Here is a 56,784-nt window from a genome sequence, read left to right on the forward strand (position 1 = left end):
ACGGAGCGTCGTGATGACCGTGGTCCCCGTCGTGACGACGAGCGCGGCGGCTTCCGTCGCGACGACCGTGGCGGCGAGCGTCCGTCCTTCCGTCGCGATGACCGCCGCGATGACCGTGGTCCTCGCCGCGATGACGACCGTGGTGGCTTCCGCCGCGACGAGCGTCGCGACGACCGCCCGTCCTTCCGCCGCGACGACCGCCGTGATGACCGCCGTGACGACCGTCCGTCGTTCCGCCGTGACGACCGTGGTCCCCGTCGCGATGACGACCGTGGCGGCTTCCGCCGCGACGACCGTGACGACCGCGGCCCCCGTCGTTCCTTCCGTGACGACCGCCAGGGTGGTGGCTACCGCGGCCGCGACGAGCGTTCCGGTGGCTACGGCCGCCGTGACGACCGGGACCGGGACCGTGGTGACCGCGAGCCGGTGAAGCGGCTGCCGATCCCGGAGGACGTGACCGGCGACGAGATCGACGCCGACGTGCGGCAGGAGCTGATGAGCCTGCCCAAGACGCTCGCCCTCGACGTCGCCCGGAACCTCGTCATGGTCGCGAAGCTGCTGGACGAGGAGCCGGAGCAGGCGTACGAGTACTCGCGTATCGCCCTGCGGCTCGCCTCCCGTGTCGCCGCCGTGCGCGAGGCCGCCGGCTTCGCCTCGTACGCGACGGGCAAGTACTCCGAGGCCCTCGCCGAGTTCCGCGCCGCGCGCCGGATGACCGGTTCGGTCGAGCTGTGGCCGATCATGGCCGACTGCGAGCGTGGCATGGGCCGCCCGGAGCGTGCCCTGGCCATGGCCGGCGAGCCCGAGGTGCAGAAGCTGGACAAGGCGGGTCAGGTCGAGATGCGCCTGGTCGCCGCCGGTGCCCGTAAGGACATGGGCCAGGCCGAGGCCGCCGTGGTCACGCTCCAGAGCCCCGAGCTGGCGTCGAACTCGGTCCAGCCCTGGACCGCGCGCCTGCGTTACGCCTACGCCGACGCGCTGCTCGATGTCGGCCGTGAGAACGAGGCCCGTGAGTGGTTCGCCAAGGCCCTTGAGGCGGACCAGGGCGGCACGACCAACGCCTCCGACCGGCTCGCCGAGCTGGACGGCGTGGAGTTCACGGACGCGTTCGAGGAGGACTCCGCGGACGAGGCCGAGAACGGCGCCGAGGACGACGCCGAGACCGAGGTCGTGGCCGAGGACGCGCCCGCCAAGGACGACGCGGCCGAGCCCGCCGAGACCGAGGCCAAGGACGAGGACTCCGGCAGCCAGGGCTGATCACTGACGTGACCGACATGGAGGGCGGCACCCCGATCCCGGGGTGCCGCCCTCCATGCGTATCCAGGTGTATCCGGGAGTATCCGCGTCCGCTCAGTTCAGGGCCAGGCTCCGCAGCACCAGGCCCGTAGCCGGCTTGGGGCCGAACGACGTCGACTTGCGCGGCATCGTCACGCCCTGTTCGGCGAGCTCGCGCACGACGTCCTCGTGGACGGGGTGCATCAGCACGGCCGTCCCCTCGTGGCGCACGGCCTGCCGGACGGCCGCCGTCGTGTCGTGGATGTAGCCGATGTGCTCCGGGTCGTCCGGCACGTTCCAGATGTGCTCCAGCAGCAGCGAGTGGAGCACCGTCGCGTCCAGCTCGCGCCAGGCCCGGGGCCGGTCGGCGGGGACGGTCCGGGCCAGCAGGGCCGGGTCCGGGCGGTCCAGGAGGTGGAAGCGGCCGTCGCCGGCGAGGACGAAGGCGTTGCCCGGTTCGTCGGCGGCCTCCGCGAGGGCCGTGAGGGCTTCCTCCAGCGGGCCGTCGATCGTGCGGACGCGGAAGGAGCCGCCCAGTGCCTCCAGGGCCGTACGGACGGGGAGCTTGTGCAGCAGCCGGTGGATGGCCCGTACGCGCAGGGGGTAGCGGGCGGTGTCCACGAGGAGGACGAGGCCGAAGTCCCAGGGGCCGGGGGCGGGTTGTTCGGAATGCAGGCGCAGGTAGGTGGCCCAGCGGTGGTGGCCGTCGGCGATGAGGGCGTGCCGGTGGGAGAGGTCCTCGTCGATCCGGGCGAGGTCCTGGGGGTCGGTGATCGACCAGAGGCGGTGGGCGAAGCCGTCGTCGGTCGTGGTGGAGAACAGGGGGTCCGTGAGGATCACCCGTTCGATGACGGCCGCCGCGCCCTCGGTGCCGTCGTCGTCGCCCCGGTAGGAGAAGAGCAGGGGCTCCAGGTTGGCGGCGGTGTCGCGCATCAGCGCGGCGCGGTCCTCGATGATGTGGGGCATGACGTCCTCGTGGGGGAGGACGACGCCTTCCTCGCGCGGGGTGAGCCGCAGGGCGCCGATGAGGCCGCGCTGGAGTATGCCCTCGCCGCGCTGCTCGTAGACGTAGAGCGCGGGCTCGGGGTCGGGGGCGAGCACCTGCTCGTCCTGCCAGCGGCGCAGGGTCTCCGCGGCCTGGCGGTGCCGGTCGGCGGCGGTGGCGGCCTGGGGGAGGATGAGCCGGACGATGTTGTACGGGTCCGCGGTCTCCAGGTGGCGCAGGCCGTCCGGGCGGACGACGACGTCGTACGGCGGGGAAGTCACCGCCGCGAGACTGCCCACCCTTTCGGGGACGTAGCGCAGTCCTCGGAAGGGAGCGAGCCGGAGCCCGCGTCCTGCGGATTCGCCGGTGCCGTGGCCTGAAGTGCTCATTGTGAAATGTTATGTCCCAGGGCCGGATCGGCAATGATCCGGGAAGAGACTTGCAGCACAGAGGAGCGATCACAGCATGAACGACAGTGTCCGGACCCGGCCCGACGGCAGTGAGCGGCCGCTGAGCGCGGCCTATGACACGGCCCTGCTGGACCTCGACGGCGTGGTCTACGCCGGTGGTGAGGCGATCGCCCACGCGGTGGAGTCGCTGGGCACGGCGCGGGACGGCGGGATGCACCTCGCGTATGTGACGAACAATGCGGCGCGGACGCCGGAGACCGTGGCCGGGCATCTTACGGAGCTGGGCATTCCGGCGGCGCCGGGCGATGTGATCACCTCGGCACAGGCGGTGGCGCGACTGATGTCCGATCAGTTGCCCTCCGGTTCGCGGGTATTGGTGATCGGCTCGGAGGGGCTTCGGGTCGCGCTGCGGGAGCGCGGGCTGGTGCCGGTGGAGTCGCTGGACGACGATCCGGCGGCCGTCGTGCAGGGGTACGGCGGGCCGGACATGCCGTGGTCGCGGCTGATGGAGGCGTCGTACGCGGTGGCACGGGGGCTGCCGTGGTTCGCCTCGAACACGGATCTGACCATTCCGAGCGCGCGCGGTATCGCGCCGGGCAACGGCTCCGCCGTGGAGGTCGTACGGATAGCCACGGGGGCGGAGCCGCAGGTGGCGGGGAAGCCGCTGCCGCCGATGCATCGCGAAACGATCCTGCGGACCGGGGCGGAGCGGCCGCTGGTGGTCGGCGACCGGCTCGACACGGACATCGAGGGCGCGTTCGCCGGCGGTGTGGACTCGCTGCTCGTGCTGACCGGCGTCACGACGGCCGCGCGACTTCTCGCGGCGCGGCCGGAGCACCGGCCGACGTTCGTCGGGGAGGACCTTCGGACGTTGCTCCAGCCGCATCCTGTGGTGTCCGGCTCCGCCGGTGAGGGTTTCCGCTGTGGCGGGTGGACGGCGTCCGTCCAGGACGGTGAGCTCGCGCTCGACGGCGAGGGTGAGCGGATCGATGCGCTCCGGGCGCTGTGCGCCGCCGCGTGGACGGCGGCGGGCGAAGGCTCCTGCGCCCTCGACGCGGGGAAGGCGCTGGCGCGGCTGGGCTGGTAGCCCGGTCTTTGAGGCAGGGCGGGCCTGGCGGGCCCGGCGGTCCCGGTGGGTTCGGCACCGCCGGGTTCGCCGGTGGGGGTCGCTCGCCGTCGCGGCGGGGACAGAGCCCCAGGCCCGCCCCTTCCCGTTTCCTGGGGGGCAAGCCCCCCAGACCCCCCGGGCGGGGCGGGGGGGGGGGCTTCGCCCCGCCCCGCCCCGCCCGTGACCACCGGCCCCGGAAGGCGGGCTCAGCCCGTGAGTTCCGCCAGGAGGTCTTCCTCCGTGGCGCCCCGGCGCCAGTAGCCGGTGAAGGTGATCGCGCGGCGGTCGAAGTCGCGGTCGCCCACGAGGTGGCGGCGCAGGGTGCGGACGGTGCGGGCTTCGCCGGCGATCCAGGCGTAGGGCGTGCCCGGAGGCAGGTTCGCGGCGCTGACGGCCCCCACGGTGGGCATCTCGTGGCGGGCGCCGCGGATCAGCCAGGTGATGTCGGCGTCGGCCTCGGTCTTGAGGTCCTGGACGTCGTCGGGGTGGCCGACCTCGATCCAGACGCGGGCCGGGGTGCCCGCCGGGAGCCAGGCGAGGATGCCCGCGACGGCGGGGAGAGCGGATTCGTCGGCGGCGAGCAGGACCCAGTCCGTGCCGGCGGGCGGCTGGAAGTCGACGCCGCCGTTGTCCTCGACCACCGGGCCCAGGACGGCGACGCGGTCGCCGGGGCGGGCGGTGCGGGACCACCGGGAGGCGGGCCCGCCGTGGCCGTGGCCCTCCCCGTGCTGGACGAAGTCGACGTCCAGCTCGTCCGGGTCGTGGCGCAGTTCGCGCACGGTGTACGAGCGCATGACGGCCCGGACCGCCGGGTCCTGGCGGCGCCACTCCGCGTACCAGCCGGTGCCCAGGTCGTCCGGCAGGACGGGGGCGTCCTGGCCGGGCTGCGGCAGGAAGAGCTTGAAGCGCTGGTCACGGCCGCCGGTGACCATGTCGCCGAGGCGGTCCCCGCCCAGGGTGACGCGGACGAGGGAGGGGCTGACCCGCTCGGTCCGTACGACGCGGAGGTCGAACCAGCGGTAGGGCGGGGGAGGGGCGGCGTCGCTCATCACGGGCACCTTCTTCCGGGTCAGGAGGTCTTCTTGGCCTTCTCGACGGCCGCGGCGAGGGCTTCGAGGAGGGGCGCGCAGCCGGCGTAGGAGAAGCGGGGCTCGCTGAGCCAGGGGGTGACCTGGCCGGCCTTGACGGCGGGGAGCCGCTCCCAGGTGGGCTTGGCGGACAGGTCCTTGGGCTGGAGGGCGGAGGTGCGGCTGTCCAGCAGGATCACGTCGGCCTTGTACTTGTCGGCGTTCTCCCAGCTGAGGCTCTCGAAGTAGCCGCCCTTGTCGGTCTTCTCGGGGACGACGAAGTCGACGCCGAGCTCGCGGAAGTACATGAGGTCGGCGTTGACGGCCGGGTTGGAGACGTAGAACAGGTCGGCGCTGCCGGAGGCGGCCATGACCTTGACCGGGTTGCCCTTGGCGGCCTTGCGCAGGGTCTCGGCGGCCTTCTCGAAGCGGGCCTTGGCGTCCGTGACCTTCCGGTCCTTCGGGTCGGCGCCGAGGGACTCGGCCAGCGCCGCGTAGCGCTTGACGGTCTCCAGCATGGGGACGCGGGAGGCGGTGAGGGCCACGCTGGGGGCGAGGGCGAGGATCTTCTTCTTGCTGTCGTCGGGCACGTACCAGAGGGCGTCCGGCTCGTACATGTTGGTGACGAGCAGGTCGGGGCCCAGCCCGGCGTACTTCTCGACGTTGAACTCGCCCCAGGCGTTGCCGAGGATCGTGAGCTTGCCGACGTCGAGGTCGCCGGCCTGCGGGTCGGGCTTGCCGTCCTTGAGCTTGGTGGGGCCGAAGACGCCGACGCATTCGACGCCGAAGTCGTGGAGGGCGGCCGCGGTGCCGGTGAAGGCGACGATCCGCTTCGGCGTCCGGTCCTTCCTGACGGTCTGTCCGCGGTCGTCCTTGAAGCTCCAGGGGCCCTTCCTGCCGGCCGCCTGTCCGGTCTCCTCGCCGGAGTCCGACGATCCGCCGCCCCCGCAGGCGGTGAGGAGGGCGCCGATGCCCAGGGCGCCGCCGGCGGCGAGGAGGCCTCGGCGGGAGAGGTTCGAGGTGCGGGGGGTGCTCATGGGCGGTGCTTCTCTCCACGGGGATCAAGGATGTGAGGGTAGGCTAACCTAACCAGGTGTTGGTTGACAGTTCTCCCCGAACCACCGCCGTCCCCGAGGCCGTACCGCCGAGGAGAGGCGCCCGGCGCCTCGCCGGACTGCTCGTCTCGACGGGTGTGCTCCTGCTCGTCGTCGTCGCGTCCCTGGCCGTCGGCGCCAAGCAGATCCCCGTCGACCAGGTCTGGCACGGGCTGTTCCACTACACCGGCGACGACACCGACGTGGTCGTCCGGGACGTCCGCGTCCCCCGCACCCTCCTCGGGCTCCTCGTCGGCGCCGGACTCGGCCTCGCCGGCACGGTGATGCAGGCCCTCACCCGCAACCCCCTCGCCGACCCCGGCCTGTTCGGCATCAACGCCGGGGCCGCGGCCGCCGTCGTCTCCGGCGTCAGCTTCCTCGGCGTCACCTCGCTGACCGGCTATGTGTGGTTCGCCTTCCTGGGCGCCGCCGCCGTCTCCGTCGTCGTGTACGCGCTGGGCGGCAGCCGGGGCGCCACGCCCGTACGCCTCGCCCTCGCCGGCACCGCCGTGACGGCCGCGCTCAACGGCTACGTCTACGCGGTACAGCTGATGGACACCGCCGCCCTGGACCGGATGCGCTTCTGGACGGTCGGCTCCCTGGCCTCCGCCGGCGACACCGTCGTCCGGCAGGTCGCCCCCTTCATCGCCGTCGGCGTCGTGCTCGCCCTGCTGCTGGCACGGCCGCTCAACGCCATGGCCCTCGGCGACGACCAGGCCCGCGCCCTGGGCACCCGGCTGACCGCGACCCGCGTCCTCGCCCTGCTCACCGTCACCCTCCTGTGCGGAGCGGCCACCGCCGCCTGCGGGCCCGTCGTCTTCATCGGCCTGATGGTGCCGCACGTCGTCCGCTCCTTCACCGGCCCCGACCTGCGCTGGGTCCTGCCCTACGCGGCCGTCCTCGCGCCCGTGCTGCTCCTCGGTTCGGACATCGCCGGCCGGATCCTCACCCGCCCCTCCGAACTCCAGGTCGGTATCGTCACCGCGCTGATCGGCGGGCCCGTCTTCATCCACCTCGTACGCCGCCGGAGGATGGCCCAGCTGTGAACGTCCCCGAATTCCCGCGGCCGGTCCGCGCGCTGCGCACCCGCGGCGGGCTCTCCATACGCTTCGAGCCGCGCGCCGCGCTCGTCGTTCCCCTGCTGGTGGCCGCCGCGCTCGCCGCCTCCGTCGCCCTCATCGGCACCGGCGACTACCCCATGTCCTTCGCCGACGTCGTCCGCACCCTCATGGGCGGCGGCACCGACGCGCAGGAGTTCATCGTCCACGACCTGCGCCTGCCGCGCGTCCTGGTCGGCCTCCTCGTCGGCACCGCCCTCGGACTGGCCGGCGCCGTCTTCCAGTCGGTCTCCCGCAACCCGCTGGGCAGCCCCGACGTGATCGGCCTCGGCCAGGGCGCGAGCGTGGGCGCGCTCACCGTCATCGTCCTCTTCCACGGCGACCCCACGGCCGTCGCCGCCGGAGCCGTCACCGGCGGGCTGCTCTCCGGCGCCGCGATCTACGCCCTGGCCTGGCAGCGCGGCGTGCACGGCTACCGGTTCGTCCTCATCGGCATCGCCATGTCCGCCGTACTCGTCGCCGTCATCGGCTATCTGCTCACCAAGGCCAACCTCACCGACGCCGCCCGCGCCACCGTCTGGATGGTCGGCTCCCTCAACGGCCGCGACTGGAGCCAGGTGTGGCCCCTGCTCGCCGTCTGCGCCCCGCTCGTCCCCGCCGTCCTCGGCCACGGGCGGAGCCTGCGCATGCTGGAGATGGGCGACGACTCCGCCTACGCGCTCGGCGTGCCCGTCGAACGGACCCGGCTGGTCACCATGGGCGCCGCCGTCCTGCTGACCGCCGTCGCCACGGCCGCCGCCGGCCCCATCTCCTTCGTCGCCCTCGCCGCGCCCCAGCTGGCCCGGCGCCTCACCCGCTCACCGGGCCCCAACCTCATCGCCTCCGCCTGCACCGGCGCGGCCCTGCTGGTCACCGCCGACTGGGCCTCGCAACGCCTCTTCGGCGCGGACCAGCTGCCCGTCGGCGCCCTCACCGGCATGCTCGGCGGCTGCTACCTGCTGTGGCTGCTCCACACCGAGCGCCGGGCGGGGCGGGTATGAGCGCGTCGGATATGAGCACGTACATCCAAGGAGAGAAGTCCATGAGCCGGCTTTCGGCCGAATCCGTCACCCTCGCCTACGACGGGCGGGTCATCGCGGAGAACCTCTCCGTCGCCGTCCCCGACAACTCCTTCACCGTCATCGTCGGCCCCAACGCCTGCGGCAAGTCCACCCTGCTGCGCGCCCTGTCCCGGATGCTCAAGCCACAGGCCGGCTCGGTGCTGCTCGACGGCGCCGCCATCGGCTCGTACCCGGCCCGGAAGGTCGCCCGTACGCTCGGCCTGCTGCCGCAGTCCTCGGTCGCGCCCGACGGCATCACCGTCGCCGACCTCGTCGCCCGCGGCCGCCACCCCCACCAGGGGCTGCTGCGGCAGTGGTCGCCCGAGGACGAGCGGATCGTCCAGGAGTCGATGGCCGCCACCGGCGTGGCCGCCCTCGCCGACCGCTACGTCGACGAACTCTCCGGCGGCCAGCGCCAGCGCGTGTGGATCGCCATGGCCCTCGCCCAGCGCACCCCGCTGCTGCTGCTCGACGAGCCGACGACCTTCCTCGACATCCAGCACCAGATCGAGATCCTCGACCTGTGCGCCGAGCTCCACGAGAACCAGGGCCGGACCCTTGTGGCCGTCCTGCACGATCTCAACCACGCCGCGCGCTACGCCAGCCACCTGATCGCCATGCGCGACGGGCGCGTCGTCGCCGAGGGGGCGCCCGGCGACATTGTGACGGCCGAGCTCGTGGAGCGGGTGTTCGGGCTGCGCTGCCAGGTCATCGACGACCCGCAGACCGGTACCCCGCTCGTCGTACCGGCGGCGCGGCGGCCCGCCGCCCGGGCCGTCGGGGCTGACGTGGCCGACGTGGCGGGCGTGGCCGACGGGGCCGCTACAGGATCGAGCGCAGCCGCAGTACGTCCCGCAGGCCCGCCTTCAGCCTGATCCGGCCACTGGCCCAGGCACGGGCGAAGTTCAGCCGACCGTCGACCAGGGCCACCAGATCGTCCCCGGTCATCTCCAGCGCGATCTCCGCCCGCCGCTCCGGGACGCCCTCGACGCTCCACACCTCCTTGAGGTGGCCGTCCCGGAGGTGGCCCACGAAGGTGACGTCGAGATCGGTGACATGACAGCTGAGCGAGCGGTCGGGCGCGGCGGCGGCCCGGAGCTCGCCCCCCGCGCCCGTGAGGTTCTCCGCCAGCCGGTCGAGTGCGCCCAGGCACTCTTCGATCGTCGCCATCGCCATGGACGGTACCCCAGGCGGCCGGGAACGCAGGAGTAACACCCGCGACCGGGTAGCGTCGGAGCCATGACCGACCTCGGGACCGACCCGACACCGCAACCTCAGGAGGCCCAGGAGGCCCAGGGGCCTCCGGAGCCCGAGCCCCTCGGCGTCGAGCGCACCCCCACCGGCGACCCCGGTGTGGACGCCCACCTGGCCCGGCTCGCCGACGCCGACCACCTCGACGCGAGCGGCCACCTGGCGGTGTACGAGGATGTACACCAGGGGCTGCGTGACGCGCTCGGCGCGCTCGACCGGCCCCCGGGGCCACCGCACGGCCCCGCACGTCCGTACGACAACAGGAGCTGAACCGCCCGTGGCAGTGACTCGCCGCCGACTCGACGCGGAGCTGGTGCGCCGCAAGCTGGCCCGTTCCCGCGAGCACGCGAGCCAGCTGATCGCCGCCGGTCGGGTGACCGTCGGAGGGGCGACGGCGACCAAAGCCGCCACCCAGGTGGAGACCGCCGCCGCCATCGTCGTCACCCAGGACGACAGCGACCCCGACTACGTCTCGCGCGGCGGTCACAAGCTCGCCGGCGCGCTGGCGGCCTTCGTGCCGCTCGGCCTGAAGGTCGAGGGGCGCCGCGCGCTCGACGCCGGTGCCTCCACCGGCGGGTTCACCGACGTGCTGCTGCGGTCCGGCGTCGCCCACGTCGTCGCCGTCGACGTCGGCTACGGGCAGCTCGCCTGGTCCCTGCAGAGCGACGAGCGCGTCACCGTGAAGGACCGTACGAACGTACGCGAATTGACGCTGGAGCAGATCGACGACCAGCCTGTCGATCTGGTAGTCGGTGATCTGTCCTTCATTCCGCTCGGGCTGGTGCTGCCCGCGCTCGTGCGCTGCTCCGCGCCCGACGCGGACCTGGTCCTCATGGTCAAGCCGCAGTTCGAGGTCGGCAAGGAACGCCTCGGCGCGGGTGGCGTGGTGCGCAGCGCCGACCTGCGGGCCGAGGCGGTGCGCGCGGTCGCCGCGCGCGCGGCCGAGCTGGGGCTCGGTGTACTCGGGGTTACCGCGAGCCCGCTGCCCGGGCCGTCCGGCAATGTCGAGTACTTTCTGTGGCTGCGCGCCGGTGCGCCTCAACTGGACCCGGCGGACGTTGACCGTGCAGTGGCGGAGGGGCCCCGTTGACCACTTCAGGACGTACCGTTTTTCTGCTCGCCCACACCGGCCGCCCGGCGGCGATCCGCAGCGCGGAGCTGGTGGTCCAGGGGCTGTTGCGCTGCGGCATCGGCGTGCGGGTGCTCGCCGAGGAGGCCGCGGACCTGCCGCTGCCGGCCGAGGTGGAGCGTGTCGAGGCCGGGCCGGGCTGCGGCGACGTTCTGGCGGGCTGTGAGCTGCTGGTGGTGCTCGGCGGCGACGGCACGCTGCTGCGCGGCGCGGAGTTCGCGCGCAGTTCCGGCGTGCCCATGCTGGGCGTCAACCTCGGGCGGGTCGGTTTCCTCGCCGAGGCCGAGCGGGACGATCTCGACAAGGTCGTCGACCGTGTGGTGACCCGGGCGTACGAGGTCGAGGAGCGGATGACCCTCGATGTGCTGGTCCGTACGGACGGGCGTGTCGTGCACCGGGACTGGGCGCTCAACGAGGCGTCGGTGGAGAAGGCGGCGCGGGAGCGGCTGCTGGAGGTCGTGACGGAGGTGGACGGGCGGCCGGTTTCCCGTTTCGGCGGGGACGGGGTCGTGTGCGCCACGCCCACCGGGTCGACCGCCTATGCCTTCTCGGCCGGGGGGCCCGTTGTCTGGCCCGAGGTCGAGGCGTTGCTGATGGTGCCGATCAGTGCCCACGCCCTTTTCGCGAAGCCGCTGGTGACGGCGCCGGACTCGGTGCTCGCGGTGGAGGTGCAGCCGCAGACGCCGAAGGGTGTGCTGTGGTGCGACGGGCGGCGCAGTGTGGAGCTTCCGGCGGGAGCGCGGGTGGAGGTGCGGCGGGGGGCGGTGCCGGTGCGGCTGGCTCGTCTGCACCACGCGTCGTTCACGGACCGTCTGGTCGCGAAGTTCGCGCTGCCGGTGGCGGGGTGGCGGGGGGCGCCGCACTGATCCTCCCGCTTGTGGGTGGGTCGGGGGCGGGGTGGGGTGGACGGGCCGCACCCACCCCACCCCGCGCCGTCAGGCGCGGGGAACCCCCGTGGCGGCGAGCCCGGAAGTCTGCGGAACCCCGCGCGCGAGGCGCCGCCGCGCCTCCGTCAGCGCCGAATCCCGCCCCGCCAAGAACTCCGCGTCCGTGAAGACCGGCACCCGGACATCCGGCGCGATGCCCTCCCCGTCGTACGACCGCCCCGTCCCCGCGTCGCGGAACACCTCGTTCGGCAGCCCGAACCGCCATCCGTTCGGCAGGCGCCGTTCCAGGACGTCGGAGAACGAGCCGTTCGTGTTCTGCCCGATCCGCACCACTCCCGGCGCGCGTCCCATCAGCGCCTGCGTCGTCGTCTCGCCGGCGCTGATCGTCAGCCGCCCGGTGAGGAGGGCGACCGGACCGGTGTAGACCGGGCCGCCCTGGTGCGGACGCACCCGCACCGGCTCGGCGGGCGTGAACTTGCCCGGGTCCCGGGGATCGTTGCGCGCCTGCTTGAGGTAGGCCGTGTACGGGCGGTCCGTGAGGCGTTCGGCCACGCGCAGGCCCAGCCGGTCCGAGCCGCCGCCGTTGAAGCGGAGGTCGAGGACCAGGCCGCGCAGGGACCGCACCCGCCGGGGGGTGAAGACGGCGTCCAGCGCGCGGTCGAGTTCGGCGCTGTCCGCCTCGAAGGTGTGGTCGTCGGTGTAGTTGACGAAGCCGGTCAGGCGCAGATAGCCGGTCCCGTCCGGGAGCTCGGCGAAGGCGATCTTGCCCTTGCCGTGGCCCTGTCCCCACTCCTGGAGGCGGTCGGCGCCGACCTGGGCGGCGATCGACGCGTCGATCTTCTTGATCAGTTCGCCGGAGGGGAACGGCGTGTCCGCGCGGTGGCCGCCGAAGCAGTTGTCCGGCTTCGCGCCGCAGTCGCCCCGCGTCAGGTACGTGTGCCCGTCGTGCAGCGGCTCGACCATCTTCGTCAGGATCGAGAAGAGTTCGTCGTTTGTGGTTTGGTTCGTCACCTGCGGGCGGTAGCGGTCGCGGACCGCCTGCCAGTCGACGCCTTTCATGGCGAAGAAGGGGTAGTTCTCCGCGTATGTCCGCCAGAAGGTGTCGAAGGTGGCCCGGGGGTCCTGCGCGGGCTGGGGGTCGCCGCAGGCGGTGGGCAGGGCGGCTACACGCCGCAGGGTGCGGTGGCCGACGCTGCCCGCCCAGCCGAGCCGGGCCCGGCCCGGGCCCGCCGGTTCGAGCGTGGCCGTGGTGGGGGTGAGCTCGGTGACGTCGCCCGGCAGACAGCCGATGCCCGTCGTCTCGTACTCGCGCATCCGCCGGCCCCCGTCCTCGACGGAGACGACCGTTCCGTAGCCGTCCATCCGCCACACTCCGTCGAGGGTCCCTACGGCGGAGGCGGGCGTTCCGGAGACGGTGACGGTGGTGAGGGCGGCGGCGGAGGCCAGGAACAAGGCGGCGGTACGACGGCCGCCAACGGGTGTGATCATGCTTTCAGCCTGATGCCCCAAGGGTCCCCGGCACGATGGGGCCGTCACCCGGAACGGTGGTGGGGACAGCCCCAGGAAGGTTGGTGGGGGAGCCCGTCGCGAGGGGGCCCCGGAACCTCGTATGGTCGTATCCGTGTTGGAGGAGATGCGGATCCGGTCCTTGGGCGTCATTGACGACGCGGTGGTCGAGCTGTCGCCCGGTTTCACGGCGGTGACCGGCGAGACCGGTGCCGGCAAGACCATGGTCGTCACCAGCCTCGGGCTGCTGCTCGGCGGGCGCGCCGATCCCGCGCTGGTGCGGATGGGCGCCAAGGCGGCCGTGGTCGAGGGGCGGCTCGCCGTCGACGGCCGGTCGCCCGTGGCCGTACGGGCCGAGGAGGCCGGCGCCGAGCTGGACGACGGGACGCTGCTCGTCAGCCGCACCCTGTCCGCCGAAGGGCGCTCCCGCGCCCATTTGGGCGGCCGGAGCGTGCCCGTGGGCCTGCTGGGCGAGCTGGCCGACGACCTGGTGGCCGTGCACGGGCAGACCGACCAGCAGGGGCTGCTGCGGCCCGCCCGGCAGCGGCAGGCCCTCGACCGGTACGCCGGTGACGCGGTCGCCGCCCCGCTGGCCAAGTACGCCGATGCGTACCGGCGGCTGCGGGCCGTCTCCGCCGAGCTGGGCGAGCTCACCGAGCGCGCGCGGGAGCGCGCCCAGGAGGCCGATCTGCTGCGCTTCGGGCTCGACGAGGTCGCCGCGACCGAACCCCTGCCCGGCGAGGACGCCGAGCTCTCCGCCGAGGCCGAGCGGCTCGGCCACGCCGAGTCCCTCGCCTCCGCCGCCACCGCCGCGCACGCCGCGCTCGCGGGCGACCCCGAGGACCCCGAGGGCGTCGACGCCGGCACGCTCGTGGCGGGCGCCCACCGGGCGCTGGCCGCCGTGCGCTCCCACGACCCGGCCCTCGCGGCGCTCACCGACCGGCTCGGCGAGGTCGGCATCCTCCTCGCCGACGTGGCCGGCGAGCTCGCCTCGTACGCCTCCAGCCTGGACGCCGACCCCCGTCGCCTCGCCGCTGTGGAGGAGCGCCGCGCCGCCCTCGCCCACCTCACCCGCAAGTACGGACAGGACATCGCGGGAGTCCTGGCCTGGGCCGAGACGAGCGCCGCCCGGCTCGCCGAGCTCGACGGCGACGACGACCGCATCGGCGAGCTCACCGCCGAGCGCGACGCGCTCCGCGGCGAACTCGGCGGGCTCGCCCAGGAGCTGACCGACGCCCGTACCGAGGCGGCGAAGCGATTCGCCGACGCGGTCACCGCCGAGCTCGCCTCGCTCGCCATGCCGCACGCCCGGGTGACCTTCGCCATCCGGCAGAACGAGACGGCCGACCCGGAGTCGGGAGTCGAGGTCGGCGGGCGCGCCGTCGCCTACGGGCCGCACGGTGTCGACGACGTGGAACTCCTGCTCGCTCCCCATCCCGGCGCCCAGCCGCGCCCCATCGCCAAGGGCGCCTCGGGCGGTGAGCTCTCCCGGGTGATGCTCGCCGTCGAGGTCGTCTTCGCGGGCTCCGCCCCCGTGCCGACGTACCTCTTCGACGAGGTCGACGCCGGAGTCGGCGGCAAGGCCGCCGTCGAGGTCGGCCGGCGGCTGGCCAAGCTGGCGCGCACCGCCCAGGTCGTGGTCGTCACCCACCTGCCGCAGGTGGCCGCGTTCGCCGACCGCCACCTCGTCGTGGAGAAGACCGTCGACGGCGCCGTCACCCGCAGCGGGGTGAAGGCCATGGAGGGCGAGGACCGCATCCGCGAGCTCTCCCGGATGCTGGCCGGCCAGGAGGACTCCCAGCTGGCCCGGGCGCACGCGGAGGAACTGCTCCAGGCGGCCCGAGCGGGCAGCTGAGCACAGGGGCCGGGTAGGTTGGGACGCCCGGAACGATCTTCAGGAGCGCCATGACTGCCCGGCCCCGCGTCCTCTATGTCACCGACCTCGCCTACGAGGCCAAGGGACGGCGGTACTGCGACGAGGACATCCACCTCACCTCCCGGCTCCGCACGGACTTCGACATCGCGCTGTGCCACCCCGGGGAAGCGGTCGCCCTGATGGACGCCTTCGACGCGGTCGTCGTCCGCAACAGCGGACCCGTGCTGACCCACCAGGAGCAGTACGACGCGTTCCGCGCCCGCGCCCTCGAGACCGGCAAACCGGTCCACAACCAGCTGACCGGCAAGGCCGACATGCGCGGCAAGCGGTACCTGCTCGACCTGACCGCCGCCGGGTACCCGGTCATCCCCACCGTCGACCGCGCCGAGGACCTCCACCGCCTCCCCGAGGCCGCCGGGTACGTCCTCAAGCCCAAGGCGGGCGCGGACTCCATAGGGCTGCGCTTCGTCGACCGCGTGGAACCGGCCGACCTCGTTCACGGCGACGTCCTCGCCCAGCCGCGCATCGACTTCCGCTACGAGGTGTCGTTCTACTTCGTCGACCACGACTTCCAGTACGCCCTGTACGCACCCCACCCCGACCGCCGGTGGGCCCTGGAGCGCTACGAGCCCACGGCCGAGGACCTGGAATTCGCCCGGCGCTTCATCGCCTGGAACGACATCGAGCACGGCATCCAGCGCGTCGACGCCTGCCGCACGCCGGAGGGCGGCCTCCTCCTGGTCGAGCTGGAGGACCTCAACCCCTACCTCTCCCTGGACCTCCTCGACGACGCGACCCGCGACGCCTTCGTCGACCGGTTCAAGAAGTCCCTCCACGGCCTCCTCGCGTGAAGCGGACACTGACCACGGCCGCCGCCGTGGCCCTCGGGACGTACGGGACGCTGCGCCGCACCCGCCCCGGCGGGGACACCCTGTGGAACCGGACGAACCACGCCGGCCGCACCGTCACCCTCTGCGCCGGACCGGCGGCCGCGCTCGGCACGGCGACGGCCATCGCCTGTGCCCGCGCCCTGCCCGCCCGGCACCGGTGGGCCGGCGCGCTGACCGTGCTGACGGCCGGGGCCTGCGGGGCGTACGACGACGTCGCGGGGGACGACCGGCGCGGCTTCCGGGCCCATCTGTCGGCGCTGCGCCGGGGCGAGATCACCAGCGGCGCGGTCAAACTCCTCGGCATCGGCGCGGCGGGCCTCGCCGCCGGGGCGGCGCTCAAGCAGCGGCCCCTCGACCGGCTGCTGGCCGGAGTGGTGATCGCCGGGTCCGCCCACGCGGTCAACCTGCTGGACGTCCGCCCCGCCCGGGCCGCCGGCGCGGTGCTGGCCCTCGGCGCGGGCGGGCTGCCGCGCGGCGGCACCGGCGCGGCCCTGGCCGCCGCCCCCGTGGGCGCGGCGGCGGCCCTGCTGGCCGACGACGCGGCCGGGCGCACCATGCTGGGCGACACCGGCGCGCACGCGCTCGGCGCGGCACTGGGCCTGGCCGTCGTGGGGGCCAACGGCCGCATGGGGCTCGTCCTCCACGCCGCCGCACTGGTGGCCGCGACCATCGCGGCCGACGCACGGAATCCCCAAAGCGGGTGAATCCGGGGCTCTACGGGCGAGGTGGGACGGGCCGACCTCGTGCCAGTGGTGCCGGGACCCGGGCGAGGGCTGGCATCCTGGCCTGAGCACCTCGCCGTACGCCCCGCCCGACGTCGACCCAGGAGCTTCTCCCGCGTGAGCAGTACACCCGTTCCCTCGCACGGGCGGCCACCGCTGCACGCCGTTCAGGTCCTGGGCAGCGGGAGCGCGGGGAGCGGGGCGCACGTGCGGTCGCTGGCGGGCGGGCTGGTGGCACGAGGCCTGCGGGTGACGGTGTGCGGGCCGTCGGCGACGGGGGAGCGCTACGGGTTCACCGGCTCCGGAGCGGCCTTCTCCCCGCTCAACCCGGAGGCGAGCGCCCAGGCGGTGGCGGGCATCCGCGCCGCGAGCGAGGGCGCCGACGTGGTGCACGCGCACGGGCTGCGCTCCGGGACGCTCGCCGCGCTGGCCCTGCGCGGGCGGACCGTGCCGCTGGTGGTCACCTGGCACGCGCGGGCCCGCACGGAGGGGTTCCTGCTCCGGCTGATGGAGCGTCAGGCGGCGCGTGCGGCGGCCGTGCTGCTGGGCGCCACCCCCGACCTGGTCGACCGGGCCCGCCGCCGCGGCGCGCGCGACGCCCGGCTGGCGCCGGTGGCCCTGCCGGCGCCGCGCCGGGCGCCACCGCCGACGGAGGACGACGACTACCTGCGCTTCAAGGCCCGCGCCGAACTGGGCGCGGTGGCCCGCCCCCTGCTCGTCACCGTCGGCCGCCTGGAGCCGGACGAGGGCCACGGCCCCCTCCTGGACGCGGCCGGGCTCTGGCGGGACCTCGACCCGGAGCCGCTGCTCATCATGGCGGGCGAGGGCGGCGAACGGGCCGCTCTGCAGCGGCGCATCACGGAGGAGGAACTTCCGGTGCTGCTGGTGGGGCGGCGGGACGACGTCCCGGAGCTGCTGGCGGCGGCGGACGTGGCCATCCTGCCCAGCCGCTGGGAGGGCAGCTCCCTGCTGGCGCAGGAGGCGTTGCTCAGCGGGGTGCCCTTGGTGGCCACGTCGGTGGGGGGCGTCCCCGATTTCGTCGGGGACGCGGCGGAACTCGTCCCCTACGGTGACGCGACCGCCCTCGCGGAGGCGGTCTCCCGCCTGCTGGCCGACCCGCTGCGGTGCGCGAACCTTGTCGCGGCGGGGAGGGCACGGGCGGCGGGGTGGCCGTCGGAGGACGACACGGTGGCGCATGTGCTCAGCGTGTACGACGAGATCATTGCCGGGGGCCCGTGACTTTCCGGCTGCCCGCCGTGGGTTTTTCCGCGCCTTCGGCGCGGGTTCTACCCCACCCGCCCGCCCGATTGCCCGGAACGGGTGGGGTACCCACGGGGTAGTGGCGGAAGGGGCCCGTCCACCCCGCCCCGCCCCCGGCCACCCACATGGTGCCGCGCCCGCAACGCCAGCCCCACCGCCAGTGCCGTCCCCGGGTCCTCCAGGTCCGCCCCCAGCAACCGCGCGATCCGCCCCAGCCGGTCGTACAGCGTCTGCCGGTTCACGTGCAGCTCCCGCGCCGTCTCCGCCTTCCGCCCGGCACAGGCCAGATACGTCTCCAGCGTCGGCAGCAGCGCCGGCCGCGACTCCCGGTCGTGCGCCAGCAGCGGCCCGATCACCCGGTCCACGAACGCCCCCAGCTCCTCGTCGCCCCGCGAGCGCAGCCGCCACAGCAGCACGTCGACCGCCAGGTGCCGCGCGTCGTGCCACGGGCGGTCGGCGGACGCGGCGGACGCCGCCTCCGCCGCCTCCGCCGCGTGCCGCAGCTCCGCCCCCGCCGTCGCCCACGTCGCCGTCGCGCCCACGACCACCACCGGCGGCCGCAGCCCGGCCCGTGCCGCCCCCGCCCGCAGCGCTGTGGCGACACGCGCGGCCACGGCTTCCCGTTCGTCCTCTCCCCGCAGCCCCACCAGCAGCGGCACCCGCCCCTCCGGCAGCCGGACGCCCACCAGCACCGGCGCCCCCACCGCCGTCAGTTCCTTCCGCACCGCGCCCGCCAGCGCCGACCAGCCGTCGGCCGGCACGAGCCCGTCGGCCGGCCGCGTCACCACCGGCAGCAGCGGCCCCGGCCCCGGCCGGAAGCCCAGGACGCGGGCCTGGGCGGGGGCGTCCGCGACCTCCAGCCGGCCCTCGGCGAGGTCGGTGAGGAAGTCGCCGCGCCCGCGCGCCGCCAGTTCCTCCTCCTGCCGGGCCTGGAGCAGGACGACCGCCAGCAGCCCGGCGGCCCGTTCCGCGGCGATCCGGTGGACGGGCGCGAGCGGCGCGTTGACGGGCGGCACGGACAGCCGGGCCCGCGCCGCGGGCCCCTGGCCGGGAACGTCCACGGCGACGCTGCCGGGCAGCCCGGCGGCCGGCAGCCCGCCCCAGACCTGGAGGGGCTCGGCGGCGCTCGGCGGCGCGGGGGAGGGCCCGGCGGCGTAGAGCAGCCGGCCTTCCGGGGTCTGGAGGAACACCGGATTGGCCGTGAAGTCCGCGAACAGCCGCAGCACCTCGGGGACGCCGCCCCCGCCGAGCAGGACCTCCGTGCAGCGCCGGTGGACGTCCTCGGCCCGCCGCAGCAGCGCGTAGTGCTCGTTGACGAGTTCGGTGTGGATCTCCTCGGTGACCGCCACGAACGGCACCTCCCGGTGCAACTGCACCAGCGGCAGCCCGCAGGAGCGTGCCGTGTCGACCACGGCGGCCGGAAGGGTCGGCAGGCGCGAGCCGAGCTCGACGACGAGCGCGGCGATGTCCCGTTCGGCGAGGCGCCGTACGAAGGCCCGCTGTTCGGCGGGGCGTCCGCCGAGCCCCAGGCCGGTGGTGAGCAGCAGTTCGCCGCCCTTGAGCAGGTCGGCGATGTTGGGGACCTCGCCGGCGTGCACCCAGCGCACCGGCCGGTGGAGCCGGTCGGCGGCGGCCATCACCTCGGGCAGCCCGCGGCGCAGGGCGGGCAGCTCCAGGGCGCGGGCCACGGTGATGGTGTGCGGTTCCATGGCGGGTTCCACGGCGGGTTCCATGGCGGGAATTTATGCCACGACCGCACCGGGCACCCGCCCCTACCCTGTGCCGCATGACATCAGCCGCCGATTCCCGCTCCGATACCCCCGGCATACCCGGCAGCCCCCCGGGCACCCCCGACCTCGCCGCCGTCCAGCGCCACACCGTCCGCGTGCTGATGACGGCTCAGGTGGTCGCCGGGATCGGCATGGGCTCGATGCTCTCCTCGGGGGGCCTGCTGGTGGAGCACCTCACGGGTTCCCGCTCGGTGGCGGGCCTCGCCACGACGCTCACGACGCTGGGCGCCGCGCTGATGTCCGTACCGCTGGCCGCCCTCTCCCGGGCCCGGGGCCGGCGGGCCGGGCTGGGCACGGGCTGGCTGGTGGCGGCGGCCGGCGCGGTGATCGTGCCGGTGGGGGCGGGGCTGGGGTGGCTCGGGCCGACGCTGCTGGGAATGCTGCTCATCGGCGCGGCGTCCGCCGCGAACCTCCAGTCCCGCTACGCGGCCACCGACCTCGCCGGGCCGGAGGCCAGGGCGGGGGCGCTCTCGCTGGTCGTGTGGGCCACGACGGCGGGCAGTGTGCTGGGCCCCAATCTGAGCGGGCCGGGGGAGGCGGTCGCGCGCCCGCTGGGCCTGCCGGACGCGGCGGGGACGTTCGTCTTCTCGGTGGGGGCGTTCCTGGCGGGCTGGGCGGTCATCCACAGGGGCCTTCGCCCGGACCCGCTGCTGCTGACGCGGGCGACGCCCGCACCCGGAACGACCGAAGGTGCCGGAACCCGCCGCTTCCGCACCCGGATGCGCGCCGCGGCCGGCCACGTCCTCGCCTCGCCCGCGGCCCTGACGGGCCTGGGGGCGCTGGTCATCGGGCATGCCGTGATGGTGTCGGTGATGACGATGACGCCGGTCCACCTCGCCCATCACGGGGCCTCGCTGAGCGTGGTCGGCCTGACGATCAGCCTCCACATCCTGGGTATGTACGGGCTGTCCCCACTGGTGGGCCGGGCGGCGGACCGGCTGGGCCGGATACCGGTGATCCTCGCCGGTCAGGTGGTCTTCACGGTGGCCACGGTGCTGGCGGGGACGGCGGGCGACCGGCAGTGGCCGGTGACGGCCGGGCTGTTCCTGCTGGGGGTGGGGTGGTCGTGTGCGACGGTCGCCGGGTCGGCGCTGCTCAGCGAGTCGGTGGCGGCGGAGCACCGCTCGGAGACGCAGGGCCTGTCCGACATGCTGATGAATCTGGTGGGGGCGGCGGGGGCGGCGCTGTCCGGGGTGGTCCTGGCGGGATACGGCTACGGCGGGCTCAACGCGGCTGCCGCGGTGCTCGTACTTCCGGTGAGCGGGTTGCTGATTCTGGCGCTCCGGCGCCGCTGAGCAGTCATGCGACCGCGGGCCCGTCGTGGCCGGTCGCGCAGTTCCCCGCGCCCCTTCGGGCGCAGCCTCCCAGGCGCGGGGAACCCGGTCCTCCGGCGGCGCTAGCCGCCGAACGCGCTGGACGCCGTCAGCCGCAGTGCCGTGTCGATGAGCGGCACGTGGCTGAAGGCCTGCGGGAAGTTCCCCACCTGCCGCTGCAGCCGGGGGTCCCACTCCTCGGCCAGCAGCCCCAGATCGTTCCGGAGGCCCAGCAGCTTCTCGAAGAGCTGGCGGGCCTCGTCCACCCGCCCGATCATGGCCAGATCGTCCGCGAGCCAGAAGGAGCAGGCCAGGAAGGCGCCTTCGTCGCCCTCCAGCCCGTCGACGCCCGCCTCATGGCCCGCCGTCGGGTACCGCAGCACGAACCCGTCCGGCGTGGACAGCTCCCGCTGGATCGCCTCGATGGTGCCGATGACGCGCTTGTCGTCGGGCGGCAGGAAGCCCATCTGGGGGATGAGCAGCAGGGAGGCGTCCAGCTCCTGGGAGCCGTAGGACTGGGTGAAGGTGTTGCGCTCCTTGTCGTAGCCCTTCTCGCAGACGTCGCGGTGGATGTCGTCGCGCAGCTCGCGCCACCGCTCCAGGGGGCCGTCGACGTCGCCGGACTCGATGAGCTTGATGGTCCGGTCGACGGCGACCCACGCCATGACCTTGGAGTGGACGAAGTGCCGGCGGGGGCCGCGGACCTCCCAGATGCCCTCGTCGGGCTCGTTCCAGTGGTCCTCCAGATAGCCGATGAGGCGCAGCTGGAGCACCGAGGCGTAGTCGTTGCGGGCGAGCCCGGTCATATGGGCGAGGTGGAGGGCCTCGGTGACCTCGCCGTAGACGTCGAGCTGGAGCTGGCCGGCGGCGCCGTTGCCCACCCGCACCGGGGTCGAGTTCTCGTAGCCCGGCAGCCAGGACAGCTCGGCCTCGCCGAGCTCGCGCTCGCCGGCGATGCCGTACATGATCTGGAGGTTCTCGGGGTCGCCGGCGACGGCGCGCAGCAGCCACTCGCGCCAGGCGCGGGCCTCCTCGCGGTAGCCGGTGCGCAGCAGCGAGGAGAGGGTGATGGCGGCGTCTCTCAGCCAGGTGTAGCGGTAGTCCCAGTTGCGGACGCCGCCGATCTCCTCGGGCAGGGAGGTCGTGGGCGCGGCGACGATGCCGCCGGTCGGGGCGTACGTCAGTGCCTTGAGGGTGATCAGCGAGCGGACCACGGCGTCCCGGTAGGGGCCGTGGTACGTACAGTGGCCCACCCACTCCCGCCAGAACTCCTCCGTGGCCGCGAGCGAGCCCTCCGGGTCGGGCAGGGCGGGCGGCTCGCCGTGCGAGGGCTGCCAGCTGATGGTGAAGGCGATGCGCTCGCCGGGGGAGACGGTGAAGTCGGAGTAGGTGGTGAGGTCCTTGCCGAAGGTGTCGGCGGAGGTGTCGAACCACACCGAGTCCGGCCCGGCCACGGCCACCGTGCGCTCGCCCCGCTTGTGCACCCAGGGCACCACGCGCCCGTAGGAGAAGCGCATCCGCAGGGCGGAGCGCATCGGCACCCGGCCGCTGACGCCCTCGACGATGCGGATCAGCTGGGGCGCGCCGTCGCGCGGCGGCATGAAGTCGATCACGCGGACGGTACCGCGCGGGGTGTCCCACTCGGATTCGAGCACGAGGGAGTCCCCCCGGTACCGGCGGCGGTCGGCGGACGGTGGCGCGGCCCCCGAGGGGTGCGCCGGGCCGATCCGCCAGAATCCGTGTTCCTCCGTGCCGAGCAGCCCGGCGAAGGCCGCGTGCGAATCGAAGCGGGGCAGGCACAGCCAGTCGGCCGTACCGTCCCGGCAGATCAGTGCGGCGGTCTGCATATCGCCGATGAGTGCGTAATCCTCGATACGCCCGGCCACGGTCATCTCCAGTCGAACGGCATCCAGGACCCCTGGGGGTCGAACGGCAACCAGGACCCCAGCCCCGTGGCGGGGGTCCGTATGACGGTGAAGCGATCTTCGACGAGCTCTTGTTCCGGAGGTGAGGGCGCTGCCCAGCGGTAGCTGGGAGGGCGCCCGGGGTGGTGCCGCGCCGGCCGGCTCGCTGCGTGTGTCCGAGCAGGATACGACGCGGAGTTGGGACACGCGCGACGGTTCGCGGGGGAACATGTGCCGAATGGGTGGCCCGGTGCGCGCCGGGCGCGCGGCCCGTGACGGGCCCCCGAGGCGCGCGGTGACACAGCGCCCACAGGGGCGTCGCGCCCCGTCACGACAGGCGTCGTGCGATGTCACCGGACGCGTCACCGGACGCGTCCGGGCCCGGGCGCTGATACCCTGGTACCCCGTGGACCGGCGGGCGCAAGACCCCCCACCCGCAGCGACGGCACCCCCGGAATCGACCGGGTGATCGCCGGTACGCACCTTCACCTCGCGACCACGGGAGCCCCCCTTTGGCAATTGCCGCTAAGCCCACGACGACCAAGCACCTCTTCGTCACCGGGGGTGTCGCCTCCTCGCTCGGCAAGGGCCTGACGGCCTCCAGCCTGGGCGCGCTGCTCAAGGCGCGGGGCCTGCGGGTGACGATGCAGAAGCTCGACCCGTACCTGAACGTCGACCCGGGCACGATGAACCCGTTCCAGCACGGTGAGGTGTTCGTCACCAACGACGGCGCCGAGACCGACCTGGACATCGGCCACTACGAGCGCTTCCTCGACGTCGACCTCGACGGCTCGGCCAATGTGACCACCGGCCAGGTGTACTCCACGGTGATCGCCAAGGAGCGCCGCGGCGAGTACCTGGGCGACACGGTGCAGGTGATCCCCCACATCACCAACGAGATCAAGCACCGCATCCGCCGCATGGCGACCGAGGACGTCGACGTCGTGATCACCGAGGTCGGCGGCACGGTCGGCGACATCGAGTCGCTGCCGTTCCTGGAGACCGTCCGCCAGGTGCGCCACGAGGTCGGCCGGGACAACGTCTTCGTCGTCCACATCTCGCTGCTGCCCTACATCGGCCCCTCCGGCGAGCTGAAGACCAAGCCCACCCAGCACTCGGTGGCCGCGCTGCGCAACATCGGCATCCAGCCCGACGCGATCGTGCTGCGCGCCGACCGCGAGGTGCCCACCGCGATCAAGCGCAAGATCTCGCTGATGTGCGACGTGGACGAGGCCGCGGTGGTCGCCGCGATCGACGCCCCGTCGATCTACGACATCCCCAAGGTGCTCCACACCGAGGGCCTGGACGCCTACGTCGTGCGCAAGCTGGACCTGCCCTTCCGCGATGTGAACTGGACCCAGTGGGAGGACCTGCTGGACCGCGTCCACAACCCCTCCCACGAGGTGACCGTCGCGCTGGTCGGCAAGTACATCGACCTGCCCGACGCCTACCTGTCGGTGACCGAGGCCATCCGCGCGGGCGGTTTCGCCAACCGCGCCAAGGTCAAGATCAAGTGGGTCACCTCGGACGACTGCAAGACCACCGAGGGCGCCGCCCGCCAGCTCTCCGACGTGGACGCCATCTGCGTCCCCGGCGGCTTCGGCGACCGCGGTGTCAACGGCAAGGTCGGCGCGATCACCTACGCCCGCGAGAACAAGATCCCGCTGCTGGGCCTCTGCCTGGGCCTCCAGTGCGTGGTCATCGAGGCCGCCCGCAACCTGGCCGGCATCGAGGGCGCCAACTCCACCGAGTTCGACCCGGCCACCGCCCACCCGGTCATCTCCACGATGGCCGAGCAGATGGACATCGTCGCCGGTGAGGGCGACATGGGCGGCACGATGCGCCTGGGCATGTACCCGGCCAAGCTCGCCGAGGGCTCCATCGTCCGCGAGGTCTACGGCGACGCCGCCTACGTGGAGGAGCGCCACCGCCACCGCTACGAGGTGAACAACGCCTACCGCGCGGAGCTCGAGAAGAAGGCCGGCATCCTCTTCTCCGGCACCTCCCCGGACAACAAGCTCGTCGAGTACGTCGAGTACCCGCGTGAGGTCCACCCCTACCTGGTGGCCACCCAGGCCCACCCGGAGCTGCGCTCCCGCCCGACCCGCCCCCACCCGCTCTTCGCGGGCCTGGTGAAGGCGGCCGTCGAGCGCCAGCAGCAGGGCTGATCCGCAGGGCTGATCCGTCCGGCCTATACGGTTGACCGGGGTGAGCGCCTCTCGCACGAGAGGCGCCCGCCCCGGTTCCCGTATTTCTGGAGGACGTAACCCATGGCGCACGAGGCCGTCGACGAGCCCATCAAGGACACCGCCGAGGAGTGGCGGGTCATCGCCAGCGAGACGCCGTTCACCGGCAACAAGACCGGCGTCCGCACGGACACGGTCGTCATGCCCGACGGTTCCCCGGCCAAGCGCGACTACCAGACGCACCCCGGCTCGGTCGCCGTCCTCGCCCTCGACGAGCAGGACCGGGTGCTCGTCCTCAACCAGTACCGCCACCCCGTCCGGCAGCGGCTGTGGGAGATCCCGGCCGGACTGCTGGACGTCCCCGGGGAGAACCCGCTGCACGCCGCGCAGCGCGAGCTCTACGAGGAGGCCCACGTCAAGGCCGAGGACTGGCGGGTGCTGACCGACGTCTACACCACGCCGGGCGGCTGCGACGAGGCCGTACGGATCTTCCTGGCGCGCGGCATCTCCGCCGTCGAGGGCGAGCGCTTCGCCGTCGAGCACGAGGAGCTCGACATGCAGATCGCCCGGATCCCGCTGGCCCTGCTGGCGCGCGGCGTCCTCAAGGGCGAGCTGCACAACAACTGCCTGGTCGTCGGCGTCCTGTCGGTCATGGCCGCGCTCGCGGGCGACGGCCTGGAGGCGCTGCGCCCGGCCGACGCCCCCTGGCCGGCCCGCCCCTTCGAGGCCTGACGGCCCGTCGGGCCGACCGCTCGGCCGGGCCGTGCGGTCCGACCATAGGGCAACCCGAATAGGTGATCTTCAACAACGCGGTACCGCGTTACCCGGAGTGCGGTGGGTGGTGAACTAGGCTCGACGCGTCCCCCACCGCGGCCGCGGCGGGGGTTGAGCGTGCAGCAGGTTCCCGTGCGCGCGGGTCGGGGGTCCTCCCGCCGCGGGCAGGGGAAGGGAGTGGACCCGTGGCGGAGCGGACGGTGGAGACCGGCGGACCGGCGGTGGTCCCGCCCGAGCGGCGGCCGCCCGGCCCCGCCCCCGTGGTGAGCCCCCGTCAGCGGCTCACCCGTACGACGTCCTTCACGACCCAGCGCACCGAGCTGTTCGTCGGCCGGCAGCGCGAGCTCAAGGAGCTGCGCGCCGACATCGTGCGCGCGGGCCTGGACACCCTCTCCGGCCGCAAGAAGCCGCGCGGCCGGGTGCTGCTCATCGCCGGACGGCCCGGTTCCGGCCGGACCGCGCTCGCCGAGGAGCTCGCCCGGCAGCTCGCCGTGGACTACCCGGACGGAGTACTGCGCGCCCGGCTGACGGGCGCCGACGGGGCACCCGTGCCCACCGAACGGACCGCGCGCGCCCTGCTGGCCGAGCTCGGCGCGCCCGTACCGGCCGGGGCCCAGGAGGACGAGCTCACCCAGGCCCTGCGCGACGCCCTCCACGGGCGGCGGGTGCTGCTCGTCCTGGACGACGCGGCGGGCGCCGAACAGGTGGACCCGCTGCTGCCCGACGAGCCCGAGTGCCTGATCGTGGCCGTCTCCCGGGGCCCGCTCACCGGGGTGCCGGACGTCCGGCCCTGCGCGCTGGGCGGCCTGGACACCCCGGCGGCCGTCGAACTGCTGGAGTGGTTCGCCGGACCCACCCGGATCACCTGCGACCCGGTGGCCGCGAAGACGGTCGTCGAGGAGTGCGGCGGCCAGCCCGCCGCGCTGGTGCTGGTCGGCGGCTGGCTCGCCGCCCAGCCCAAGACGACGGTCGTCGACGCGGCCAAGCGGCTGCGCGAGCTGCCGCCCGCCGACGGCCACGAGAAGGGCGGCCGGCTGCTGGCACGGGCCTTCTGGCTGGCCTACGAGGCCCTGCCCGCGCCCACCGCCCGGCTGCTGCACCTGCTCGCGCTGGCCCCCGCCGGACTGGCCGACGCCCACACCGCCTCCGCGCTCGCGGGCACCTCGCTGAGCACCGCCCAGTCCGTGCTGGAGGACCTGACAGCCCGGGGCCTGCTGCGCCCCGAGACCCCCGGGGAGGGCCCGGACGGGCTGCCCCCGCAGTACCGGGTGCCCAGCTGTCTGGCGCCCCTGCTCGGCACGCTGCTGCACGCCCAGGAGCGCCCCGGCGAGGTCGAGCTGGCCCGGGCGCGGATGCTGGAGCGGACCGTCCGTCAGCTGCACTCCTGCCGCGCCACCACGGAGCGGAACGATCCGGCGGTCCGCCGCAGGATCGAGCAGCTGCCCCGGCCGCTGCGCTTCCCCTCCCGCCGTGCCGCCGAGGAGTGGCTGCTGGCCCGGCTGCCCGCGCTGCTCGCGGCGGCCCGGCTGGCGGTGGAGGACGGCCGGCTGGACACCCTGGCCCGGCGGCTGGTCTCCGCGCTGACCCGGGCCCTGACGGCCCATCTGGGGCCGGAGGCGGCGGCGCCCGAGCTCTACGGGCTGCACCAGCTCGTCCTCGATGTGGCCCGGCGCTGCGAGATGCCGCTGGAGAAGGCCGCGGCGCTGCTGAACCTGGGCGACCTCGACGCCCGGGCCGGCCGTACGCCGGAGGCGCTGGACCGCTACCGCCAGGCCCTCGCGGCGGCGCGCGAGGCCGGGGACCCGTACGCCACCAGCCGGGCGCTGGAGTCCATCGGTGCGGCGCACCAGGAGCTGGGCGACTTCCAGCGGGCCGCCGACTGGTACCGGCGCGGCCTGGAGCTGCGGCTGACGCGGGGGGAACTGGCCGACGAGGCGCGGCTGTACGGGCGGCTGGGCACGGTCCACGGCTACGCGGGCCTGTGGCCGGAGGCCCTGCGCGAGTGGCGCGCGGCGGCCGCCGCCCACCGCAGGCTGCGCGATCACGCCGGGCACGCCCGGGCGCTGGGCGAGGCCGCGTGGGCGCAGGAGCACACGGGCCGCCCGCGCGAGGCGGCGCGCACCGCGCTGGAGGCGGTGGAGTCCGCGCAGGCGGCCGGGGACGCCCGGCTGGAGGCGGGGTTGCGGCTGCGGCTGGCGGAGACCCTGGAGCGCCTCGGCGACGCGGCGGGGGCGCTGCGGCACCGGGGCTGTGCGGAGCGGCTGCTGGACGGGCCGGGCGCGCCCGCCGCCCCGGCTGCTCCGGATGTCCCGGGAGTGGGGGAGGAGCTGCCGGGGGTCCAGTAGGGGGTACCGCAGGGTAACGGATCTTCTACCTAAGAAATCAGTGGCGCATCGCGCAAAGATTGATGCATTGCAAGGCTAGACATCGCGCAATCCTTCAATAGACTGGCTGGGCCGCGTTCGCCGCGGTCTGCTCTGGTATGCCCGGCATATCAGGATTAGCCTGTCATTCTCTGATTCAAGGACCGTGATCGACGTGAAGGTCGGCATCCCCCGCGAGGTCAAGAACAACGAATTCCGCGTGGCCATCACCCCCGCGGGCGTGCTCGAGCTGGTGCGCAACGGCCACCAGGTCTTCGTCGAGAAGGGGGCCGGTCTCGGCTCCTCGATCACCGACGCCGAGTACGTCGGGGCCGGCGCGGCCATCCTGGACTCGGCCGACGAGGTCTGGGCCACGGCCGACCTGCTGCTGAAGGTCAAGGAGCCCATCGCCGAGGAGTACCACCGCCTCCGCAAGGGCCAGACCCTCTTCACCTACCTCCACCTGGCCGCCTCGCGCGAGTGCACGGACGCGCTGCTGCAGTCCGGCACCACCGCCATCGCCTACGAGACGGTCGAGCTCGCCAACCGCGCGCTGCCGCTGCTCGCCCCGATGTCCGAGGTCGCGGGCCGGCTGGCCCCGCAGGTCGGCGCCTACCACCTGATGCGCTCGGTCGGCGGCCGCGGTGTGCTGCCGGGCGGTGTCCCGGGCACCCACGCCGGCAAGGCCGTCGTCATCGGCGCCGGCGTCTCCGGCTGGAACGCCGCCCAGATCGCCGTGGGCATGGGCTTCCACGTCACCCTGCTCGACCGGGACATCAACAAGCTCCGCGAGGCCGACAAGGTCTTCGGCACCAAGGTGCAGACGGTCGTCTCCAACGCCTTCGAGCTGGAGAAGGCCGTCGTCGAGGCCGACCTCGTCGTCGGCGCCGTCCTGATCCCGGGCGCCAAGGCCCCCAAGCTGGTCACCAACGAGCTCGTCGCCAAGATGAAGCCCGGAAGTGTACTTGTCGACATTGCGATCGACCAGGGCGGCTGCTTCGAGGACTCCCGTCCCACCACCCACGCGGAGCCGACCTTCCAGGTCCACGACTCCGTCTTCTACTGCGTCGCCAACATGCCGGGCGCGGTGCCGAACACCTCGACCTACGCGCTCACCAACGCCACGATGCCCTACATCGTGGAGCTGGCGAACCGTGGCTGGCAGGAGGCGCTGCGTCGCGACGCCGCCCTCGCCAAGGGTCTCAACACCCATGAGGGTCAGGTCGTTTACGGCCCGGTCGCCGAGGCGCACGGACTGCCGCATGTCGAACTGAGCACCCTGCTCGGCTGACCCCGAAGGCGTCGACCGACGACGAGCACATACCCGGCCGGGCCTTGCGCAGCAAGGCCCGGCCGGGGCGTTTCGCCATGGTTTGACCCGCCCGTGATTCTTCCGGGTTATCCGCCGAACACCCTTGACAGAAGGGTGTTCGATTGCCGACACATCGTGCCGTCTCCGGCGGATTGTGTTGCTGTGGACCGCCGACACGCCATAGAGTCGCCAACCGTCGGCATGGTGCCACGCTGACGTATCTAGATGTTTCCTGGTCACCAAGGAGGTAGGACGACTTGTGAATGAGTCGACATTTGCTCCCGGGGGTGGTCACCCAGGAATCCCTGCGCAGGCGCCGAGTCCCGTGGGACTCCACGCTGTCGGCTCCGTCGCTGTCCACACCTACTCAGCACACGCAGCGCACCAGGACATCCAGAGCATGACGACAGCCCACCAGAGCATGGACGGTCACCACATGAACGCCATGGCCGGCGACGGGGCGGAGTCCACCCGTCTCGCCGACTACGAGAAGGTGCCCGAGGGGCACTTCTACGACCCCGACGCGGAGTACGAGCCCGACCCGGAGTACGCGGCCACGCTCGCGCCGGACGCGGCCCGTCAGCGCCGTGAGCGCATCGGCCCGACCGGGCGCCCCCTGCCGTACTTCCCCATCCCCGGACCGCTGGCGGACCACGGCCCGGCCAAGATCATTGCCATGTGCAACCAGAAGGGCGGGGTCGGCAAGACCACCTCGACCATCAATCTGGGTGCCGCGCTGGCGGAGTACGGCCGCCGGGTGCTCCTCGTCGACTTCGACCCGCAGGGCGCGCTCTCCGTCGGCCTCGGCGTCAACCCGATGGAGCTGGACCTGACGGTCTACAACCTGCTCATGGAGCGGGGCATGCAGGCCGACGAGGTCCTGCTGAAGACGGCGGTCCCCAATATGGACCTGCTGCCCAGCAATATCGATTTGTCAGCGGCCGAGGTCCAGCTGGTCAGCGAGGTGGCCCGCGAGTCCACCCTCCAGCGGGCCCTGAAGCCCCTGATGGCCGACTACGACTACATCGTGATCGACTGTCAGCCCTCGCTGGGCCTGCTCACCGTCAACGCCCTGACGGCGGCTCACAAGGTGATCGTCCCCCTGGAGTGCGAGTTCTTCGCGCTGCGCGGTGTCGCCCTGCTCACCGAGACCATCGAGAAGGTCCAGGAGCGGCTCAACCCGGAGCTGGAGCTCGACGGCATCCTCGCCACGATGTACGACTCGCGCACCGTCCACAGCCGCGAGGTCCTCGCGCGGGTGGTCGAGGCGTTCGACGACCACGTCTACCACACGGTCATCGGCCGTACGGTCCGCTTCCCCGAGACCACGGTCGCGGGCGAGCCCATCACCACCTACGCGTCCAACTCCGTGGGCGCCGCCGCGTACCGCCAGCTGGCCAGGGAGGTGCTCGCCCGTTGTCACGCCGAGTGAGCCTGCCCGGCGCCGACGAACTGTTCCGCACCACCGGCGGGATGGGGCTCCAGGCCTCCAGCCCGCGCCGCAAGGCGAACGGCGAGACGCCACCGAGGGTGCCGGGTCCGGGTGACGCGCCCGACGGCGAGCGGCCGGGCAAGACGGCCGCCGCCGTCCCCGAGGGCCGCGGCCCCGCCACCCCGGGCCAGGAGCCGGAGGCCGAGCGGCGCACCGCCGCCCCCCAGCCCCCGGCGGCCCGCACGGCCGAGCCCGCCGCCGGCCAGCCCAAGCGCCGCGGCCGCGCGGCCGGGCGCCGCCCCAGCGGCCGGGAGCGGCACGACGAGAAGATCACGGTCTATGTCTCCGCCGAGGAGCTCATGGACCTCGAACACGCCCGGCTGGTGCTGCGCGGCGAGCATGGGCTCGCCGTCGACCGGGGCCGGATCGTCCGGGAGGCCGTCGCGGTCGTCCTGGCGGACCTGGAGCAGCGCGGCGACGCGAGCATCCTCGTACGGCGCCTGCGCGGCCGCTGAGCGGTTCCGCTGCGCTAGCCTCCCGCGTAGCCGCACTCCCGCGTTCCGCCCCGCACTCTGGAATACCGATGCCTTCACCCGCCTCCACCCCGGCCCGCCGTTCGCTCGGCCGAGGCCCGGGCGGGTCGCCCGCCGGTGGCGAGGCCCGGGACGAGGATCCGGCCCTGCCGGCCGCCGCCGCGACGCGCGCGGACGACAGCACGGCCACGGCCGCCGGGAACGCCCCTGAGCCGCAGGCTCCCGCGACGGCCGCGCCGACGGAGGACCGCACGGCCACGGCTGCCGAAAGTGCCCCCGAGCCGCCGGCTCCCGTGACGGCCGTGCCGGACCTTACATCCGAGCCGGGTACCGCGGCCGCAGCGCCGGACGGCCCCGCGGCGGAAGCCGTGGACGGTACGGCCGGTGAGCCGGGAGCCGTTGCGGCCCCGGGGCAGGAGCCCGCCCCGTCGGAGGCCCCCGCCGGAGGCGAGGCGCGGTTCACCGTCCGGCTGGCGAACTTCGAGGGCCCCTTCGACCTCCTCCTCCAGCTGATCGCCAAGCACAAGCTCGACGTCACCGAGGTGGCCCTCTCCAAGGTCACCGACGAGTTCATGGCGCACATCCGGGCCATGGGTCCCGACTTCGACCTGGACCAGACCACCGAGTTCCTGGTCGTCGCCGCGACGCTCCTCGACCTCAAGGCGGCCCGGCTGCTGCCCGCCGCCGAGATCGAGGACGAGGCGGACCTCGCCCTGCTGGAGGCCCGCGACCTGCTCTTCGCCCGGCTGCTGCAGTACCGGGCGTACAAGCGGATCGCGGAGATCTTCAGCGGCCGGCTGGCCCACGAGGGCCGCCGCCACCCCCGTACGGTCGGCCTGGAGCCGCACCACGCGGAGCTGCTGCCCGAGGTCGTCCTCGGCATCGGCCCCGAGCGGCTGGCCGAGCTGGCCGTCAAGGCCATGCGGCCCAAGCCCCCGCCGCAGGTCTACGTCGACCACATCCACGCGCCCCTGGTCAGCGTCCGGGAGCAGGCCGAGGTCGTCGTGGGGCGGCTCAGGGCGACGGGCGAGGCGACCTTCGCCCAGCTCACCGCGGACGCCGCGGACACCCTGACGGTCGTGGCGCGCTTCCTGGCCCTGCTGGAGCTCTACCGCGAGAAGGCCGTCGCCCTGGACCAGGGCGAGGCGCTGGGGGCGCTGACGGTCCGCTGGACGGGCGGCACGGACGACGCCGCCCCGCTGGTGACCGACGAGTTCGACCGCGAGCCCCAGACCGAGCCCCGGACCGAGCCGGAGACCGATCCGCAGACCGAGCCCGAGGAGAGCGCACGGTGACCGAGACCACGTACCCCGAGGAGGCCCCCACGGGCGTGGCCGGGCTCGCCCTGAAGCCCGCGCTGGAGGCCGTCCTGATGGTCGTCGACGAGCCGGCCACCGACGAGCACCTCGCGAAGGTCCTCGACCGGCCCCGCCGCGAGATCGCCGACGCGCTGCGCGAGCTGGCCGACGAGTACACGATCCAGGGGCGCGGCTTCGAGCTGCGCCAGGTGGCGGGCGGCTGGCGCTTCTTCACCCGCCCCGAGTACGCCGACGCCGTCGAGGCCTTCGTCCTCGACGGCCAGCAGGCCCGGCTCACCCAGGCCGCGCTGGAGACTCTGGCCGTGGTCGCGTACCGTCAGCCGGTCAGCCGTTCACGGGTCTCGGCCGTACGCGGAGTGAACTGCGACGGCGTCATGCGCACCCTCCTCCAGCGGGGCCTGGTGGAGGAGGCGGGGACGGAACCCGAAACAGGTGCGATCCTGTACAGGACGACGAACTACTTTCTGGAGCGGATGGGCCTGCGCGGCCTGGACGAGCTTCCCGAGCTCGCGCCGTTCCTCCCCGAGGCGGAAGCGGTCGAGGGCGACTCCCAGGAGGGAGTGCCGTCATTCGATCCGGATGCCCCGGACACCGAAGCGGACGACAAGACGGAACTTTGATGCGAAGCAGCGGCAGGAACAGCGGAAGCGGCAACCGGGACGACCGGGGCGGTCGGGCGGGCTCTCCCCGTCCGGCGTCCGGGGGCGGGCGCGCGGGCGGCGGCCGTTCCGGCGGCGGGCGCCCCGAGAGCGGTGGCCGCTCCGGCGGCGGGAGCTATGGCGGCGGGCGTTCCGAGGGCGGTCGCTCCGGTGGCGGCGGCTACGGCGGCGGCCGTTCCGAGGGCGGCCGCTACGACGGCGGTCGCTCCGGGGACCGGCGTGACGACCGGCGTGACGACAGGCCGCAGGAGCGTCCGCGCCGTCCGCGCCCCGAGGAGCGCCGGTACGACGTGGGCCCCGACGCCGAGCGCACTCGCGGCGGTGCCACCAGCGGCCGTACCACCGGCCCCACCAGCGGCCGCGGCGCGGCGGCCCGCGGTGGCGCCAAGGGCGGCCCCCGCAAGAGCTCCACGGCCGGCTCCGGCGGCCGCAGCAGCGGTCCCGCCCGCGGGCACGGGTACGCCCCCGCCCGCTCGCGCGAACTCGACGCCAAGATCGAGGAGCGCAACCGGGAGCGGCACAACAAGCCGCAGGTGAAGACGCCCAAGACCTTCCCCGGCGCCGAGGAGGAGGGCGAGCGCCTGCAGAAGGTGCTGGCCCGTGCCGGCATGGGCTCGCGCCGCGCCTGCGAAGAGCTGATCGAGATGGCCCGCGTCGAGGTCAACGGCCGGATCGTCACCGAGCAGGGCCTGCGCGTCGACCCGGAGAAGGACGAGATCAAGGTCGACGGCCTGACGGTCGCCACCCAGTCGTACCTGTTCTTCGCGCTGAACAAGCCGGCCGGCGTCGTCTCCACCATGGAGGACCCGGACGGCCGCCAGTGCCTCGGCGACTACGTCACCAACCGTGAGACCCGCCTCTTCCACGTGGGCCGGCTCGACACGGAGACCGAGGGCATCATCCTGCTCACCAACCACGGTGAGCTCGCCCACCGTCTGACGCACCCCAAGTACGGCGTGCAGAAGACCTACCTGGCCGCCATCACGGGCCCGCTGCCGCGCGACATCGGCAAGCAGCTCAAGAGCGGCATCCAGCTGGAGGACGGCTGGGCCCGCGCGGACAACTTCCGCGTCATCCAGCAGACCGGCAAGAACTACCTCGTCGAGGTCACCCTCCACGAGGGCCGCAAGCACATCGTCCGCCGGATGCTCGCCGAGGCGGGCTTCCCGGTCGAGAAGCTCGTCCGCACCGCGTTCGGCCCCATCGCCCTGGGCGACCAGAAGTCGGGCTGGCTGCGCCGCCTGACCAACACGGAGGTCGGCATGCTGATGCGCGAGGTCGACCTGTAGGTCACGGTGTCCCGGGGCTCCGCCCCGGACCCCGGTCCTCAAACGCCGGACGGGCTGATGCCCGTCCGGCGTACCCGTATCAGGAAGTCCTCCACACGCGCCGTGTCCGGCTCCGCCGGCAGCGGCGTGCCCCGCAGTGCCTCCTCGCACTCCTCGAACAGCCGTGCCGCCCACGCCTCGGCCCGGGCCCACGGCACCTCGCCGTGGCGCACGGCCAGGAAGCGGTCCCGTTGACCGCCGACGTCGAGCGACAGCGCGCCCGTGCGCAGCAGATCGTTAAACCGGGGTCACGACCACACCGCCAGCCCCGTCGCCCGGCCTTCCTCGTCGCGCTGGATCTCCATCATCCCCTCGACCGCGTCGCGGGTGATCCGGCCGAAGACGTGCGGGAAAAGGGTGCCGGGGGCCACGCCGGGCGGCGGGGCGGGCGCGGCGGCCTCCCAGCGGACCATCACGTCCAGCTTGTGCTCGTCGATCAGCAGCACCATCAGCGGCCCCGGCACATCGCGGTAGAACGCCGTCGCCACGGCCAGCGTGGTCGCCTCGTCGGGCGAGCAGTGGACGAAGCCCTCCTCGGAGAGGGAGGCGGGGGAGTAGGGGCGGTCGGGCACGGCCAGCCAGTCGTCCAGGGGCACCACGTGATAGATCATGGACATCGTTCTACCCGACGCGACCGTCCGGATCACGGCTGTGCCCGATCATGCCGCCCCGGCCGCCCCACTAGGCTGTGGGACGTGAGAACCGCCCTCGTCATCGGAACCGGACTGATCGGCACGTCCGCCGCCCTCGCCCTCGCGGGCCGCGGTGTGCGGGTGCACCTGATGGACCACGACCCCGCCCAGGCCCGTACGGCCGCGGCGCGCGGCGCCGGTACCGACCAGGCGCCCGACGGGCCCGTGGACCTGGCCATCGTGGCCGTGCCCCCCGCGCATGTCGCGACGACCCTCGCCGAGGCGATCCGGGGCGGTGTCGCCCGCGGCTATCTCGACGTCGCCAGCGTCAAGGGCGGCCCCCGCCGCGAGCTGGAGGCGCTCGGCTGCGACCTCAGGGGCTATCTGGGCACCCACCCGATGGCCGGCCGGGAGCGCTCCGGGCCCATGGCGGCCACCGCCGACCTCTTCGAGGGCCGGCCCTGGGTGCTCACCCCCACCCACGGGACCGACACCGAGGTCCTCAACCTCGCCCTGGAGCTGGTCGCCCTGTGCCGGGCGGTGCCCGTCGTGATGGACGCCGACGCCCACGACCGGGCCGTCGCGCTGGTCTCCCACACCCCGCAGCTGATCTCCAGCATGGTCGCCGCCCGGCTGCGGAACGCCGACGAGACGGCCGTGCGCCTGTGCGGCCAGGGCATCCGCGACGTCACCCGGATCGCCGCCTCCGACCCCCGGATGTGGCTGGACATCCTCTCCGCGAACCCCGGGCCGGTGGCCGAGGTCCTCGCGGGCGTCGCCGCCGACCTCGAGGAGACCGTACGGGCGCTGCGCGCCCTGGAGTCCGCCGACGAGGAGAAGCGCCAGGGCGGCGCGGCCGGCATCGAGGACGTGCTGCGGCGCGGCAACGACGGCCGGGCCCGGGTGCCGGGCAAGCACGGCGCCGCCCCGGCCACCTACGAGACGGTGATCGTCCTCATCGGCGACCAGCCGGGCGAGCTGGCCCGGATCTTCGCGGACGCGGGCCGCGCGGGCGTCAATATCGAGGACGTCCGGATCGAGCACGCCACGGGCCAGCAGTCGGGCCTGATCCAGCTGATGGTCGAGCCCACGGCCGCGGCGGGCCTGGCCGCGACCCTGCGCGACGGGGGCTGGGCGGTCCGCCAGTAGGGCCGCCGGCGGGGCCCGTACGGCCCCGGGGCCGTACGGCGGCGCGGGCCGGTCCGGCGAGCCAGTAACCTTGAGTGAGCCATCAAGGCGATCCGCCAGGAAACGCCCCGTGTACGAGGAAGGTGCACAACACCGTGGAAACCGCCGCCCGGACCGCTCCGGCAGCAGTCGTCGTCGGCATCGACGGCCCCTCCGGCACGGGCAAGTCCAGCACGTCCAAGGCCGTGGCGGCCAAGCTGGGCCTGCGCTACCTGGACACCGGCGCCCAGTACCGGGCGATCACCTGGTGGATGCTGAGCAACGGCATCGATGTGAACGACCCGGCCGCCGTGGCGGACGCCGCGGGCAAGCCGGAGATCGTCTCCGGTACCGACCCCTCCGCGCCCACGATCATGGTCGACGGCGCGGACGCCTCGGCGCCCATCCGCACCCGGGAGGTCACCTCGGCCGTCAGCGCGGTCAGCGCCGTGCCGGAGGTGCGCACCCGGATGACCGAGCTCCAGCGCGCCATCGCCGCCGAGGCGCCGTACGGCATCGTCGTCGAGGGCCGGGACATCGGCACCACTGTCCTCCCGGACGCCGACGTCAAGATCTTCCTCACCGCCTCCCCGGAGGCGCGTGCCGCCCGCCGCAGCGGTGAGCTCAAGGGCAAGGAGGCCACCGACCTGGCCGCCACCCGGGCCGCCCTGATCAAGCGGGACGCGGCCGACTCCGGCCGGAAGACCTCCCCGCTGGCCAAGGCCGCCGACGCCGTCGAGGTGGACACCACCGAGCTGACGCTGGAGCAGGTCATCGAGTGCGTGGTCACCCTGGTGGAGTCGAGGCGGAGCGCGACCAAGGGCGAGGAGAAGCGGTCGGCGTGACCTCGTCCTCCGGTGCCGCCGTCGGGCGGCGGATCGGCATCGGCCTGATGTACGGGCTGTGGAAGCCCCGGGTGCTGGGCGCCTGGCGGATGCCCGCCACCGGGCCCTGCATACTGGCCGTCAACCACACCCACAACGTCGACGGCCCGATGGTGATGGGCACCGCCCCCCGGCCCGTGCACTTCCTGATCAAGAAGGAAGCGTTCGTGGGCCCGCTCGGCGCCTTCCTGCGCGGCATCGGCCAGCTGGAGGTCGACCGCTCGGGCACCGACCGCACGGCCGTCACCGGCGCGCTGAAGGTCCTGGCGGACGGCGGCGTGCTGGGCATCTTCCCCGAGGGCTCCCGGGGCGAGGGCGACTTCGCCTCGTTGCGCGCGGGGCTGGCCTACTTCGCCGTACGGTCGGGCGCGCCGATCGTGCCGGTGGCGGTGCTCGGCAGCGGTGAGGCCAGGAGCCGGGCCGTCCGGGGGCTGCCGCCGCTGCGCGGCCGCGTCGACGTGGTCTTCGGAGACCCGTTCGAGGCCGGTGACGGCAGCGGCAGGCGCACGCGCAAGGCGCTGGACGAGGCGACCACGCGCGTCCAGGAGCGCCTGGGCGCGCACCTGGCGGACGCCAAGCGGCTGACCGGCCGCTGACCGAGACTTGAAGTAGCGGGCCGTAAGGGTCCGCCGACGATACAGAAGAACGAGGAACGGACTTCATGGACGACCAGATCCACACCGGCGACGAGCACGGTGAGCTTGGCGACGCCGAGTACGCGGAGTTCATGGAGCTCGCGGCGCAGGAGGGCTTCGACGCCGACGAGGTCGAGGGCGCGCTCGGCGAGGCCGGCCACGGCCCGCTGCCCGTGCTCGCCGTCGTCGGCCGCCCCAACGTCGGCAAGTCGACCCTGGTGAACCGCATCATCGGCCGCCGCGAGGCCGTCGTCGAGGACCGCCCCGGCGTCACCCGTGACCGGGTCACCTACGAGGCCGAGTGGGCCGGCCGCCGCTTCAAGGTCGTCGACACCGGCGGCTGGGAGCAGGACGTCCTCGGCATCGACGCGTCCGTCGCCGCCCAGGCGGAGTACGCGATCGAGGCCGCCGACGCCGTGGTCTTCGTCGTGGACGCCACCGTCGGCGCCACCGACACCGACGAGGCCGTCGTCAAGCTGCTGCGCCGCGCGGGCAAGCCCGTCGTGCTGTGCGCCAACAAGGTCGACGGCCCCTCCTCCGAGGCCGACGCCGCCATGCTGTGGTCGCTGGGCCTGGGCGAGCCGATGCCGGTCTCCGCGCTGCACGGCCGCGGCACCGGCGACATGCTCGACGAGGTCCTCAAGGCGCTGCCCGAGGCCCCGGCCCAGACCTTCGGCGCCGCGCTCGGCGGTCCGCGCCGCATCGCGCTGATCGGCCGTCCGAACGTCGGCAAGTCCTCCCTGCTGAACAAGGTCGCGGGCGAGGAGCGGGTCGTCGTCAACGAGCTGGCCGGCACCACCCGTGACCCGGTCGACGAGCTGATCGAGCTGGGCGGCACCACCTGGAAGTTCGTGGACACCGCGGGCATCCGCAAGCGCGTCCACCTCCAGGAGGGCGCCGACTACTACGCCTCCCTGCGCACCGCCGCCGCGGTGGAGAAGGCGGAGGTCGCGGTCATCCTGATCGACGCCAGCGAGAGCATCAGCGTCCAGGACCAGCGCATCGTCACCATGGCCGTCGAGGCCGGCCGCGCCATCGTCATCGCGTTCAACAAGTGGGACACCCTCGACGAGGAGCGTCGCTACTACCTGGAGCGCGAGATCGAGACCGAGCTCCAGCAGATCTCCTGGGCGCCGCGGGTCAATGTCTCGGCGCGCACGGGCCGGCACATGGAGAAGCTCGTCCCCGGGATCGAGACGGCTCTGGCGGGCTGGGAGACGCGTGTCCCGACCGGTCGGCTGAACGCCTTCCTCGGTGAGCTCGTCGCGGGCAACCCGCACCCGATCCGGGGCGGCAAGCAGCCCCGCATCCTCTTCGGCACGCAGGCGGGCACCAAGCCCCCGCGCTTCGTCCTCTTCGCCTCCGGCTTCATCGAGGCCGGCTACCGCCGCTTCATCGAGCGCCGGCTGCGCGAGGAGTTCGGCTTCGAGGGCACGCCGATCCACATCTCGGTGCGCGTCCGTGAGAAGCGGGGCAAGAAGAAGTAACGCGGGGCACGCCGGGGCGGCTCGGGGCGCGGGGGAGTCCTTCTAGAAGCCCCGGCCGCGGCCGTCCCGCTGTCCCGGGGGCAGCGCGGGCAGCTGACCGCCGCGCTGCCGTCCGTAGTACGAATCCCAGACCGCGTTGTACCCCGACCCCGAGGGGCCGGGGTACGCGGCCGGGCCGGTGAGCTGACCGACGTAGCCGTAGGTGCCGCGGTGGCCGAAGGCCTTGAAGGTCAGCTCCTCCTCGCCGGAGCGGTCACCGGGCAGGGCCCGGAAGGCCCGCCGGTATTCGGAGCAGAGGGCGTCGAAGATCGGGGTGACCGAGGCGGGGTGACTCTCCGCTGAGGCGTCGCGGGGTGGCCGCATGCCGGGGATGTGGTTCGGGTACGAGGTCCGGGCGGGTTCGTATGAGTACACATCCCTGCCAACGACCTCAAGGCCCGTCGGATGCGGTCCACGCGGCGAATGGATGGCGGGGAGCGTCCGGCCCGGGTGGACAACGGGATAAAAGTCCTGGTTCGCCGGGGAGTGCGACTCCGGCTCGTCCGCCTCGTACCCGTATCCGCGCCCCTCGTTCATGTGCCCGCGAGCGGCATGGCCGCCCCCACCAGACGCCCGTTCGCCGCGGCCCGGTCCAGCGCCTCCCGCAGCAGGTCCTCCCGGGGCTGGGAGCCGATCGTCCCCACCGGGGCGCAGTAGACCAGCACCTTGCGCGTCTTGTTGACGGCGGCCCGCCAGCCGTCGGCGACCTGCATCGCCTGGTGCGCCTGCCACCACGCCTGGGGCGCGGCACCGCCGGTCGGCGGCTGGAGGACCGCGTGCAGCCGGCCCATGGCGAGCAGCACCGACCAGCCCGGAAGCACCGCCGGGGCCCGGCTGACATCGGTGACCGGGGCGAAGCCCTGCTCGGTGAGGAGCTCCAGGAACACATCCACCGGCCCGTCGGTGCCCGGGCGGGCGATCGGCCCCAGCGGCTCGACCACCAGCGCCGGCACCACCTCGCCGCCCACCAGCACCAGCCCGCTCGTCACCCCCAGCTCCGCCTGGAGCGGCACCTCGCGCCGGATGCCCGTGGGCCCGCCGCCCTCGGCCGTGATCGAGGCGACGGCGCCCTGCAGCTGCTCCTCGGAGACCGGGACGACCTGGGAGGGAATGCAACTGGCGTGGGCGAAGGCCAGTACGGCCGTCTCCTCGCCGACGAACAGCACGGTGCTGGTGGGCACCTGGGCGGTGTGGCCGGGGGTACGGCAGGAGGTGCAGTCGTACACATCCGGGGCGTTCTCGCCGCCGAGCAGTCGCTCCGCCTCTTCGTCGCCGATCTCGGCACGTACCTCGTCGCTGACAGCGAGCATGCGCGGCACGGGGGCTCCTCGAAACCTGGTAGGTCGGTTGTTCTCGTCGCAGGGCGCGGATGAACCGGGTGGTTCCCGGCTCGTAAGGAGACAACGGATGATCCATGGCATGGGTCACGCTCCGGAAAAGTTCCCGGGCGCGGCTACCGATGGGGCAACGCTTGCGGCACGACTTGGCGATCAAGGCCAACCCCGTGACCCCTCCCACGGTCTAACCTCTCGGAAGAGGCGGGCCCGGGACGGATCCGCGGCATACGGCGGCATGGGGACGAATGCGCATCTCATTCCTGATCCACAACGCGTACGGGATCGGCGGCACGATCCGGACCACCCACACCCTCGCCGGCACCCTCGCCGAGCAGCACGACGTGGAGATCGTCTCCGTCTTCCGGCACCGGGAGGAGCCCGTCCTCGCCCCCGGCGGCAAGGTGCGGCTGCGGCACCTGGTGGACCTGCGCAGAGGGGGACCCGGCTACGAGGGCGACGACCCGGACCACCGGCGCCCCGCCGTCGTCTTCCCCGCCGCCGAGGGGCGCCACGGGCAGTACAGCCTGCTGACGGACCGCCGGATCGCCGAGCACCTGCGCCGTCTGGACTGCGACGTGGTCGTCGGCACCCGGCCCGGCCTCAATGTGCACATCGCCCAGCAGGCCCGGCGCGGCCCGGTGCGCGTCGGCCAGGAGCACCTGACGCTGGGCACCCACTCCGCGCAGCTCAAGCGGGTGCTGCGGACGCACTATCCGCGCCTCGACGCCGTCACCACCGTCACCGAGGCGGACGCACGCACCTACCGGCGGCTGATGCGGCTGCCCGGCGTGCGCGTCGAGGCGGTGCCCAACGGCGTGCCCGCGCCGGGGATCGCGCCCGCCGACGGCAGCGGCAAATGGGTGGTCGCGGCGGGGCGGCTGGCCCCCGTCAAGCGCTACGACGTCCTCGTCCGCGCCTTCGCCCTGGTCGTGGCCGAACGCCCCGACTGGCGGCTGCGGATCTACGGCGCCGGTGCCGAGCGGGCGAAGCTGCGGGCGCTGATCGACAAGCTCGGTCTCTACAACCACGTCTACCTCATGGGCCCCGCCAGCCCCCTGGAGCCCGAGTGGGTCAAGGGGTCCATCGGCGCGGTCACCTCCAGCCTGGAGTCCTTCGGCATGACGATCGTCGAGGCGATGCGCTGCGGGCTGCCGGTGGTGGCCACCGACTGCCCCCACGGCCCCGGCGAGATCATCGCCGACGGCACGGACGGCCTCCTGGTGCCCGTCGGGCGGACCGAGGCCATCGCCGCCGGGCTGCTGCGGCTGATCAACGACGACGAGCTGCGCCGGCGCATGGGCATGGCGGCGCTGGCGAACTCGGCGCGCTTCGACCCGGCGGCCGTCGCCGCCCGCTACGAGACCCTCTTCGCCGGCCTGCGCACGCGCGGCGGCCTCCGCGGCGGGCTGCACCGCACCCGGGGCGCCCTGCTCAGCACGGCCTTCCAGGCCAAGGACCGGGGCCGCTCCGCCCTGCGGAAGGTACGAGCCGCATGACGCCGAACCGGCCCACCGTGCCCGAGCGGGCCGGGGACCGCCCCTTCGCGGCGGTCGCCCCGCCGGCCCCGACCACCACTTCCGAGGAGAGCGTCATCGTGTCTGCCCCTCCCCTGTCCGCCGGCGCGGGGAACCCCAGCGCCGACTGCATCGCGGACTCCGCGGGCGGGCTCACCTTCGACCTCGACGCTCCCGGCCGGGCCGCCGACGCCCACTGGTCCGCCGCGCTCGTGCTGCGCCTCCGGGGCCGTGCGGAGGGCGAGGAGGAGGTCCGGCTGCCGCTCACCCCCAACGGCGACGGCCGGCTGCGGGCCGTGCTGCCCAGCACCGTCGCCCTGCCCGAGGGGCGCTGGGACGTCCATCTGGCCTGTGGTGAGGACACCCCGCGACGGCTGCTGCCCGGCCTCGCCGATCTGCGCTCCCTGATCGACCGCCGGCCCGGCCCCAGCACCTCCCCGCTGGCCGTGCGCATCCCCTACGCCACCAAGCACGGCAACCTCTCGCTGCGCAGCTGGCAGCGCGCCCCGCACGCGGAGGCCGGGGACGTGCTCGTCGACCCCGAGGGCATAACCGTCCGGGGCACGCTCTACCGGGTGGAGGACCCCGGGGCCTGGCTGGCGGGGGCGGTCGTGGAGGCCCGCTGCCGGCGGGCGGAGCTGACCGTCACGGCCCCGCTGACCGCCGCCGGGGGACAGGACTTCGCCTTCGCCCTTCCCTTCGCCGGGCTGTGCGCGCCGTGGCGCGGCGGCCCCGAGGTGTGGGACCTGTGGCTGCGCGGACCGGAGGGGACCCCGGTCCGCCTGGCCCGGATCCTGGACGATGTCGCGGACAAGAAGCACGTCTTCGTCTACCCGGCGCGGGATGTGACCGCCCCGTACGCCCCTGCCCAGGCGGGCCCGTACTACACCGCCGACAACGACCTTTCGGTGCGGATCGGCGAGTGCCCGCCGGGGGCCGGCCGGTAGCCGGCCACCGGCCTGCCGGGCTCAGCCGGCGGACCCGGCCGCGGCGTGCGGCTGTTCCTTCCCGGCGTTCTCCGGGTGGTGGAGGTCGAAGGCCGGGGACTCGGAGCGGATGCGCGGGATGCGGGTGAAGTTGTGCCGGGGCGGCGGGCAGGAGGTCGCCCACTCCAGCGAGCGCCCGTACCCCCAGGGGTCGTCCACCTCGACCTTCTTCCCGTACCTGGCGGTCTTCCAGATGTTGTGGAAGAACGGCAGGTTGGACAGGCCCAGCAGGAACGCCCCGATCGAGGAGACGGTGTTGAGGGCGGTGAAGCCGTCGGCCGCCAGGTAGTCGGCGTAACGGCGGGGCATCCCCTCGGCGCCCAGCCAGTGCTGGACGAGGAAGGTGAGGTGGAAGCCGGTGAAGAGAGTCCAGAAGTGGAGCTTGCCCAGCCGCTCCTCCAGCATCTTCCCGGTGAGCTTCGGCCACCAGAAGTAGAAGCCGGCGAACGTCGCGAAGACCACCGTCCCGAAGACCACGTAGTGGAAGTGCGCCACGACGAAGTAGGTGTCGGTGACGTGGAAGTCCAGCGGCGGCGAGGCGAGGATCACCCCGGTCAGACCGCCGAAGAGGAAGCTGACCAGGAAGCCCACCGACCACAGCATGGGCGTCTCGAAGGACAGCGAGCCCTGCCACATCGTGCCGATCCAGTTGAAGAACTTCACCCCGGTCGGCACCGCGATCAGGAACGACATGAACGAGAAGAAGGGCAGCAGCACCGCGCCGGTGGCGAACATGTGGTGCGCCCAGACCACCACCGACAGGGCCGTGATGGCCATGGTGGCGCCGATGAGCATCACATAGCCGAAGATCGGCTTGCGGGAGAAGACCGGGATGATCTCGCTGATGATGCCGAAGAACGGCAGCGCGATGATGTACACCTCGGGGTGGCCGAAGAACCAGAACAGGTGCTGCCACAGCAGCGCCCCGCCCCACTGGGGCTCGAAGACCAGGGCCCCGAACCGTCGGTCCGCCTCCAGGGAGAGCAGCGCCGCCGCCAGCACGGGGAAGGCGAGCAGGATGAGGATCGAGGTGAAGAGCACGTTCCAGGTGAAGACCGGCATCCGGAACATCGTCATCCCGGGGGCGCGCATCCCGATGATCGTGGTCAGGAAGTTCACCGCGCCGAGGATGGTGCCGAAGCCGGCGAGCGCCAGCCCCATGATCCACATGTCGCCGCCCAGGCCCGGTGAGCGGGCCCCGCTGTTCAGCGGGGCGTAGGCGGTCCAGCCGAAGGAGGCGCCGCCCTCGGGCATCAGCAGGCTGGAGACCACGATGATGCCGCCGAAGAGGTAGAGCCAGTAGGCGAACATGTTCAGCCGGGGGAACGCCACATCGGGCGAGCCGATCTGAAGCGGCATGATCGCGTTGGCGAAGCCCGCGAAGGCCGGGGTGGCGAACAGCAGCAGCATGATCGTGCCATGCGCGGTGAACACCTCGTTGAACTGCTCGTTGCTCATCAGCTGGAGCCCCGGTCGGGCCAGCTCGGCGCGCATCAGCATGGCGAGCAGCCCGCCGATGAGGAAGAAGCCGAACGATGTGATCAGGTAGAGGTTCCCGATCTTCTTGTGGTCGGTCGTCGTCAGCCAGTCCACGATGATCCGGCCCGGGCTGCGCTCCCCGGCCGGCCCGGCCGGTCCGGCCGCGGCGGCCTGCGCGGTGTCGGTCCCCATCCGTGCCCCCTCGCCTGTGGTGCTCTCGGATACGCGAGTGTCCTCGCGGGCACCCGCCATGATGCTCCGGTGGCGCCGCGCGCGCGAGGGCGCCTCGCCGCCGGGACGTTCCGGAACATGAAATTCCGAGGGCTCCGGCGCCGATAGGCCCGGGCCCCGGCAATTCCGTTGGATCAATGCGGGGCCGGGGGCGTGGGGCGGGAATTCGCCGGGGTTCCGGGGGAGTTGCCGGAGGGCCTTCCGGGAAGGTGTGGTGAATTCCCCGACGAGTTTTTGTGGAGGCTTACGGAGGGAAAAGGAACACCCCGTGGGGGTGAGGGAATTCGGCGCAAACCCCCACGGGGGCACTGTGACAGAAGTGTGACCAGTGGCGGACCGGGGGGAGAGAACCGAGGGGGAGGGGAGGCTGGGCGGCGGCCCGCCCGGCCGCCTACGGTGGCTGCCATGGCAACCCTCCCCGGACTCCCCGCCGATCCCGACGACGACCCCGCCGCCTATGTCGGCCTCGCGGCCGACGAGGCCGCCGACCGGGCACGCGCCCGCGGCTGGACGGACGTGAGGACGCTGCCGCCTGGCGCGATCGTCACCATGGAGTACCGCGCGGGCCGGCTGAATCTGGAGGTCGAGCACGGCACCGTACGGCGCTGCTGGAAGGGCTGACGGCCGGACAGCGGCGGCCCCGACGCGCGAAGGCGGCCCCGGAGGATCTCCGGGGCCGCCTTCGCGGTGTTCCGTGACGGCCGCCTTCGCGCTCTTCCGCGACCGGCGGGCTGAGGCGGGCTCAGGCCCGGCCGCGCCCGGCCGACGGGCCGAAGGAGGTGCCGCGCGGCATCCGGTCGGCGTGCGGCGGCCGGCGGCTGCCGGCCGGGGTGACCGGACTCCGCTCGGAGCGGACCGCGTGCGGCCGCAGCGGCGGATGCGCTCTGCCGTCGGCGACCCGGGCGGTCCCGCCGCCCGAGCGGCTGCCGGCGCCCACGGGCTCGCGGACCGGCAGCTCGTCGTCGGCCGGGGTGCGGGGCGCGCCCAGCGGCACGGACGCCGCGACCGGTGCGGGGAAGGGCGCCGTGAGCAGCCGGCCGCTGCGCAGCCGCAGCCACACGCCCAGCAGCCAGGCCTCGGTGCGGGCCATCAGCGGCTCGAACCAGGGCAGGGCCAGCAGCACCAGCAGGCCGGCGGTCCAGCCCAGGGTGACGTCGCTCATCCAGTGCGTGCCCAGGTAGACCGTGGTCATCCCGACGCCGAGCGCCAGCATCGCGGCGCACACCGAGGAGATCCGCCGGGTGCGCGGCGTGGTGGCCAGATAGGCGAGGACGCCCCAGGTCACCACCGCGTTCGCGGTGTGTCCCGAGGGGAATATGTCGCCGCCCGCGAACATCTCGTTCGAGCCGACGGCGGTGGCGTAGTGCGGACCGAGCCGGCCCATGCCGATCTTGGCGGCGCCCACGGTCGCGTTGAGCAGCAGCAGCGACGTGCCCAGCACCAGCAGCGGGCGCAGGGTCTTCTGTCTGTACGTACACCAGCCCAGCCACGCCGCGACGGCCACGGCGGTCGGGCCGCGCTGGCCCAGGACCACGAAGTAGTCGAGGAAGGTGTGGATCTCCGGCCACTGCTTGTAGGGCCGGAAGAGCATGACCTGCCAGTCGAAGCGCACCGGCCAGGAGGTGGTGAGCACGCCGACCACGATGGCCACGTAGACCACGGAGGTCGCCACGAAGATGCCCAGGCGGGTCCGGGTCATCCGCGGCCGCACGGGTTGGGAGCGCTCCTCCGCAGGGACGAGCTCGTCGTTGGTACGCACTCAATCGACGTTACATTGCGTGACAGGAGGGTTCGGCCGATCGAGGCTCTTTGTGATGACGATGTGATGTGGAATGCGTCTCAATCGTGGCTCGCCGCATGTTTGAAACGGGCGAATAAGAATCGGTTAAAGAAACGCGGGACGGCTTTGGTCAAAGCCTGGCGAGGTATTAATTCCTTTTCGTGGGACCGCGTTTATCGGCATGTGGCCGAGGGGTTCCGCGCCGTTTCCCGGCGGCCCGCCGGGCCGCCCGGGAATTACGATCATGGCGGGCCGGAACCGTGCAGCCAGAACGCGCCATAGACCGCCGACGCGAGCGCGACAGCCGTCATCACGGTCACCGCGCGTACCGTGCGTAGCCGGGCCAGGGCCACCGCCAGGGGCAGCAGCAGGGGAAAGGCGGGCAGCATCAGCCGTGGCTTGGACCCGAAGTACCCCTTGGCCGTGAGCGCCAGCAGCAGCACCGTCCCCGTATAGACGAGCAACGGCAGCGGCTGCCCCTGACGCACTCCGGCCAGATACAGCCGGATCACCAGGGCCACACCGAGCAGCAGCGCCACCCCCGCCGGCCAGGCGGGCCCCGTCAGCCGTTCCCAGATGAACGAGCCGAAGGCCAGCCCACCGTCGAAACCATTGCCCCAGCCGCCCTGGACGTCGAGATAACCGGTGACGGAACCGGTGCGCATCCCCACCCAGACGACATACGCCAGCCAGCCCAGCGGAGCGAGCACCACTCCCGGCAGCACCCGGGCGAACGGCGCCGCCTCGCCCCGGCGGCGCGCCCGCAGCAGGGCCACCGCCGCGGTCAGCCAGACCGCCGCCACCACGGCCGCCCCCACCGGCCGGGTCAGCCCGGCCAGCGCCGCCAGCGCGCCCGCCCACACCCACCGGCCGGTCAGCACGCAGTACAGGGCCCACGCCGCCAGCGCCGTGAACAGCGACTCCGAGTACGCCATCGACTGCACGACGCCCACCGGCAGCGCGGCCCACAGCACCGCCAGCGCCACCCCGGCCCGCCGCCCGTAGGCGAGCGAGCCCACCGCGAAGATCCCCCACGCGGCGGCGAGACCGGCGACCGCCGAGACCACCAGGCCCGCGTCCGGTGCCGACAGCGGCAGCACCGCCGACAGCGACCGCTCCAGCCAGGGCAGCAGCGGGAAGAACGCCAGGTCGGAATGGACCTTCCCGCCCGCCAGCTGAAGCGTGTAGCCGTACCCCTGCTCCGCTACCCGCGCGTACCAGACGGAGTCCCAGCGCGCCGACAGCAGATGACGCGCCTCCTTGCCGTCCGCCATTCCCCACAGCGCCAGCGCCACCACCCCCAGCACCCGCACCGCCGCGTACAGCAGCAGCGCGGGCGCGGCCCGGCGCAGCGCGGCACGGACCCGGGCGGGCCGGCCACCGATGAGGGCACCGGCAGCGACCTCGGCGGATATGCCGGAGGGCGCCGTGACGGCCGGGGCCGGTGAGGTGGAGGAAGCGTGAACGGTCACCGATCGATTGTCCCAGCCCCGCGACGTGAGAGGGGCCACGTGGGTTCCGCCGGGGTTCGCGTACGCTGTCGACTCACTCGCCCCCTGATACCGCCGGGGCTCATTGGTCCCCAACTGGTTTCCCCGGCCCCATGGCCGCGAGCGCATGACACGGAGGTGTGTGGATGTCAGGGACGACCACCGCCGGCCCCCGACGGCCGGTCGGCGTTCCCCGGCAGCGGCTCCGGCCGCGCCGCGCGGAAGGGCCGGGTGCCGCCGCGGGGAGCCGGTGGACCGTGCTCGTCGTCCTCTGCGTCAGCCTCCTTCTGGTCGCCGTCGACGCCACCGTGCTGCATGTCGCGGTCCCGGCCGTCACGGAGGACCTGCGCCCGGGCGCGATACAGCTGCTGTGGATCGTCGACGTCTACCCCCTCGTCTGCGCCTCGCTGCTCATCCTCTTCGGCACCCTCGGCGACCGGGTCGGCCGCCGCCGGGTGCTGCTCCTCGGCTACGCCCTCTTCGGCGTGGCCTCCGCGCTCGCCGCCCTCGCGCCGACACCGGAGATCCTGATCGCCGCCCGGGCGCTGCTCGGCGCCGGCGGCGCGATGATCATGCCGGCGACCCTTTCGATCCTCCGGCAGGTCTTCCCCGACCGCCGGGAGCGCGCCCTGGCCATCGGCGTCTGGAGCGCGGTGGCGGCGGTGGGCGCGGCCGTCGGACCGCTGCTCGGCGGCTTCCTGCTGGAGCACTTCTGGTGGGGCTCCGTCTTCCTCATCAACATCCCGCTCATGGCCGTCAGCCTCCCCGTCGGCCGCTGGCTGCTGCCCGAGTCGACCGGCGACCACGACGGCCCGTGGGACGTCCTCGGCGCGCTGATGGCGGCGTTCGGCCTGTTCGGCCTCGTCTACGGGGTCAAGCGGGTGGGCGGCGCGGAGGCGCTGTCGCTCGGCACGGTCGTCCCGGCGGCGCTCGGGGCCGCTCTGCTCGTCGTCTTCGTGCGACGACAGCGGCGGCGGGAGCATCCGCTCGTCGACCTGACGATGTTCGCCCGGCCCGCCTTCGGCACCTCCGTCGGCTGCATCGTCCTGGCCATGCTGGCGCTGGTCGGGCTGGAGCTGATCGCCGCGCAGTACCTCCAGCTCGTCCTCGGCCTCACCCCGCTGGAGACGGGCCTGCGCCTGCTGCCCCTCACGCTCGCCGCGATGGCGGCGGGCCTCGCGGGCTCACGGGTCCTCCAGCGGTTCGGGCCGCGCGCCATGGTCTCGTCCGGTTTCGTGCTCACGGCGATGGCGGTGCTCTCGCTGACCGTGATGGGACGGGAAGACCGTCCCTACGCGCTGATCGCCGGCTTCGTGCTGCTCGGCTTCGGCCTGGAGACCACGCTCTTCGGCGCGTACGAGTCGATGCTGAGCGAGGCGCCCGCGCAGTCGGCGGGCGGCGCGGCCGCGATCGGCGAGACGTCGTACCAGCTGGGCGCGGGCATCGGCATCGCCCTGCTCGGCAGCGTCATGAACGCGGCGTACGCGCCGGGCGTGGACGGGGTCCCGGGCGTCCCCAGCGCGGCGGGCCGGGCCGCGAGCCACTCGCTGGGCGAGGCCTACGAGGTCGCGGACCGCCTCGACGGCCCGGCGGGCACGGCCCTGCGCGCCGCCGCGCGGGACGCGTTCGTGCACGGCCTGCACGTGACGCTGGCGGTGAGCGCGGGGCTCCTGGCACTTGGCGCGGTGGCGGCCCTGCGGTTGCCGCGGGGGCTGGACACGGCGGAGGGCTGAGGGCGGTCTCGACACCGCCGGGCCCCTTGCGGGGCCTCCCCACCCGCCGCGACGGCGACCAGCCACCGCCTACGTGCCCGGCGGTGCCGAAACCGCCCCGGCCGGGTCTGGACGCCGAGGGTTACCCACCCGTAGCGTGCTGGGCAAGCGATGATCACCCCGAACCGAGCCGGAGGCTGCCCCGTGTTCGACCCCCATGATCCGCTCGGCATCGACGACCTGCTCACCGACGACGACCGGGCCGTCCGGGACACCGTCAGGCGCTGGACGCACGACCGCGTGCTGCCGCACATCGCGCAGTGGTACGAGAGCGGCGAGGTCCCCGTGCGCGAACTCGCCCGGGAGCTGGGCGCCATGGGCGCCCTCGGCATGCAGCTCACCGGCTACGGCTGCGCGGGCGCGAGCGCCGTCCAGTACGGGCTGGCCTGCCTGGAGGTGGAGGCGGCCGACTCCGGCATCCGTTCCCTCGTCTCCGTGCAGGGCTCCCTCGCGATGTACGCCATCCACCGCTTCGGCTCCGAGGAGCAGAAGCTGCGCTGGCTGCCCGGGATGGCGACCGGCGAGATCATCGGCTGCTTCGGGCTGACCGAGCCCGACCACGGCTCCGACCCGGGCGGGATGCGGACGTACGCCAAGCGCGACGCCGGCGGCGACTGGGTGCTGACGGGCCGGAAGATGTGGATCACCAATGGCTCGGTGGCCGGGGTCGCGGTCGTCTGGGCCCGGACGGACGAGGGCATCAGGGGCTTCGTCGTCCCCACCGACAGCCCCGGCTTCTCCGCCCCGGAGATCAAGCACAAGTGGTCGCTGCGCGCCTCCGTCACCAGCGAGCTGGTCCTGGACGAGGTGCGGCTGCCCGCCGACGCGGTGCTGCCGGGGGCGAAGGGGCTGGGCGGCCCGCTCGGCTGTCTGAACCACGCCCGGTACGGCATCGTGTGGGGCGCGATGGGCGCCGCGCGCACCTGCTTCGAGACGGCGCTGGACTACGCGCGCACGCGCGAGCAGTTCGGCAGGCCCATCGGCGGTTTCCAGCTCACCCAGGCCAAGCTGGCCGACATGGCGCTGGAGCTCCATAAGGGCGTACTGCTGGCCCACCATCTGGGACGGCGGATGGACGCCGGGCGGCTGCGGCCGGAGCAGGTGAGCTTCGGGAAGCTGAACAACGTGCGCGAGGCGATCGAGATCTGCCGCACCGCCCGCACGGTCCTGGGCGCCAACGGGATCTCGCTCGAGTACCCCGTGATGCGCCATGCGACGAATCTGGAGTCGGTGCTGACCTACGAGGGCACCGTGGAGATGCACCAGCTCGTGCTGGGCAAGGCGCTCACCGGCCTCGACGCGTTCCGGTGAGCACCTGCCCGCACATCAGCTCTGGTTGCTGTGCTGTCCCGGGGGGCAACCCCCGGACCCCCGGCCGCTGACCCCCGCCCGCACATCAGCTCTGGTTGAAGAAGCCGCCCTGCATGCGGCCGCCCTCCCCGCTGACGACCTTGTAGTCGGCGGGGGTGAGCAGGAAGACCCGGTTGGCCACGCGTTCGATCGAGCCCCGGAGGCCGAAGGTCAACCCGGCGGCGAAGTCCACCACCCGCTTGGCGTCGCTGGGCTCCATGCTCGTGAGGTTGACGATGACCGGTACGCCGTCCCGGAACAGCTCGCCGATGCCCCGGGCGTCCCGGAAGCCGTCCGGGGTGACCGTGGCGATACGGGTGCCCTGTTCCTGCGCGACCTCGTCGGCCACACGCACCTTGGGGTTGGTCACCCAGGAGTCGCCGGGCTCGGTCCCCTCTTCCGAGTCCTCTTCGTAGCCGCCGTAGTAGCGCTCGTCATCGCTGTCGTCGACGAGGCCAAGCCACGCACTCGCCTTGCGCACCGATCCCATGGACGCCTCCTCTCACACGCGGTGTGTTCCGCCCGCTCCTCTATGGTCGTCCATGATGCGGATGATGTGCCAAGTGGATGGCGGCCATGCGGGGATTTCGTGACGCATCTGGTGCAAAGTGGGTGGCGGTGCGTCAGAAACTCCTATGAGCCGACCTTAGGCGTCGGACCTGGGCATATGCGGCATGGACCGGAGTGGACGGCCTCCGGCCCAGCTCGATTGTCCCCGCTGACTAGGATGCCCGGGCACATCGACACCACACACGGGGACACGTTTTGTTCGGGATCATCAGGCCCTGCCGTCACAGACTCTCGGAACGCATGAGAACGGAGTGGATGGCGCATCTCTGCGGACTCTGTCTGGCGTTGAGGGGCGATCACGGGCAATTCGCTCGAATAGCAACCAACTATGACGGTCTCGTCATATCGGTGCTGGTCGAGGCGCAGTCCACTCGTACCGAGGGGTCCGACGCCTGGCGGCGCACGGCCGGGCCCTGTCCCCTGCGGGGGATGCGCTCCGCGTCCGTGGCCCAGGGGGAGGGCGCCCGGCTGGCCGCCACGGTCTCGCTCGTCCTGGCCTCGGCGAAGATGCGCGACCATGTCGCCGACGGCGACGGGCTGTTGGCGCGCCGTCCGGTCGCGGCGGCCGCGCGTGGCATCGCCGCCCGGTGGGAGGGGGCGGGTGCCCGTACGGGGGCGGAACTCGGCTTCGACACGGCCGTCCTGGTCGACGCGGTCGAACGGCAGGCGGGCGTCGAGGCGCTGGCCGGTCCGGGCACCCCGCTGCTGGAGGTCACCGAGCCCACCGAGACGGCCACCGCCATGGCCTTCGGGTATACGGCCGTGCTCGCGGGGCGGCCCGGCAACCGCCCGGCCCTGGAGGAGGCCGGCCGGCTCTTCGGCCGGCTCGCCCATCTCCTCGACGCCGTCGAGGACCTGGAGGAGGACGCCCGCACCGGGTCCTGGAACCCCATCGCCGCCACCGGCACCGGCCTCGACGAGGCGCGACGGCTGTGCGACGACGCGGTGCGCGGGGTGCGGCTGGCGCTGCGCGACGTGGAGTTCGGGAGCAAGTCCCAGGGCAGGCTGGCCCACCTCCTGCTGGCGCACGAGCTGGAACGGTCCGTGGACCGGGCGTTCGCGACCGGCGGCTGCGCGACCCATGGACACACCGCGCCCGAGGGCGCGTTCGGGCCGCCGCCCGTGATGCCGCCGGCCGCGCCGCCGGAGCCGCCCAGGGGCGGCGGGCGGCGACGGCGCGGGCTGATCGCCGGGTGCGCCGTCTGGACCGGCATGTTCTGCACCGGCCAGATCTGCTGCAAGGACCCCTACGCGGACCCCTGGACGGGGCAGCCGCGCGAGGGCTGGTGCGCCAAGTGCTGTGACAACTGCGATTGCGGCGATTGTGGAGACTGCGGAAGCTGCTGCGATTGCTGTGACTGTTGCGGTAAGTGCTGCGATGGTTGTGACGGCTGTGATGGTTGCGACTGCGGCTGTGACTGCTGAGCCGCTCGGCACAGAGGTCCGGTGCGTGGACGTACGAGGGGAGGGTGCGGCTCAACAGCCGCGCTGGTGAAGGCAGCGGGCGCCGGGGCGCGCGGGCGCCACGGCGCGCGTCGTGTCTCGGCGGTACGACGGCGCGCGGTCAGCGCGGACAGGAGGCGGACCACACCCGACCGAAGTCGATGTGGTCGCGGGTGACGAGCCGCTGCCGAGGACGCATGGCATAAGTGGAGCAGCCATCCGGTTGGCCCGTCAACCGAGTTGAGGCGTGCGGTCCACACCGCGGACGCTCTTTTGGACAGGGTTGACAGACAGCCGTGGCCCCGGCTTAGCCTCGACGTCCGGTCGTGCTGAGGGGCGCGGCCGGGTGAAGGCGGCACCATCCCGTGTTCGATCACCGCATCCACGGAGCCTTCGCATGCCCGCGCCCTCCTCGTCCGCACACCTGCGTGTCCCTTCCCTTGTCGTCATCGGCGCGGGCCCGCGCGGCACCGGTCTCGTCGAGCGCATAGCCGCCAACGCCCCCGAACTCCTCGGGGGCGGCCGCCTCGATCTCCACCTCGTCGACCCCCACCCGCCGGGCGGCGGCCGGATCTGGCGGCACGACCAGTCCCCGCTGCTGTGGATGAACTCCATGGCCGAGGACGTCACGATGTACACCGACGACTCCGTCGAGTGCGCGGGCCCGGTGCGCCACGGCCCCTCGCTCGCCGAGTGGGCGGCCCGCGTCCGCGACGGTGCGGAATCGATCCACCTCGATCCCGGGACGGCCGCCGAGGCCCGGGCGCTGACCCCCCGGAGCTTCGCCGGCCGACGGCTCCAGAGCGCCTATCTGTCCTGGGTGTACGACCGCGCGGTCGCCACCCTGCCGGCCGGGATCACCGTCCACGAACACCGCCTCCGCGCCGTACGGCTCACCGGGCCCCGCGACGGCCGGCAGCGGGTGTGGCTGGAGGGCCGGGGCAGCCCGCTCCTCGCCGACGCCGTCGTCCTCGCCCTCGGCCACCTCGACGCCGACCCCGGCCCGGAGCAGCGGGCCCTCGCCTCCTTCGCCACGGACCACGGACTGACCTATCTGCCGCCCGAGTTCACCGCCGACAGCGACCTGGCCGCCCTGCGCCCCGGCGAGCCCGTCCTCGTACGCGGCCTCGGCCTCGCCTTCGTCGACCTCATGGCCCTGCTGACCGAGGGCAGAGGCGGACGGTTCACCGCCGACGACAGGGGCACGCTCACCTACCACCCCTCCGGGCGCGAGCCCGTCCTCCACGTCGGATCCCGGCGCGGCGTCCCCTACCGAGCCAAGCTCGGCTACCGCTGGCACGGCGAACACCCACCGCTGCCACGCTTCCTGGGGCCCGCCGAGGCCGAGGAGCTGCGCGCCCGTCCCGGCCCGCTCGACTACCACCGCGACATCCTGCCGCTGGTGGAGAAGGAACTCGGCTTCGCCCACTACCACCGGCTGTTCACCGCCCACCCGGCCCGGACGGCCGTCGACTGGCACGTCTTCGAGGAGAAGTACGCCGTCTGCGCCCCCGGCAGCGCCGAACTCGACGCGCTGGTCTCCGCGTCCGTGCCCGACCCGGCCGACCGGCTCGACCTGGAGACGCTCGACCGCCCGCTCGCCGGGCTGCGCTTCCCCGACGGGGAGGCGCTCCAGGAGGGTCTGCGCGCCCACATCGAGGCCGACCTCGCCCGGCGCCACAACCCCTGCCACAGCCCGGACCTCGCCGTCTTCCTCGGGCTGCTCTCCGTCTACGGGCAGCTCGCCGGGCTCGGCGACATCGGCACCGAGTGGCACGGCTTCTTCAGCTACCTCGCCTCCGGGCCGCCCGGCCCCCGGCTGCGGCAACTGCTCGCGCTCTCCCGCGCGGGCATCGTCCGGTTCCTCGGGGCGGACACGGCCTTCGAGGCGGACGCGGAGCGCGGGGTGTTCCGGGCGCGGAGCGTGAGCGCGCCGGGCCTCGCCGTCGAGGCGCGGGCGTTGGTGGAGGCGCGGCTGCCGGAGCCGTCCGTTGTGGGGTCGCGTGATTCGCTGCTGCGGGAGCTTTCCCGGGAGGCGCTCGCCACCCCTGCCGGGCTGCTCGCCGTCAGCCCTGAGGACGGGCGGGTCCTCGGGACCGACGGAGTGCCGCATCCTCGGCGGTTCGCGCTCGGGCCGCATACGGACGCGCGGTCGTCCGGTGCGTTCGCTCGGCCCGGGACCAATGCGCCTGCCTTTCGGCAGAACGACGCCGCTGCGCGGGCGCTGTTGCGCCTCTTGGGCTGAGGCCGGTTCGCGTCCGCGGGCCGGTTGTGCCCACCCGTGCCGCCCTTGCGGCACGACTGCCCACAACCTCGTGGAAAGGATTCCTCATGCCTGAACCCACCCGTCCGCTTCATCTCGCCGTCGGGCTCGACCGGCCCGGGACCTATGCGGCCGAGCCGTATGCCGAGGCCGCCCGGCTCGCCGAGCGGGGGCGGTTCGACTTCGTCACGCTCGACGACTCGTTCGGGCCGCCCGGGCGGGGGCGGGGGCGACTCGACGCGCTCGCCGTGCTCGCCCGGATCGCGCCCGCCACGGAACGGATCGGGCTCGTGCCCACCGTCACCAGCACCCACACCGAGCCCTTCCACGTCTCCTCCGCCCTGGCCACCCTCGACTGGGCGAGCCGGGGCCGCGCCGGCTGGACCGTCGGGGTGTCCACGGACGACCGCGAGGCGGCCGTCTTCGGGCGGCGCGACGCGCCGGACGCCTGGGCCGCCTGGCGGGAGGCCGAGGCGGTCGCCGACGTCGTCGCCCGGCTGTGGGACAGCTGGGAGGACGACGCCGAGATACGGGACGTCCCCACCGGCCGCTTCATCGACCGCGACAAGCTCCACCACGTCGACTTCGAGGGCCCCGGCTTCAGCGTGCGCGGCCCCGCCATCGTGCCCCGGCCCCCACAGGGCCGGCCCGTGATCGCCGTCGACGCCACCACGCCGGCCGCCCGGGCCACCGCCGCCCGCCACGCGGACATCGCCTACGTCCGCGTCGGGAACCCGGACGACCCCCGGGCCGGGCACACCGTCCGCGCCGCGCGCGGCGAGTTGCGCCAGCGCGCCCGGGCCCACGGCCGCGACCCCGGCGGCCGCGCCGGCCGGCTCGTCGTGCTCGCCTCGCTGCCGGTCGCGCTGCACGCGGCCGCCGACGCGGTCGCGCTCGCCGACCTCGTCCACCGCTGGTACACCGACGGCGTCGCCGACGGCTTCCACTTCCGGCCCCGCGACCCCGACCGGGACCTCGCGCTGCTCGTCGACGGCACCGTGCCCGTACTCCAGCACCGGGGCCTGCTGCGCGGCTTCTACCCCGGCTCCACCCTCCGCGAGCACCTGTGCCTGACCCGTCCCGCCAACCGCTACGCCACCCCCAGCAGGGAGACCGCATGACCGCGCGCAAGCGGATGCACCTCGCCGCGCACTTCCCCGGCGTCAACAACACCACCGTCTGGGCCGATCCGAG

General features: G+C 73.5%; 50 protein-coding genes and 1 pseudogene (1 of these 51 only partly in view). 36 read left to right on the top strand and 15 right to left on the bottom strand.

Annotated features, from left to right (window positions below):
- A pseudogene (locus ACFYZR_RS11795) lies at positions 1-430 on the top strand (hypothetical protein); the annotation flags it as partial.
- Positions 431-435: 5 nt separating this feature from the next.
- On the top strand, positions 436-1,257 hold the full coding sequence (locus ACFYZR_RS11800; protein WP_391909741.1) for a hypothetical protein: 822 nt from the start codon (positions 436-438) through the stop codon (positions 1,255-1,257).
- A 93-nt stretch (positions 1,258-1,350) separates the two neighbouring features.
- Here the strand turns inward: ACFYZR_RS11800 and ACFYZR_RS11805 are convergent, their stop codons facing one another.
- The gene (locus ACFYZR_RS11805) at positions 1,351-2,649 is read right to left on the bottom strand and encodes a DUF1015 family protein (protein WP_391908587.1); all 1,299 of its coding nucleotides are present in this window, start codon (positions 2,647-2,649) and stop codon (positions 1,351-1,353) included.
- A 76-nt stretch (positions 2,650-2,725) separates the two neighbouring features.
- Between ACFYZR_RS11805 and ACFYZR_RS11810 the strand changes: the two genes are divergently transcribed.
- The gene (locus ACFYZR_RS11810) at positions 2,726-3,757 is read left to right on the top strand and encodes an HAD-IIA family hydrolase (protein WP_391908591.1); all 1,032 of its coding nucleotides are present in this window, start codon (positions 2,726-2,728) and stop codon (positions 3,755-3,757) included.
- 227 nt (positions 3,758-3,984) lie between these two features.
- Here ACFYZR_RS11810 and ACFYZR_RS11815 read toward each other — a convergent pair whose 3' ends face one another.
- Together ACFYZR_RS11815 and ACFYZR_RS11820 are read right to left on the bottom strand one after the other, a co-directional pair.
- A complete protein-coding gene (locus ACFYZR_RS11815; protein ID WP_391908594.1) occupies positions 3,985-4,827 on the bottom strand; it encodes a siderophore-interacting protein in 843 nt (280 codons plus the stop codon).
- A gap of 20 nt (positions 4,828-4,847) precedes the next feature.
- On the bottom strand, positions 4,848-5,882 hold the full coding sequence (locus ACFYZR_RS11820; protein WP_391908597.1) for an ABC transporter substrate-binding protein: 1,035 nt from the start codon (positions 5,880-5,882) through the stop codon (positions 4,848-4,850).
- A gap of 59 nt (positions 5,883-5,941) precedes the next feature.
- Between ACFYZR_RS11820 and ACFYZR_RS11825 the strand changes: the two genes are divergently transcribed.
- Genes ACFYZR_RS11825 through ACFYZR_RS11835 form a run of 3 tightly spaced genes read left to right on the top strand, consistent with a single transcriptional unit; the run spans position 5,942 to position 8,972 of the window.
- The gene (locus ACFYZR_RS11825) at positions 5,942-6,985 is read left to right on the top strand and encodes a FecCD family ABC transporter permease (protein ID WP_391909744.1); all 1,044 of its coding nucleotides are present in this window, start codon (positions 5,942-5,944) and stop codon (positions 6,983-6,985) included.
- Positions 6,982-8,037 (top strand): FecCD family ABC transporter permease, encoded by a 1,056-nt coding sequence (locus ACFYZR_RS11830; protein WP_391908600.1) that lies wholly within the window; start codon positions 6,982-6,984, stop codon positions 8,035-8,037. Before ACFYZR_RS11825 ends, ACFYZR_RS11830 begins: the two co-directional genes overlap by 4 nt.
- Before the next feature lie 41 nt (positions 8,038-8,078).
- Complete coding sequence (locus ACFYZR_RS11835; protein WP_391908603.1) at positions 8,079-8,972, top strand: ABC transporter ATP-binding protein; 894 nt, start codon at positions 8,079-8,081, stop codon at positions 8,970-8,972.
- Here ACFYZR_RS11835 and ACFYZR_RS11840 read toward each other — a convergent pair.
- Positions 8,920-9,267, bottom strand: a complete 348-nt coding sequence (locus ACFYZR_RS11840; protein WP_391908606.1) for a sterol-binding protein — start codon at positions 9,265-9,267, stop codon at positions 8,920-8,922. The two genes, ACFYZR_RS11835 and ACFYZR_RS11840, sit on opposite strands and share 53 nt — an antisense overlap.
- A 69-nt stretch (positions 9,268-9,336) precedes the next feature.
- Between ACFYZR_RS11840 and ACFYZR_RS11845 the strand changes: the two genes are divergently transcribed.
- From ACFYZR_RS11845 to ACFYZR_RS11855, 3 genes are read left to right on the top strand one after another with little or no spacing between them, the layout of a single operon-like run.
- On the top strand, positions 9,337-9,618 hold the full coding sequence (locus tag ACFYZR_RS11845; RefSeq protein WP_391908609.1) for a hypothetical protein: 282 nt from the start codon (positions 9,337-9,339) through the stop codon (positions 9,616-9,618).
- 13 nt (positions 9,619-9,631) lie between these two features.
- Positions 9,632-10,438, top strand: a complete 807-nt coding sequence (locus tag ACFYZR_RS11850) for a TlyA family RNA methyltransferase (RefSeq protein WP_391909746.1) — start codon at positions 9,632-9,634, stop codon at positions 10,436-10,438.
- Positions 10,435-11,343, top strand: a complete 909-nt coding sequence (locus ACFYZR_RS11855) for an NAD kinase (RefSeq protein ID WP_391908612.1) — start codon at positions 10,435-10,437, stop codon at positions 11,341-11,343. The genes ACFYZR_RS11850 and ACFYZR_RS11855 overlap by 4 nt, the downstream gene beginning before the upstream one ends.
- 69 nt (positions 11,344-11,412) lie before the next feature.
- On the opposite strand, the gene ACFYZR_RS11860 is transcribed toward ACFYZR_RS11855, so the two are convergent.
- Positions 11,413-12,852, bottom strand: coding sequence for a S41 family peptidase (locus tag ACFYZR_RS11860; RefSeq protein WP_391908616.1), 1,440 nt, complete (start codon positions 12,850-12,852; stop codon positions 11,413-11,415).
- A gap of 121 nt (positions 12,853-12,973) precedes the next feature.
- Between ACFYZR_RS11860 and recN the strand changes: the two genes are divergently transcribed.
- The 4 genes from recN to ACFYZR_RS11880 all read left to right on the top strand — a co-directional run bounded on the left by recN (position 12,974) and on the right by ACFYZR_RS11880 (position 17,597).
- Positions 12,974-14,725 carry a DNA repair protein RecN gene (recN, locus tag ACFYZR_RS11865; RefSeq protein ID WP_391908619.1) on the top strand — a complete coding sequence of 584 codons (1,752 nt, stop codon included), beginning with the start codon at positions 12,974-12,976 and terminating at the stop codon, positions 14,723-14,725.
- A 50-nt stretch (positions 14,726-14,775) separates the two neighbouring features.
- Complete coding sequence (locus ACFYZR_RS11870; protein WP_391908622.1) at positions 14,776-15,597, top strand: hypothetical protein; 822 nt, start codon at positions 14,776-14,778, stop codon at positions 15,595-15,597.
- Positions 15,594-16,340 (top strand): hypothetical protein, encoded by a 747-nt coding sequence (locus tag ACFYZR_RS11875; protein ID WP_391908625.1) that lies wholly within the window; start codon positions 15,594-15,596, stop codon positions 16,338-16,340. Before ACFYZR_RS11870 ends, ACFYZR_RS11875 begins: the two co-directional genes overlap by 4 nt.
- A gap of 135 nt (positions 16,341-16,475) precedes the next feature.
- A complete protein-coding gene (locus tag ACFYZR_RS11880) occupies positions 16,476-17,597 on the top strand; it encodes a glycosyltransferase family 4 protein (protein WP_391908628.1) in 1,122 nt (373 codons plus the stop codon).
- Between the two features lie 47 nt (positions 17,598-17,644).
- Here the strand turns inward: ACFYZR_RS11880 and ACFYZR_RS11885 are convergent, their stop codons facing one another.
- The gene (locus tag ACFYZR_RS11885) at positions 17,645-19,351 is read right to left on the bottom strand and encodes a PucR family transcriptional regulator (RefSeq protein ID WP_391908631.1); all 1,707 of its coding nucleotides are present in this window, start codon (positions 19,349-19,351) and stop codon (positions 17,645-17,647) included.
- Positions 19,352-19,404: 53 nt separating this feature from the next.
- Here ACFYZR_RS11885 and ACFYZR_RS11890 point away from each other — a divergent pair, with 53 nt between their 5' ends.
- The gene (locus ACFYZR_RS11890; protein WP_391908634.1) at positions 19,405-20,703 is read left to right on the top strand and encodes an MFS transporter; all 1,299 of its coding nucleotides are present in this window, start codon (positions 19,405-19,407) and stop codon (positions 20,701-20,703) included.
- Between the two features lie 101 nt (positions 20,704-20,804).
- On the opposite strand, the gene ACFYZR_RS11895 is transcribed toward ACFYZR_RS11890, so the two are convergent.
- Positions 20,805-22,607 carry a glycoside hydrolase family 15 protein gene (locus ACFYZR_RS11895; RefSeq protein ID WP_391908637.1) on the bottom strand — a complete coding sequence of 601 codons (1,803 nt, stop codon included), beginning with the start codon at positions 22,605-22,607 and terminating at the stop codon, positions 20,805-20,807.
- Between the two features lie 530 nt (positions 22,608-23,137).
- On the opposite strand from ACFYZR_RS11895, the gene ACFYZR_RS11900 reads away from it, so the two are divergent.
- The 9 genes from ACFYZR_RS11900 (at position 23,138) to ACFYZR_RS11940 (ending at position 34,492) form a co-directional block, all read left to right on the top strand.
- A complete protein-coding gene (locus ACFYZR_RS11900; protein ID WP_391908640.1) occupies positions 23,138-24,793 on the top strand; it encodes a CTP synthase in 1,656 nt (551 codons plus the stop codon).
- Between the two features lie 102 nt (positions 24,794-24,895).
- Entirely contained in the window at positions 24,896-25,543 is a 648-nt protein-coding gene (locus ACFYZR_RS11905) for an NUDIX domain-containing protein (RefSeq protein ID WP_391908643.1), read from the top strand.
- A 227-nt stretch (positions 25,544-25,770) separates the two neighbouring features.
- Entirely contained in the window at positions 25,771-27,930 is a 2,160-nt protein-coding gene (locus tag ACFYZR_RS11910) for a tetratricopeptide repeat protein (protein WP_391908646.1), read from the top strand.
- 193 nt (positions 27,931-28,123) lie between these two features.
- The gene (gene ald, locus ACFYZR_RS11915; protein WP_391909749.1) at positions 28,124-29,239 is read left to right on the top strand and encodes an alanine dehydrogenase; all 1,116 of its coding nucleotides are present in this window, start codon (positions 28,124-28,126) and stop codon (positions 29,237-29,239) included.
- 322 nt (positions 29,240-29,561) lie between these two features.
- Positions 29,562-30,692 (top strand): ParA family protein, encoded by a 1,131-nt coding sequence (locus ACFYZR_RS11920; protein WP_391909752.1) that lies wholly within the window; start codon positions 29,562-29,564, stop codon positions 30,690-30,692.
- Entirely contained in the window at positions 30,677-31,207 is a 531-nt protein-coding gene (locus tag ACFYZR_RS11925; RefSeq protein WP_391908649.1) for a hypothetical protein, read from the top strand. The genes ACFYZR_RS11920 and ACFYZR_RS11925 overlap by 16 nt, the downstream gene beginning before the upstream one ends.
- Before the next feature lie 68 nt (positions 31,208-31,275).
- Positions 31,276-32,520, top strand: a complete 1,245-nt coding sequence (locus ACFYZR_RS11930; RefSeq protein ID WP_391908652.1) for a segregation/condensation protein A — start codon at positions 31,276-31,278, stop codon at positions 32,518-32,520.
- A complete protein-coding gene (gene scpB / locus ACFYZR_RS11935; RefSeq protein ID WP_391908654.1) occupies positions 32,517-33,164 on the top strand; it encodes an SMC-Scp complex subunit ScpB in 648 nt (215 codons plus the stop codon). Before ACFYZR_RS11930 ends, scpB begins: the two co-directional genes overlap by 4 nt.
- On the top strand, positions 33,164-34,492 hold the full coding sequence (locus ACFYZR_RS11940) for a pseudouridine synthase (protein WP_391908657.1): 1,329 nt from the start codon (positions 33,164-33,166) through the stop codon (positions 34,490-34,492). The genes scpB and ACFYZR_RS11940 overlap by 1 nt, the downstream gene beginning before the upstream one ends.
- A 38-nt stretch (positions 34,493-34,530) precedes the next feature.
- Here ACFYZR_RS11940 and ACFYZR_RS11945 read toward each other — a convergent pair whose 3' ends face one another.
- Together ACFYZR_RS11945 and ACFYZR_RS11950 are read right to left on the bottom strand one after the other, a co-directional pair.
- Positions 34,531-34,704 (bottom strand): hypothetical protein, encoded by a 174-nt coding sequence (locus ACFYZR_RS11945; protein WP_391908659.1) that lies wholly within the window; start codon positions 34,702-34,704, stop codon positions 34,531-34,533.
- Between the two features lie 75 nt (positions 34,705-34,779).
- Positions 34,780-35,142: a DUF952 domain-containing protein gene (locus tag ACFYZR_RS11950; protein WP_391908663.1), complete on the bottom strand. Its 363-nt coding sequence runs from the start codon at positions 35,140-35,142 to the stop codon at positions 34,780-34,782.
- A gap of 84 nt (positions 35,143-35,226) precedes the next feature.
- Between ACFYZR_RS11950 and ACFYZR_RS11955 the strand changes: the two genes are divergently transcribed.
- From ACFYZR_RS11955 to der, 4 genes are all read left to right on the top strand, one after another.
- Positions 35,227-36,312 carry a prephenate dehydrogenase gene (locus ACFYZR_RS11955; RefSeq protein WP_391908666.1) on the top strand — a complete coding sequence of 362 codons (1,086 nt, stop codon included), beginning with the start codon at positions 35,227-35,229 and terminating at the stop codon, positions 36,310-36,312.
- Between the two features lie 134 nt (positions 36,313-36,446).
- The gene (cmk, locus tag ACFYZR_RS11960; RefSeq protein ID WP_391908670.1) at positions 36,447-37,175 is read left to right on the top strand and encodes a (d)CMP kinase; all 729 of its coding nucleotides are present in this window, start codon (positions 36,447-36,449) and stop codon (positions 37,173-37,175) included.
- On the top strand, positions 37,109-37,810 hold the full coding sequence (locus tag ACFYZR_RS11965; protein WP_391908673.1) for a lysophospholipid acyltransferase family protein: 702 nt from the start codon (positions 37,109-37,111) through the stop codon (positions 37,808-37,810). The genes cmk and ACFYZR_RS11965 overlap by 67 nt, the downstream gene beginning before the upstream one ends.
- Positions 37,811-37,875: 65 nt before the next feature.
- Positions 37,876-39,336, top strand: a complete 1,461-nt coding sequence (gene der / locus ACFYZR_RS11970) for a ribosome biogenesis GTPase Der (RefSeq protein WP_391908676.1) — start codon at positions 37,876-37,878, stop codon at positions 39,334-39,336.
- A 42-nt stretch (positions 39,337-39,378) separates the two neighbouring features.
- Here der and ACFYZR_RS11975 read toward each other — a convergent pair whose 3' ends face one another.
- Together ACFYZR_RS11975 and ACFYZR_RS11980 are read right to left on the bottom strand one after the other, a co-directional pair.
- Positions 39,379-39,699: a hypothetical protein gene (locus ACFYZR_RS11975; RefSeq protein ID WP_391908679.1), complete on the bottom strand. Its 321-nt coding sequence runs from the start codon at positions 39,697-39,699 to the stop codon at positions 39,379-39,381.
- Between the two features lie 209 nt (positions 39,700-39,908).
- Positions 39,909-40,694: a hypothetical protein gene (locus ACFYZR_RS11980; RefSeq protein ID WP_391908682.1), complete on the bottom strand. Its 786-nt coding sequence runs from the start codon at positions 40,692-40,694 to the stop codon at positions 39,909-39,911.
- A gap of 263 nt (positions 40,695-40,957) precedes the next feature.
- On the opposite strand from ACFYZR_RS11980, the gene ACFYZR_RS11985 reads away from it, so the two are divergent.
- Together ACFYZR_RS11985 and ACFYZR_RS11990 are read left to right on the top strand one after the other, a co-directional pair.
- Complete coding sequence (locus tag ACFYZR_RS11985) at positions 40,958-42,208, top strand: glycosyltransferase family 4 protein (protein ID WP_391908686.1); 1,251 nt, start codon at positions 40,958-40,960, stop codon at positions 42,206-42,208.
- Complete coding sequence (locus ACFYZR_RS11990; protein ID WP_391908689.1) at positions 42,205-43,173, top strand: hypothetical protein; 969 nt, start codon at positions 42,205-42,207, stop codon at positions 43,171-43,173. Before ACFYZR_RS11985 ends, ACFYZR_RS11990 begins: the two co-directional genes overlap by 4 nt.
- A 21-nt stretch (positions 43,174-43,194) precedes the next feature.
- Here ACFYZR_RS11990 and ctaD read toward each other — a convergent pair whose 3' ends face one another.
- Positions 43,195-44,883: a cytochrome c oxidase subunit I gene (ctaD, locus tag ACFYZR_RS11995; protein ID WP_391908692.1), complete on the bottom strand. Its 1,689-nt coding sequence runs from the start codon at positions 44,881-44,883 to the stop codon at positions 43,195-43,197.
- A 444-nt stretch (positions 44,884-45,327) separates the two neighbouring features.
- Between ctaD and ACFYZR_RS12000 the strand changes: the two genes are divergently transcribed.
- Positions 45,328-45,543 (top strand): I78 family peptidase inhibitor, encoded by a 216-nt coding sequence (locus ACFYZR_RS12000; protein ID WP_391908695.1) that lies wholly within the window; start codon positions 45,328-45,330, stop codon positions 45,541-45,543.
- Between the two features lie 121 nt (positions 45,544-45,664).
- On the opposite strand, the gene ACFYZR_RS12005 is transcribed toward ACFYZR_RS12000, so the two are convergent.
- Together ACFYZR_RS12005 and ACFYZR_RS12010 are read right to left on the bottom strand one after the other, a co-directional pair.
- A complete protein-coding gene (locus tag ACFYZR_RS12005; protein ID WP_391908698.1) occupies positions 45,665-46,681 on the bottom strand; it encodes a phosphatase PAP2 family protein in 1,017 nt (338 codons plus the stop codon).
- Positions 46,682-46,944: 263 nt separating this feature from the next.
- A complete protein-coding gene (locus ACFYZR_RS12010; protein WP_391909755.1) occupies positions 46,945-48,117 on the bottom strand; it encodes a hypothetical protein in 1,173 nt (390 codons plus the stop codon).
- 221 nt (positions 48,118-48,338) lie between these two features.
- Between ACFYZR_RS12010 and ACFYZR_RS12015 the strand changes: the two genes are divergently transcribed.
- Positions 48,339-49,925: an MFS transporter gene (locus ACFYZR_RS12015; protein WP_391908701.1), complete on the top strand. Its 1,587-nt coding sequence runs from the start codon at positions 48,339-48,341 to the stop codon at positions 49,923-49,925.
- Between the two features lie 150 nt (positions 49,926-50,075).
- Positions 50,076-51,275, top strand: a complete 1,200-nt coding sequence (locus tag ACFYZR_RS12020; protein WP_391908704.1) for an acyl-CoA dehydrogenase family protein — start codon at positions 50,076-50,078, stop codon at positions 51,273-51,275.
- 85 nt (positions 51,276-51,360) lie between these two features.
- On the opposite strand, the gene ACFYZR_RS12025 is transcribed toward ACFYZR_RS12020, so the two are convergent.
- Positions 51,361-51,804, bottom strand: coding sequence for a cell division protein SepF (locus ACFYZR_RS12025; RefSeq protein WP_391908706.1), 444 nt, complete (start codon positions 51,802-51,804; stop codon positions 51,361-51,363).
- 275 nt (positions 51,805-52,079) lie between these two features.
- On the opposite strand from ACFYZR_RS12025, the gene ACFYZR_RS12030 reads away from it, so the two are divergent.
- From ACFYZR_RS12030 to ACFYZR_RS12045, 4 genes are all read left to right on the top strand, one after another.
- A complete protein-coding gene (locus tag ACFYZR_RS12030; RefSeq protein WP_391908708.1) occupies positions 52,080-53,309 on the top strand; it encodes a DUF5685 family protein in 1,230 nt (409 codons plus the stop codon).
- Positions 53,310-53,724: 415 nt separating this feature from the next.
- Entirely contained in the window at positions 53,725-55,572 is a 1,848-nt protein-coding gene (locus ACFYZR_RS12035; RefSeq protein ID WP_391908711.1) for an FAD/NAD(P)-binding protein, read from the top strand.
- 86 nt (positions 55,573-55,658) lie between these two features.
- Positions 55,659-56,711: an LLM class flavin-dependent oxidoreductase gene (locus tag ACFYZR_RS12040; RefSeq protein ID WP_391908714.1), complete on the top strand. Its 1,053-nt coding sequence runs from the start codon at positions 55,659-55,661 to the stop codon at positions 56,709-56,711.
- A gap of 14 nt (positions 56,712-56,725) precedes the next feature.
- Positions 56,726-56,784: the 5' end (the start) of an NtaA/DmoA family FMN-dependent monooxygenase gene (locus ACFYZR_RS12045; RefSeq protein WP_391909757.1), read on the top strand. Its footprint extends 1,237 nt past the window's final position; 59 of the gene's 1,296 nt are visible here — the first part of the coding sequence; its start codon is at positions 56,726-56,728; the stop codon falls past the right edge of the window.

Source organism: Streptomyces sp. NPDC001678 (genome assembly GCF_042892945.1).
GTDB lineage: Bacteria > Actinomycetota > Actinomycetes > Streptomycetales > Streptomycetaceae > Streptomyces.

Excerpts from the sequence above, each read along its gene's own strand:
- ACFYZR_RS11805 (WP_391908587.1), bottom strand. The coding sequence starts at position 2,649 with ATGAGCACTTCAGGCCACGGCACCGGCGAATCCGCAGGACGCGGGCTC.
- ACFYZR_RS11810 (WP_391908591.1), top strand. The coding sequence starts at position 2,726 with ATGAACGACAGTGTCCGGACCCGGCCCGACGGCAGTGAGCGGCCGCTG.
- ACFYZR_RS11815 (WP_391908594.1), bottom strand. The coding sequence starts at position 4,827 with ATGAGCGACGCCGCCCCTCCCCCGCCCTACCGCTGGTTCGACCTCCGC.
- ACFYZR_RS11820 (WP_391908597.1), bottom strand. The coding sequence starts at position 5,882 with ATGAGCACCCCCCGCACCTCGAACCTCTCCCGCCGAGGCCTCCTCGCC.
- ACFYZR_RS11835 (WP_391908603.1), top strand. The coding sequence starts at position 8,079 with ATGAGCCGGCTTTCGGCCGAATCCGTCACCCTCGCCTACGACGGGCGG.
- ACFYZR_RS11840 (WP_391908606.1), bottom strand. The coding sequence starts at position 9,267 with ATGGCGACGATCGAAGAGTGCCTGGGCGCACTCGACCGGCTGGCGGAG.
- ACFYZR_RS11845 (WP_391908609.1), top strand. The coding sequence starts at position 9,337 with ATGACCGACCTCGGGACCGACCCGACACCGCAACCTCAGGAGGCCCAG.
- ACFYZR_RS11860 (WP_391908616.1), bottom strand. The coding sequence starts at position 12,852 with ATGATCACACCCGTTGGCGGCCGTCGTACCGCCGCCTTGTTCCTGGCC.
- recN (WP_391908619.1), top strand. The coding sequence starts at position 12,974 with ATGGTCGTATCCGTGTTGGAGGAGATGCGGATCCGGTCCTTGGGCGTC.
- ACFYZR_RS11870 (WP_391908622.1), top strand. The coding sequence starts at position 14,776 with ATGACTGCCCGGCCCCGCGTCCTCTATGTCACCGACCTCGCCTACGAG.
- ACFYZR_RS11885 (WP_391908631.1), bottom strand. The coding sequence starts at position 19,351 with ATGGAACCCGCCGTGGAACCCGCCATGGAACCGCACACCATCACCGTG.
- ACFYZR_RS11890 (WP_391908634.1), top strand. The coding sequence starts at position 19,405 with ATGACATCAGCCGCCGATTCCCGCTCCGATACCCCCGGCATACCCGGC.
- ACFYZR_RS11905 (WP_391908643.1), top strand. The coding sequence starts at position 24,896 with ATGGCGCACGAGGCCGTCGACGAGCCCATCAAGGACACCGCCGAGGAG.
- ACFYZR_RS11930 (WP_391908652.1), top strand. The coding sequence starts at position 31,276 with ATGCCTTCACCCGCCTCCACCCCGGCCCGCCGTTCGCTCGGCCGAGGC.
- ACFYZR_RS11940 (WP_391908657.1), top strand. The coding sequence starts at position 33,164 with ATGCGAAGCAGCGGCAGGAACAGCGGAAGCGGCAACCGGGACGACCGG.
- ACFYZR_RS11950 (WP_391908663.1), bottom strand. The coding sequence starts at position 35,142 with ATGATCTATCACGTGGTGCCCCTGGACGACTGGCTGGCCGTGCCCGAC.
- der (WP_391908676.1), top strand. The coding sequence starts at position 37,876 with ATGGACGACCAGATCCACACCGGCGACGAGCACGGTGAGCTTGGCGAC.
- ACFYZR_RS11975 (WP_391908679.1), bottom strand. The coding sequence starts at position 39,699 with ATGCGGCCACCCCGCGACGCCTCAGCGGAGAGTCACCCCGCCTCGGTC.
- ACFYZR_RS11985 (WP_391908686.1), top strand. The coding sequence starts at position 40,958 with ATGCGCATCTCATTCCTGATCCACAACGCGTACGGGATCGGCGGCACG.
- ACFYZR_RS11990 (WP_391908689.1), top strand. The coding sequence starts at position 42,205 with ATGACGCCGAACCGGCCCACCGTGCCCGAGCGGGCCGGGGACCGCCCC.
- ctaD (WP_391908692.1), bottom strand. The coding sequence starts at position 44,883 with ATGGGGACCGACACCGCGCAGGCCGCCGCGGCCGGACCGGCCGGGCCG.
- ACFYZR_RS12000 (WP_391908695.1), top strand. The coding sequence starts at position 45,328 with ATGGCAACCCTCCCCGGACTCCCCGCCGATCCCGACGACGACCCCGCC.
- ACFYZR_RS12015 (WP_391908701.1), top strand. The coding sequence starts at position 48,339 with ATGTCAGGGACGACCACCGCCGGCCCCCGACGGCCGGTCGGCGTTCCC.
- ACFYZR_RS12020 (WP_391908704.1), top strand. The coding sequence starts at position 50,076 with ATGATCACCCCGAACCGAGCCGGAGGCTGCCCCGTGTTCGACCCCCAT.
- ACFYZR_RS12025 (WP_391908706.1), bottom strand. The coding sequence starts at position 51,804 with ATGGGATCGGTGCGCAAGGCGAGTGCGTGGCTTGGCCTCGTCGACGAC.
- ACFYZR_RS12035 (WP_391908711.1), top strand. The coding sequence starts at position 53,725 with ATGCCCGCGCCCTCCTCGTCCGCACACCTGCGTGTCCCTTCCCTTGTC.
- ACFYZR_RS12040 (WP_391908714.1), top strand. The coding sequence starts at position 55,659 with ATGCCTGAACCCACCCGTCCGCTTCATCTCGCCGTCGGGCTCGACCGG.